General features: G+C 72.6%; 53 protein-coding genes and 1 tRNA gene (1 of these 54 only partly in view). 30 read left to right on the forward strand and 24 right to left on the reverse strand.

Going from position 1 to position 55,683, the window contains the following annotated elements:
- Nucleotides 1-27 precede the first annotated feature (27 nt).
- The 7 genes from AB0A69_RS31930 (at nucleotide 28) to AB0A69_RS31960 (ending at nucleotide 10,674) form a co-directional block, all read left to right on the forward strand.
- Nucleotides 28-1,431: a hypothetical protein gene (locus AB0A69_RS31930; protein WP_361429269.1), complete on the forward strand. Its 1,404-nt coding sequence runs from the start codon at nucleotides 28-30 to the stop codon at nucleotides 1,429-1,431.
- Nucleotides 1,432-1,448: 17 nt separating this feature from the next.
- On the forward strand, nucleotides 1,449-2,498 hold the full coding sequence (locus tag AB0A69_RS31935) for a glutamate ABC transporter substrate-binding protein (protein ID WP_361429271.1): 1,050 nt from the start codon (nucleotides 1,449-1,451) through the stop codon (nucleotides 2,496-2,498).
- Nucleotides 2,499-2,529: 31 nt separating this feature from the next.
- The gene (locus AB0A69_RS31940) at nucleotides 2,530-3,798 is read left to right on the forward strand and encodes a hypothetical protein (protein ID WP_361429273.1); all 1,269 of its coding nucleotides are present in this window, start codon (nucleotides 2,530-2,532) and stop codon (nucleotides 3,796-3,798) included.
- Between the two features lie 41 nt (nucleotides 3,799-3,839).
- On the forward strand, nucleotides 3,840-6,485 hold the full coding sequence (locus AB0A69_RS31945) for a tetratricopeptide repeat protein (protein WP_361429368.1): 2,646 nt from the start codon (nucleotides 3,840-3,842) through the stop codon (nucleotides 6,483-6,485).
- Nucleotides 6,486-6,487: 2 nt separating this feature from the next.
- Nucleotides 6,488-7,915: a PP2C family serine/threonine-protein phosphatase gene (locus tag AB0A69_RS31950; protein WP_361429275.1), complete on the forward strand. Its 1,428-nt coding sequence runs from the start codon at nucleotides 6,488-6,490 to the stop codon at nucleotides 7,913-7,915.
- Between the two features lie 61 nt (nucleotides 7,916-7,976).
- Complete coding sequence (locus tag AB0A69_RS31955) at nucleotides 7,977-9,353, forward strand: VWA domain-containing protein (protein ID WP_361429277.1); 1,377 nt, start codon at nucleotides 7,977-7,979, stop codon at nucleotides 9,351-9,353.
- Between the two features lie 52 nt (nucleotides 9,354-9,405).
- Complete coding sequence (locus tag AB0A69_RS31960) at nucleotides 9,406-10,674, forward strand: FHA domain-containing protein (RefSeq protein WP_361429279.1); 1,269 nt, start codon at nucleotides 9,406-9,408, stop codon at nucleotides 10,672-10,674.
- Between the two features lie 205 nt (nucleotides 10,675-10,879).
- On the opposite strand, the gene AB0A69_RS31965 is transcribed toward AB0A69_RS31960, so the two are convergent.
- Nucleotides 10,880-11,866 (reverse strand): methyltransferase domain-containing protein, encoded by a 987-nt coding sequence (locus AB0A69_RS31965; protein ID WP_361429281.1) that lies wholly within the window; start codon nucleotides 11,864-11,866, stop codon nucleotides 10,880-10,882.
- 144 nt (nucleotides 11,867-12,010) lie between these two features.
- Between AB0A69_RS31965 and AB0A69_RS31970 the strand changes: the two genes are divergently transcribed.
- Nucleotides 12,011-12,415 (forward strand): globin, encoded by a 405-nt coding sequence (locus AB0A69_RS31970; RefSeq protein WP_361429283.1) that lies wholly within the window; start codon nucleotides 12,011-12,013, stop codon nucleotides 12,413-12,415.
- Nucleotides 12,416-12,425: 10 nt separating this feature from the next.
- Here the strand turns inward: AB0A69_RS31970 and AB0A69_RS31975 are convergent, their stop codons facing one another.
- From AB0A69_RS31975 to ettA, 3 genes are read right to left on the reverse strand one after another with little or no spacing between them, the layout of a single operon-like run.
- Complete coding sequence (locus tag AB0A69_RS31975) at nucleotides 12,426-13,097, reverse strand: hypothetical protein (protein WP_361429285.1); 672 nt, start codon at nucleotides 13,095-13,097, stop codon at nucleotides 12,426-12,428.
- Nucleotides 13,094-13,594: a thioesterase family protein gene (locus AB0A69_RS31980; RefSeq protein ID WP_361429287.1), complete on the reverse strand. Its 501-nt coding sequence runs from the start codon at nucleotides 13,592-13,594 to the stop codon at nucleotides 13,094-13,096. The genes AB0A69_RS31975 and AB0A69_RS31980 overlap by 4 nt, the downstream gene beginning before the upstream one ends.
- A 10-nt stretch (nucleotides 13,595-13,604) precedes the next feature.
- Nucleotides 13,605-15,269: an energy-dependent translational throttle protein EttA gene (gene ettA, locus AB0A69_RS31985; protein ID WP_361429289.1), complete on the reverse strand. Its 1,665-nt coding sequence runs from the start codon at nucleotides 15,267-15,269 to the stop codon at nucleotides 13,605-13,607.
- A 362-nt stretch (nucleotides 15,270-15,631) separates the two neighbouring features.
- On the opposite strand from ettA, the gene AB0A69_RS31990 reads away from it, so the two are divergent.
- Complete coding sequence (locus tag AB0A69_RS31990) at nucleotides 15,632-16,408, forward strand: NUDIX domain-containing protein (RefSeq protein WP_361429291.1); 777 nt, start codon at nucleotides 15,632-15,634, stop codon at nucleotides 16,406-16,408.
- Here AB0A69_RS31990 and AB0A69_RS31995 read toward each other — a convergent pair.
- Nucleotides 16,392-17,525, reverse strand: coding sequence for an XRE family transcriptional regulator (locus AB0A69_RS31995; protein WP_361429293.1), 1,134 nt, complete (start codon nucleotides 17,523-17,525; stop codon nucleotides 16,392-16,394). The two genes, AB0A69_RS31990 and AB0A69_RS31995, sit on opposite strands and share 17 nt — an antisense overlap.
- Before the next feature lie 503 nt (nucleotides 17,526-18,028).
- On the opposite strand from AB0A69_RS31995, the gene AB0A69_RS32000 reads away from it, so the two are divergent.
- The 16 genes from AB0A69_RS32000 to AB0A69_RS32075 all read left to right on the forward strand — a co-directional run bounded on the left by AB0A69_RS32000 (nucleotide 18,029) and on the right by AB0A69_RS32075 (nucleotide 28,651).
- Nucleotides 18,029-18,295: a DUF6284 family protein gene (locus AB0A69_RS32000; protein ID WP_361429295.1), complete on the forward strand. Its 267-nt coding sequence runs from the start codon at nucleotides 18,029-18,031 to the stop codon at nucleotides 18,293-18,295.
- Nucleotides 18,292-18,477, forward strand: a complete 186-nt coding sequence (locus tag AB0A69_RS32005; protein WP_361429297.1) for a hypothetical protein — start codon at nucleotides 18,292-18,294, stop codon at nucleotides 18,475-18,477. The genes AB0A69_RS32000 and AB0A69_RS32005 overlap by 4 nt, the downstream gene beginning before the upstream one ends.
- Nucleotides 18,474-19,574: a conjugal transfer protein gene (locus tag AB0A69_RS32010; RefSeq protein WP_361429299.1), complete on the forward strand. Its 1,101-nt coding sequence runs from the start codon at nucleotides 18,474-18,476 to the stop codon at nucleotides 19,572-19,574. Before AB0A69_RS32005 ends, AB0A69_RS32010 begins: the two co-directional genes overlap by 4 nt.
- Complete coding sequence (locus AB0A69_RS32015; protein WP_361429301.1) at nucleotides 19,571-19,909, forward strand: RRQRL motif-containing zinc-binding protein; 339 nt, start codon at nucleotides 19,571-19,573, stop codon at nucleotides 19,907-19,909. The genes AB0A69_RS32010 and AB0A69_RS32015 overlap by 4 nt, the downstream gene beginning before the upstream one ends.
- A gap of 21 nt (nucleotides 19,910-19,930) precedes the next feature.
- Entirely contained in the window at nucleotides 19,931-20,155 is a 225-nt protein-coding gene (locus tag AB0A69_RS32020) for a hypothetical protein (protein ID WP_361429303.1), read from the forward strand.
- 13 nt (nucleotides 20,156-20,168) lie between these two features.
- Nucleotides 20,169-20,546 (forward strand): DUF6251 family protein, encoded by a 378-nt coding sequence (locus AB0A69_RS32025; protein ID WP_361429305.1) that lies wholly within the window; start codon nucleotides 20,169-20,171, stop codon nucleotides 20,544-20,546.
- A gap of 1 nt (nucleotide 20,547) precedes the next feature.
- Nucleotides 20,548-20,742 carry a hypothetical protein gene (locus AB0A69_RS32030; protein ID WP_361429307.1) on the forward strand — a complete coding sequence of 65 codons (195 nt, stop codon included), beginning with the start codon at nucleotides 20,548-20,550 and terminating at the stop codon, nucleotides 20,740-20,742.
- Between the two features lie 75 nt (nucleotides 20,743-20,817).
- Complete coding sequence (locus tag AB0A69_RS32035; protein ID WP_361429309.1) at nucleotides 20,818-21,003, forward strand: DUF6257 family protein; 186 nt, start codon at nucleotides 20,818-20,820, stop codon at nucleotides 21,001-21,003.
- Between the two features lie 91 nt (nucleotides 21,004-21,094).
- Nucleotides 21,095-23,212 carry an ATP-binding protein gene (locus AB0A69_RS32040; RefSeq protein WP_361429311.1) on the forward strand — a complete coding sequence of 706 codons (2,118 nt, stop codon included), beginning with the start codon at nucleotides 21,095-21,097 and terminating at the stop codon, nucleotides 23,210-23,212.
- A gap of 198 nt (nucleotides 23,213-23,410) precedes the next feature.
- Nucleotides 23,411-23,704 (forward strand): hypothetical protein, encoded by a 294-nt coding sequence (locus tag AB0A69_RS32045; RefSeq protein WP_361429313.1) that lies wholly within the window; start codon nucleotides 23,411-23,413, stop codon nucleotides 23,702-23,704.
- An 85-nt stretch (nucleotides 23,705-23,789) separates the two neighbouring features.
- Nucleotides 23,790-24,518, forward strand: coding sequence for a DNA methylase (locus AB0A69_RS32050; protein ID WP_361429315.1), 729 nt, complete (start codon nucleotides 23,790-23,792; stop codon nucleotides 24,516-24,518).
- A complete protein-coding gene (locus tag AB0A69_RS32055; RefSeq protein ID WP_361429317.1) occupies nucleotides 24,515-25,402 on the forward strand; it encodes a bifunctional DNA primase/polymerase in 888 nt (295 codons plus the stop codon). The genes AB0A69_RS32050 and AB0A69_RS32055 overlap by 4 nt, the downstream gene beginning before the upstream one ends.
- Nucleotides 25,399-25,758 carry a hypothetical protein gene (locus AB0A69_RS32060; RefSeq protein WP_361429319.1) on the forward strand — a complete coding sequence of 120 codons (360 nt, stop codon included), beginning with the start codon at nucleotides 25,399-25,401 and terminating at the stop codon, nucleotides 25,756-25,758. Before AB0A69_RS32055 ends, AB0A69_RS32060 begins: the two co-directional genes overlap by 4 nt.
- Entirely contained in the window at nucleotides 25,755-26,915 is a 1,161-nt protein-coding gene (locus AB0A69_RS32065) for a DUF3631 domain-containing protein (protein ID WP_361429321.1), read from the forward strand. Before AB0A69_RS32060 ends, AB0A69_RS32065 begins: the two co-directional genes overlap by 4 nt.
- Before the next feature lie 174 nt (nucleotides 26,916-27,089).
- Entirely contained in the window at nucleotides 27,090-27,314 is a 225-nt protein-coding gene (locus AB0A69_RS32070) for a helix-turn-helix domain-containing protein (protein WP_361429323.1), read from the forward strand.
- Nucleotides 27,315-27,394: 80 nt separating this feature from the next.
- Nucleotides 27,395-28,651 (forward strand): site-specific integrase, encoded by a 1,257-nt coding sequence (locus AB0A69_RS32075; protein ID WP_361429325.1) that lies wholly within the window; start codon nucleotides 27,395-27,397, stop codon nucleotides 28,649-28,651.
- Between the two features lie 223 nt (nucleotides 28,652-28,874).
- On the opposite strand, the gene AB0A69_RS32080 is transcribed toward AB0A69_RS32075, so the two are convergent.
- The 4 genes from AB0A69_RS32080 to AB0A69_RS32095 all read right to left on the reverse strand — a co-directional run bounded on the left by AB0A69_RS32080 (nucleotide 28,875) and on the right by AB0A69_RS32095 (nucleotide 34,506).
- Nucleotides 28,875-30,293, reverse strand: a complete 1,419-nt coding sequence (locus tag AB0A69_RS32080) for a Cys-Gln thioester bond-forming surface protein (RefSeq protein ID WP_361429327.1) — start codon at nucleotides 30,291-30,293, stop codon at nucleotides 28,875-28,877.
- A gap of 225 nt (nucleotides 30,294-30,518) precedes the next feature.
- A complete protein-coding gene (locus tag AB0A69_RS32085; protein ID WP_361429329.1) occupies nucleotides 30,519-30,965 on the reverse strand; it encodes a single-stranded DNA-binding protein in 447 nt (148 codons plus the stop codon).
- Nucleotides 30,966-31,204: 239 nt separating this feature from the next.
- Nucleotides 31,205-32,920, reverse strand: coding sequence for a GTPase (locus AB0A69_RS32090; RefSeq protein ID WP_361429331.1), 1,716 nt, complete (start codon nucleotides 32,918-32,920; stop codon nucleotides 31,205-31,207).
- A gap of 5 nt (nucleotides 32,921-32,925) precedes the next feature.
- Nucleotides 32,926-34,506, reverse strand: coding sequence for a dynamin family protein (locus tag AB0A69_RS32095; RefSeq protein WP_361429370.1), 1,581 nt, complete (start codon nucleotides 34,504-34,506; stop codon nucleotides 32,926-32,928).
- Nucleotides 34,507-34,822: 316 nt separating this feature from the next.
- Between AB0A69_RS32095 and AB0A69_RS32100 the strand changes: the two genes are divergently transcribed.
- Nucleotides 34,823-34,895, forward strand: a tRNA-Arg gene (locus AB0A69_RS32100).
- Between the two features lie 173 nt (nucleotides 34,896-35,068).
- On the opposite strand, the gene AB0A69_RS32105 is transcribed toward AB0A69_RS32100, so the two are convergent.
- On the reverse strand, nucleotides 35,069-35,335 hold the full coding sequence (locus AB0A69_RS32105) for a hypothetical protein (RefSeq protein ID WP_361429376.1): 267 nt from the start codon (nucleotides 35,333-35,335) through the stop codon (nucleotides 35,069-35,071).
- Nucleotides 35,336-35,746: 411 nt separating this feature from the next.
- Here AB0A69_RS32105 and AB0A69_RS32110 point away from each other — a divergent pair, with 411 nt between their 5' ends.
- Nucleotides 35,747-36,220, forward strand: a complete 474-nt coding sequence (locus AB0A69_RS32110) for a hypothetical protein (protein WP_361429333.1) — start codon at nucleotides 35,747-35,749, stop codon at nucleotides 36,218-36,220.
- A 533-nt stretch (nucleotides 36,221-36,753) separates the two neighbouring features.
- Here AB0A69_RS32110 and AB0A69_RS32115 read toward each other — a convergent pair.
- Genes AB0A69_RS32115 through AB0A69_RS32125 form a run of 3 tightly spaced genes read right to left on the reverse strand, consistent with a single transcriptional unit; the run spans nucleotide 36,754 to nucleotide 38,491 of the window.
- Nucleotides 36,754-37,080 carry a GYD domain-containing protein gene (locus AB0A69_RS32115; RefSeq protein WP_361429372.1) on the reverse strand — a complete coding sequence of 109 codons (327 nt, stop codon included), beginning with the start codon at nucleotides 37,078-37,080 and terminating at the stop codon, nucleotides 36,754-36,756.
- Between the two features lie 27 nt (nucleotides 37,081-37,107).
- Nucleotides 37,108-37,746 carry a class F sortase gene (locus tag AB0A69_RS32120; RefSeq protein ID WP_361429335.1) on the reverse strand — a complete coding sequence of 213 codons (639 nt, stop codon included), beginning with the start codon at nucleotides 37,744-37,746 and terminating at the stop codon, nucleotides 37,108-37,110.
- 19 nt (nucleotides 37,747-37,765) lie between these two features.
- Nucleotides 37,766-38,491 (reverse strand): DUF4142 domain-containing protein, encoded by a 726-nt coding sequence (locus tag AB0A69_RS32125; protein WP_361429337.1) that lies wholly within the window; start codon nucleotides 38,489-38,491, stop codon nucleotides 37,766-37,768.
- A gap of 434 nt (nucleotides 38,492-38,925) precedes the next feature.
- On the opposite strand from AB0A69_RS32125, the gene AB0A69_RS32130 reads away from it, so the two are divergent.
- Nucleotides 38,926-39,630: a DNA-binding response regulator gene (locus tag AB0A69_RS32130; RefSeq protein ID WP_361429339.1), complete on the forward strand. Its 705-nt coding sequence runs from the start codon at nucleotides 38,926-38,928 to the stop codon at nucleotides 39,628-39,630.
- Nucleotides 39,631-39,670: 40 nt separating this feature from the next.
- Here the strand turns inward: AB0A69_RS32130 and AB0A69_RS32135 are convergent, their stop codons facing one another.
- Both AB0A69_RS32135 and AB0A69_RS32140 read right to left on the reverse strand, forming a co-directional pair.
- Nucleotides 39,671-40,480 carry an ABC transporter permease gene (locus AB0A69_RS32135; RefSeq protein ID WP_361429374.1) on the reverse strand — a complete coding sequence of 270 codons (810 nt, stop codon included), beginning with the start codon at nucleotides 40,478-40,480 and terminating at the stop codon, nucleotides 39,671-39,673.
- Nucleotides 40,481-40,590: 110 nt separating this feature from the next.
- Nucleotides 40,591-43,266, reverse strand: a complete 2,676-nt coding sequence (locus AB0A69_RS32140) for an alpha/beta fold hydrolase (protein WP_361429341.1) — start codon at nucleotides 43,264-43,266, stop codon at nucleotides 40,591-40,593.
- A gap of 131 nt (nucleotides 43,267-43,397) precedes the next feature.
- Between AB0A69_RS32140 and AB0A69_RS32145 the strand changes: the two genes are divergently transcribed.
- Together AB0A69_RS32145 and AB0A69_RS32150 are read left to right on the forward strand one after the other, a co-directional pair.
- A complete protein-coding gene (locus AB0A69_RS32145) occupies nucleotides 43,398-43,832 on the forward strand; it encodes a GNAT family N-acetyltransferase (protein ID WP_361429343.1) in 435 nt (144 codons plus the stop codon).
- Nucleotides 43,833-43,906: 74 nt separating this feature from the next.
- Nucleotides 43,907-45,097, forward strand: coding sequence for a S8 family serine peptidase (locus AB0A69_RS32150; protein ID WP_361429345.1), 1,191 nt, complete (start codon nucleotides 43,907-43,909; stop codon nucleotides 45,095-45,097).
- Nucleotides 45,098-45,112: 15 nt separating this feature from the next.
- On the opposite strand, the gene AB0A69_RS32155 is transcribed toward AB0A69_RS32150, so the two are convergent.
- From AB0A69_RS32155 to iolC, 9 genes are all read right to left on the reverse strand, one after another.
- Nucleotides 45,113-45,808 carry a DUF4291 domain-containing protein gene (locus tag AB0A69_RS32155; RefSeq protein WP_361429347.1) on the reverse strand — a complete coding sequence of 232 codons (696 nt, stop codon included), beginning with the start codon at nucleotides 45,806-45,808 and terminating at the stop codon, nucleotides 45,113-45,115.
- Nucleotides 45,809-45,913: 105 nt separating this feature from the next.
- Nucleotides 45,914-48,214 (reverse strand): hypothetical protein, encoded by a 2,301-nt coding sequence (locus tag AB0A69_RS32160; protein ID WP_361429349.1) that lies wholly within the window; start codon nucleotides 48,212-48,214, stop codon nucleotides 45,914-45,916.
- Nucleotides 48,202-48,903 (reverse strand): ABC transporter ATP-binding protein, encoded by a 702-nt coding sequence (locus AB0A69_RS32165; protein ID WP_361429351.1) that lies wholly within the window; start codon nucleotides 48,901-48,903, stop codon nucleotides 48,202-48,204. Before AB0A69_RS32165 ends, AB0A69_RS32160 begins: the two co-directional genes overlap by 13 nt.
- Nucleotides 48,904-49,009: 106 nt before the next feature.
- Nucleotides 49,010-49,378, reverse strand: coding sequence for a hypothetical protein (locus AB0A69_RS32170; protein WP_361429353.1), 369 nt, complete (start codon nucleotides 49,376-49,378; stop codon nucleotides 49,010-49,012).
- A gap of 344 nt (nucleotides 49,379-49,722) precedes the next feature.
- Complete coding sequence (gene mmsA / locus AB0A69_RS32175) at nucleotides 49,723-51,225, reverse strand: CoA-acylating methylmalonate-semialdehyde dehydrogenase (RefSeq protein WP_361429355.1); 1,503 nt, start codon at nucleotides 51,223-51,225, stop codon at nucleotides 49,723-49,725.
- A gap of 22 nt (nucleotides 51,226-51,247) precedes the next feature.
- The gene (gene iolD / locus AB0A69_RS32180; protein ID WP_361429357.1) at nucleotides 51,248-53,137 is read right to left on the reverse strand and encodes a 3D-(3,5/4)-trihydroxycyclohexane-1,2-dione acylhydrolase (decyclizing); all 1,890 of its coding nucleotides are present in this window, start codon (nucleotides 53,135-53,137) and stop codon (nucleotides 51,248-51,250) included.
- On the reverse strand, nucleotides 53,134-53,955 hold the full coding sequence (gene iolB, locus AB0A69_RS32185; protein WP_361429359.1) for a 5-deoxy-glucuronate isomerase: 822 nt from the start codon (nucleotides 53,953-53,955) through the stop codon (nucleotides 53,134-53,136). Before iolB ends, iolD begins: the two co-directional genes overlap by 4 nt.
- A gap of 89 nt (nucleotides 53,956-54,044) precedes the next feature.
- Nucleotides 54,045-55,115 (reverse strand): deoxyribose-phosphate aldolase, encoded by a 1,071-nt coding sequence (locus AB0A69_RS32190; protein WP_361429361.1) that lies wholly within the window; start codon nucleotides 55,113-55,115, stop codon nucleotides 54,045-54,047.
- Nucleotides 55,112-55,683 carry the 3' portion of a 5-dehydro-2-deoxygluconokinase gene (gene iolC, locus AB0A69_RS32195; RefSeq protein WP_361429363.1) on the reverse strand. Its footprint extends 394 nt past the window's final position, so the window shows 572 of its 966 coding nt (coding positions 395-966); its start codon lies beyond the right edge, outside the window — the gene reads right to left on this strand; the stop codon is at nucleotides 55,112-55,114. The genes AB0A69_RS32190 and iolC overlap by 4 nt, the downstream gene beginning before the upstream one ends.

Genomic DNA, 55,683 nt, shown 5'->3' on the forward strand with positions numbered 1-55,683 from the left:
GCAGAGCCAGGAGAGGGAGTCCGTCGCATGGGTTCGATCAGCTGCCCGAGCCGGTCCGAGGCCACTGAGCTGGACTGGACCGTGCTTCCCGCGGCGTCGCCGCCCGGCGCACCCGTGCCCGCCGGGCGCGGCGCGTGGGCCGAGGGGCGGGCGCGGCTGCGTACCGCGGCGACCACGGAGCCGGGACGGCTGCAGATCATCGGTGCCGTACTGGCCCTGCTCGTGGTGGCGTTCGGGGCCGTCACCGCCTTCGAGGTCGCCGACCGCTCCGCCGCCGCCGACGACGTGGTCAGCCGCAGCCAGCCGCTGAGCGCCGACGCCGCGCACATCTACCGTTCGCTCGCGGACGCCGACACCGCGGCGGCCAGCGGTTTCCTGGCCGGTGCGCAGGAGCCCGCCGATGTGCGCGAGCGGTACGAGGACGACATCACGACCGCCTCGCGGCTGCTGGTCAAGGCCGCGGCCAACACCGAGGGCTCGTCCGAGTCGGCGCGCGAGATCACCACGCTCAACGAGTGGCTGCCCCGCTACACGGGCCTGATCGAGCGCGCCCGCGCCGCCAACCGGCAGGGCCTCCCGCTCGGCGGTGCGTATCTGCGGTACGCCAACCAGCAGATGACGACCGAGCTGCTGCCCGCCGCCGAGCGGCTGTACGCGGCGGAGACCGCGCGGCTCGCGCGGGACGACCGGGACGCCCGCGCCTGGCCGTGGCTCTCCCTCGCGGTGGGGGTCGTGGTCGTCGGCGCGCTGGCCTGGGCGCAGCGGCGCACGTACCTGCACACCAACCGGGTGTTCAACCAGGGCCTGCTGGCCGCGACGGCCGCCTCCGTGGTGGTGCTGCTGTGGCTGGCGGCCGGGCACACGGTCGCGAGCAGCCGGCTGGCCGACGCCGGCCGGCACGGCCAGGATTCGCTCAAGGTGCTGAACGAAGCGCGGATCAACTCCCTGAAGGCCCGCGCCAACGAGAACCTGACCCTGGTCGCGCGGGGCGCCGTGCTGACCGACGACGGCAAGAAGGACAAGTACGAGACCGAGTACGGCGCGGGCATGGGCAAGCTGACCGCGGCGCTCGCCGAGGCGGGCCGGCTCGCCGACGACGGCGCGGGCCGCGGCCCGGTCGAGGACGCGGTGCAGCGGGTCGGCGAGTGGCAGAAGCGGCACGCGGCGGCGCGCGCCACGGACGACGCGGGCGACTACGAAGGCGCGCTGGCCAAGGTCATCGGCGACAAGGAGTCCACCGGCCAGTCGTTCGACGAGGTGGACGCGGCGCTGAAGAAGGCCCTGGACCATGAGCAGGGCGAGTTCACCCGCGCCGCCGAAGGCGGCCGCTCCGCGCTGACCGGCCTGCCGGTCGGGGCGCCGGTGCTGGCCGTCCTGGGGGCGGTGGGGGCCATCATGGGCATCAACCGCAGGCTTTCGGAGTACCGGTGAGGGTGAGGGGAGGCACGATGAGCAACCTGGACTTCGAAGGGGACGGCACCCCCGGCGAGCGGAGCCCGACCCGGCGGGCCGCCGGACGGCTGCGCGGGTGGGGCGGGGTCGCCGCGATGGCGGCCGCGTGCGGGCTGACGGCCGCGCTCACCCTGGTGCCGCTGTCGCAGGGCACCGGACTGGGGGCTTCCGCCGTGTCCGGGGCGAGCGGCGCCGTCCCGGCCAAGGCGGACACCTGCAAGGACCCGGAGGCCTCCCTCACCCCGTCCACCGCCGACGGCCCCGCCATCGCCGCGATCAAGGCGCGCGGCAAGCTCATCGTCGGCGTCGACCAGAACAGCTACCGGTGGGGCTACCGCAACCCCGCCACCGGGACGCTGGAGGGCTTCGACATCGACCTCGCCCGCGCCATCGCCGCCGACATCCTCGGCAGCCCGGACGCCGTCATCTTCCGCGCCATCCCCACCAACCAGCGGATCGCCGCGCTGGAGAGCGGGAAGGTCGACCTCGTCGTCCGGACGATGACGATCACCTGCAAGCGCGTCGAGCAAGTGGCGTTCTCCACCGCCTACTTCCAGGTGGGCCAGCAGGTCCTCGCACCCAAGGACTCACCGGTCACGGGCTACAACACGACGCTGTCGGGCAAGCGCGTCTGCTCCGGCGAGGGCACGACGGCGTACGAGGCGCTGGCGAAGGAATCCTTCGGCGCCACGTTCAGGGACGAGGACGACGGCGGCAAGGGCGACAAGGACCTCTACACCGTGCCCAACCAGCTGGACTGCCTGGTCCGGCTGCAGCTGGGCGAGGTCGACGCGGTCGTCACGGACAACGCGCTGGCGGCCGGCCAGGCGGCGCAGGACCCGGCCGTCGAGTTGAAGGGCCGGCCGTTCACGACGGAGTACTACGGCATCGCCGCCAAGCTCGGCAAGGACGACCTGGTGCGCCGGGTCAACCAGGTGCTCGTCAGGTACCGGCAGGGGGCGTGGGCACAGGCGTACGGCAAGTGGCTGAAGGCCGACCTGCCCGGGATAGCCGGGCCCCCGGCGCCGAAGTACCGGAGCAGCTGACCGACATGGGCACGAGGCGGAGAGGTGATCGATGGGCGGCACGGAGCCCCCTGGGCCGGTGATGGACCGGGACGAGGTGGACCGTGCGCTGGCGCGGCTCGGGGCGGAGCACAAGGCGGTCGAGGACTCGCTGCTCGCCCTGCAGGACCACGCGGGCCGCAGGCTCCTCGAGGGCGCCGAGCTCACCGGTACGACCAAGGACCGCTGGGCCGCCACCGAGCGGACGATCGGCCTGCTGTGGACGTACTTCGACGCGTACACCGCCGCCCTGCACGAGGCCCGCGAGGTGCGCGCGCGGCGCCGCTGGCCGGGCCGCGAGGAGCTGGCCGAGCTGACGGAGCGGCTGCGCGGCGAGAGCGTCACGGTCTCGGGTACGTCCACGCTGGCCGAGCACTTCACGCTGGAGCGGCTGGTGGCCCGGATGAACGAGCTGTACGCGAGCTCCCTCGACATGGTGGTCACGGCGGACGCGGTCTGGTCGGCGCTGCCCGCGCGGATAGACCTGCTCGCCGCCGAGCTGGGCCGTACGCGCTCGCTGGCGCACTCCGTGGGCGTACGGCCCGGGGAGCACCCGGCGGGGGACGACCTGGAGGCCATCACCCACGAGCTGACCGCGCTGCGGGCGGAGGTGGTGACGGATCCGCTGGCGTTCTGGCGGCCGGCCGCGGGCAGTTCGGCGCCCGGCGGCGGGCGCCCGGACACCGACCGGTACGACCGGGCGGCCCGGGCCCTGGAGGACGTACGCCGCGAGATCGAGGCGGTGCTCCAGGTCCGGCAGGACTCCGAGGCGCGGCTGCTGCGCCTGCGGGACGTGCTCTCGCGCGCGGACCGGACGCTCGCGGAGGCGCGGGCGGCCCGGGGCGAGGTGCTGGCGAAGATCGCCGCCTCGGAGGTTCCTGCGGTGAGCGGCCCGCCGACCGCGCTGCAGGAGCGGCTGGCGACCGCCGCCGAGTACCGCCGCCACGCCCGGTGGCACCGGCTGTCCCCGCTCCTGGAGGCGCTGGAGCAGGAGGCCGAGGAGGAGCTGCTGCGCGCCCGCGAGCAGTTGACGGCCGTCACCGCGCCGCTCGCGGTCCGCGCGGAGCTGCGCGGCCGGCTCGACGCGTACAAGGCGAAGGTGGCGCGGCACGGCATGGCCGAGGACCCGCTGCTGATCGAGCGGTACGACCAGGCGCGCCGGATGCTGTGGAGCGCCCCGTGCGACCTGCGCGCCGCGGAGCAGGCGGTGCTGCGCTACCAGCGGGCCGCCGCGGACATGCTGTCGGGGGCCGGGCCCGTCGACCGTAGGGGGAGTCAGTGAAGACGTGTCAGCGGCCCGGTTGCGAGGGCTCGTACGAGGACATGGGCGGCGGCGAGCTGTACTGCGACACGTGCGGGCTGGCGCCCGTCGTCTCGCCCAGCGGCATGGTGGCGTCGCCGCCGACCGGTGTGGCGGGCGGTGGGGCCGGGGGCGGCAAGGGCTCCGGCAGCAGCTCCCGCTCGTCGTCCCGGTCGTCCCGCTCCTCGTCCCGGTCGTCACGGCGCTCGGTGTCGGGCCGGCTGTCGCGTTCCCTGACGGGCGGTACGGAGTCGTCGCGTTCGGTCTCGGTGCGCAGCTCCGGCTCGTCCACCGGCCAGTCCGCGCGCAACCGGCTGGGCGCCGGGCTCGTCGCGATCCCGTCCGTGCCGCGCCCCGACCCGCGCTCGGTGGTCATGGCGAACGCCGAGGTGCCCGAGCGCAAACGGTTCTGTTCGCGCTCCGACTGCGGGGCGCCGGTGGGGCGTGCGCGCGGGGGCCGGCCGGGGCGCACGGAGGGCTTCTGCACCAAGTGCGGCCACCCGTACTCCTTCGTGCCGAAGCTGCGCGCCGGTGACATCGTCCACGGGCAGTACGAGGTGGCCGGCTGTCTGGCCCACGGCGGCCTCGGCTGGATCTACCTGGCCGTCGACCGGGCGGTCTCCGACCGGTGGGTCGTCCTCAAGGGCCTGCTGGACACCGGCGACCAGGACGCGATGGCGGCGGCGATCTCGGAGCGGCGGTTCCTCGCGGAGATCGAGCACTCCAACATCGTCCGCATCTACAACTTCGTGGAGCACCTGGACCAGCGCACGGGCTCGCTGGACGGGTACATCGTCATGGAGTACGTGGGCGGCAAGTCGCTCAAGGACATCGCCAACGAGCGGCGGGGCCCGGACGGCCGGCGCGATCCGCTGCCGGTCGAGCAGGCGTGCGCGTACGGCATCGAGGCGCTGGAGGCGCTGGGGCACCTGCACAGCAGGAACCTGCTGTACTGCGACTTCAAGGTCGACAACGCGATCCAGACGGAGGACCAGCTCAAGCTCATAGACATGGGCGCGGTGCGCCGGATGGACGACGACGAGTCGGCCATCTACGGCACGGTCGGCTACCAGGCGCCGGAGGTCGCGGAGGTCGGGCCGTCGGTCGCGTCCGACCTGTACACGGTGGCGCGGACTCTGGCGGTGCTGACGTTCGACTTCCAGGGGTACACGAACGTGTTCGTGGACTCGCTGCCGGACCCGGACAACATCGAGGTCTTCCGGCGGTACGAGTCGTTCTACCGGCTGCTGGTGCGGGCGACGGACCCGGACCCGGCGCGCCGGTTCGCCTCCGCGCAGGAGATGGCGGAGCAGCTGACGGGTGTGCTGCGCGAGGTGGTCGCCCTCCAGACGGGCCGGCCGAGGCCCGCGCTGTCGACGCTGTTCGGGCCGGAACTGCGGGTGACGGACACGCAGTTGTTCGCGGAGCCGCCGGCCGAGGTGTCGGCGCTCGGCGCGCGGGAGCTGCCGCGAGGGCTGTTCGGCGGCCGGAGGCGAGGCGGAGCGACGGGCCCGGCGCCGATCGCGCGGCCGTCGGTTCCGGGCGGGGGCCCGGGCCCGGTGCCCGGGGCTCCGGGTCCCGGGCACGCGCCCACCGGTCCGGTGCCTGGGTCGGTACCGGCGACGGCGGGGGCGGGCTCGGTGCCGGGGGCGGGCGCTGGGCCGGGGGCGGGGCCTGGCTCGGTGCCCCGGCCGCGTACCGAGTCGTCCATGGCGCCCATGGCACCCGGTACCGCCGCCCCGCTGCTCGGGGCGCTGGACGCGCGGGCCACCGCGCTCGCGCTGCCCGTGCCGCACGTGGACCCCGGCGACCCGAACGCGGGCTTCCTCGCCGGGCTGATGGCCGCCGGCCCCGCCGAGCTGGTCGCCGCCCTGCACACCGCGCCCGCGAGCTCCGTCGAGCTGCGGTTGCGCGAGTTGCGCGCGCACCTGGAGATGGGCCGGGCGCCTGCGGCGCAGCGGGCCCTGGAGGACCTGGAGAGCGGACAGCCCGACGACTGGCGGGTCGTCTGGTACCGGGGCGTGGCGTCGCTGGCGACCGGTGACAACGAGAACGCCGCGCTCTCCTTCGACGCCGTCTACGACGCCTTCCCCGGGGAGCCCGCGCCCAAGCTGGCGCTCGGCGTCTGCGCCGAGGTGCTGGGCCAGTTGGACAACGCCGCCGAGTACTACCGCCTCGTGTGGACGACCGACCCGAGCTATGTGAGCGCGGCGTTCGGCCTCGCCCGGGTGCAGCTGGCCGCGGGCGACCGCGTTGGCGCCGTGCGGACGCTGGAGTCCGTGCCCGAGGCGTCCATCCACTACACGGCCGCGCGCGTCGCGGCCGTACGGGCCCGGCTGCGTCACCGCTCCCCCACCGACCCGCTGCTCGCGGACCTGACGGCGGCGGCCGAGCAGGTGTCCGCACTCCAGCAGTTCGGCCTGGACGCGGTGCGCCGCGAGCGGTTGGCTACGGAGGTACTGGGTACGGCGCTGGACTGGGTCCTCTCCGGAAGCCCCGGGGCCGGCCCGGTACAGACGTCGCTGCTGGGCAGCGAACTGGACGAGCGCGGCCTGCGCTTCGGACTGGAGCGCTCCTACCGGGTGCTCGCCCGGCTCGCTCAGCGCGGCGAGGAAAGGATCGAGATGGTGGAGCGGGCGAACCGCCTCCGCCCCCGGACATGGGTGTGAAGATGTCGCAGATGCACCAGCTGTCGACCTGCCCCGGCTGCGAGGAGCCGCTGGAGCGGGGGGACCTGTTCTGCGGGGCGTGCGGGTACGACCTGTCGGCCGTACCGGAGCCGCCCCGCGACAACCCGACCATGGTGATGGGCTCACCGGCGGAGGGGGCGGCGTGGCCGCACGAGCCCGGGGAGGCCGGGCAACCGCCGATACGCTTCGACGCCCGCGCCACGCACGGCCCGGCGCGCCCCGACGCGGCCGCCGCAGCCGCAGCCGCAGGTACGGACGCCGCAGGCACGGACACGGACTTCCCGCTGCCCGCACCGGCACCCGCACCGGCACCGGCGTCGACGCCGCCGACGCCATCGGTCCCGCCCGCACCACCGGTCCCGCCCGCACCACCGGTCCCGGCGGCCCCGCCCGCGCCCATGCCCCCGCCCGCAGCCGCGCCCGTGGCCGCCGTGCCGGATCCGCGGACCGCCGAGCACGCGCACACCCCGCCCGCGGGTACGAAGCTGTGCGTCGCGTGCCGGGCCGGGCACGTGGACCCGGACGGCTACTGCGAGAACTGCGGCCACGCGCAGCCCCGCGAGCGCGACCACATGGAGGAGGAGCTCGGTTCGGTCGCCGCCGTCAGCGACCGCGGCCTGCGCCACCACCGCAACGAGGACGCGTTCGCCGTCTCGTCGACCGCCCTGCCGGACGGTTCGCCGGCCGTCGTGGCGATCGTCTGCGACGGCGTGTCCTCGGCGACCCGGCCCGACGAGGCGTCGGCCGCCGCCGCGGCCGCCGCCCGCGAGTCGCTGCTGGAGTCGCTGCCGCGCGGCACGCACCCGCAACAGGCGATGCACGAGGCGATCGTCGCCGCCTCCCAGGCGGTCAACGCCCTCGCCGACGCCGCCGACGGCCATGGCACCGCCATGCAGCACGACCCGCACCGCCACCAGAACGCCCCGGCGTGCACCCTGGTCGGCGCGGTGGCGGCGGGCGGCCTGCTGGTGGTCGGCTGGGTCGGCGACAGCCGCGCCTACTGGGTGCCGGACGACCGCACCGGACCGCCGGCCCGCCTCACCGAGGACGACTCGTGGGCCGCGCAGATGGTGGCGGCTGGCCTGATGAGCGAGGCGGAGGCGTACGCCGACGAGCGCGCCCACGCGATCACCGGCTGGCTCGGGGCCGACGCGTACGAAGTGGAGCCGCACACGGCGGCGTTCAAACCGGACCGCCCCGGCGTCGTGGTGGTGTGCACGGACGGTCTGTGGAACTACGCGGAGGGCGCGGAGGACATGGCCAGGGTCGTGCCGCCCGACGCGGCGGGCCGACCGCTGCACAGCGCGCAGGTCCTCGTCGGACACGCGCTCGACGGCGGCGGGCACGACAACGTAACGGTGGCCGTGCTGCCGTTCACCCTGGCACCGCAAGGGGCAGGATCGGCCTGAATCGACCTGCCTGTCCTTTCCGTTCCTTCTTGTGCGTGTGGAGTCCCGAGGAGCCCCTCAGATGGCGATCTTCTCCAAGTCGAGCGTGCCGCGGTTCTCGGTCGACGTGTACCAGAACGAGTACCTGCCGGAAGGCGGGCGCGAGGTCAACGCGATCGTCACGGTCACCTCGACCGGCGGCGGCACGACCGGCGGGGCACCGCTGTCCGGGGCGTCGGCCTCCCCCTCGCACCCTTCGTACATACCGGGCCGGGCGCCGACCGCCGCCGTGGTGGTCATGGTGGACTGCTCGGGTTCGATGGACTATCCGCCGACGAAGATGCGCAACGCGCGCGACGCCACGGCCGCCGCGATCGACACGCTCCGCGACGGAGTCGCCTTCGCCGTGGTCGCCGGGACGCATGCGGCGGAGGAGGTGTACCCGGGCGGCGGGCGACTGGCCGTCGCCGACGCCCGTACCCGTACCGAGGCCAAGCAGGCGCTGCGCCGGCTGAGCGCGGGCGGCGGCACCGCGATCGGTACCTGGCTGAAACTGGCCGACCGGCTGCTGAACTCGGCCGACGTACCGATCCGTCACGGCATCCTGCTGACCGACGGCCGCAACGAGCACGAGTCGCCCGAGGACCTGCGGGCCGCGCTCGACGCCTGCGCGGGCCGCTTCACCTGCGACGCCCGCGGCGTGGGCACCGACTGGGAGGTGAAGGAGGTCACGGGCATCGCGTCGGCGCTCCTCGGCACGGCCGACATCGTCGCCGATCCGGCCGGGCTGGCCGCGGACTTCACGCGGATGATGGAGAACGCGATGGGCAAGGAGGTCGCGGACGTCAGCCTGCGCCTGTGGACGCCCGTCGGCGCGGAGATCGTCTTCGTGAAGCAGGTCGCGCCGACCGTTGAGGAGTTGACCGACCGGCGTACGGAGGCGGGGCCGCGCGCCGGGGATTATCCGACGGGTTCGTGGGGCGACGAGTCCCGCGACTACCACGTGTGCGTACGGGTGCCCGAAGCCGCCATCGGCCAGGAGATGCTGGCGGCGCGGGTCTCGCTGGTCCTCCCCGATCCGACGGGCGCCGCCGGGGTGCCGCCGCAGACGCTGTCGCAGGGCCTGGTGCGGGCGGTGTGGACGGACGACATGGCGGCCTCGACGTCCATCAACCCCCAGGTCGCGCACTACACAGGGCAGGCCGAACTGGCCCAAGTCATCCAGCAGGGGCTGGAAGCGCGCAAGTCTGGCGATTTCGACGGCGCGACGGCGAAGCTCGGGCGGGCCGTGCAGCTGGCGGCCGCCTCCGGGAACGCGGACACTGCGAAACTCCTTGCGAAGGTGGTGGACGTGGTCGACGCGGCGACAGGTACTGTGCGACTGAAGGCGAAGGTCGCGGAGGCGGACGAGATGACGCTCGAAACGCGCTCCACCAAGACGGTTCGCGTGAAGAAGTAACGCACGATCTGCTCGGCCTGCGGGCCGGATGAGGAGAGGGGGAAGCGCCGACATGCCGACCTGCCCGAACGGACACCAGTCGGGTTCCGACGACTGGTGCGAGGTCTGCGGCCACCGCATGTCCGGGGCGGGCGCGCCTGCGGGCGCCGTGCCGCCGCCTCCCCCGCCCCCGCCGCCGCCCGCGTACGGCTACCCGGGTCCCGGCCCGGCGCAGGGTGGCGGCCCGGCCGGCGACCCGAACGCCACCGCCCAGGCGGAGCTCTGCCCGCAGTGCCGTACACCGCGCGAGGCGATGGCGCCGTTCTGTGAGGAGTGCCGCTGGAACTTCCTCACCAACACGGCGACCTCCTACACTCCGGCCGCCCCGCCGCAGGGCCGCCTCACCGGACCGAACGGTCCGGGTGGCCCGGGTGGTCCGGGCGGTCCGGGTGCTCCGGGTGGTCCGGGCGGTCCGGGGCTTCCTCCAGGCCCGCCGCCGGGGCTGAACCTGCCGCCGGGCTTCCAGGCGCAGCAGCAGCCGCCCCGGCCGCCGGACCCGTTCGAGTACCAGAGCTCCCGCCCGTCGCAGATGAACCGCCCGGCCGAGCCGCTGCCGCCCGAGCCGCAGGCACCGCAGGGCCCGCCGCAGGGCCCGCCGCAGGTTCCTCAGGCGTTCCAGCAGCCGGGCCCGCCGGCCCCGCCCCCGCCGCAGGGTTTCCAGCGTCCGGGCCCGCCGGCCCCGCCGCAGCCGCACGCACCGCAGCCTCACGCACCGCAGCAGCCTCAGCCGCCGCAGACCGGTGGCGGCGGTGACGACTGGATGCTGCCTCCGCCCTCGCACGCGTCGCAGCCGCCCCAGCAGCAGCCTCACCCGCAGCAGCCGCACGCACCCCAGCAGGCCCAGCAGCCTCACGTGCCCCAGGCGCCCCAGGCGCCGGCCGGCTGGACCGCCGTGGTCGGCCCCGACCGCGAGTACTTCATGGCGATGATGCAGCGCAGCGGCCCGGAGGCCGCGGGCCTCAACCTGCCCGCGTACTCCCCGGAGCAGCGGCTCACGCTCTCGGGCAACCAGATCACCATCGGCCGTCGCCGCCACTCCACGGGCGAGGCGCCCGACATCGACCTGTCGGTGCCGCCGGAGGACCCGGGCGTCTCCCACAAGCACGCGGTGCTGGTCCAGCAGCCCGACGGCTCCTGGGCCGTGGTCGACCAGAACTCCACCAACGGCACCACGCTCAACGGCGCCGAGGACCCGATCCAGCCCTACGTCCCCGTCCCGCTCAAGGACGGCGACCGGGTCCACGTCGGCGCCTGGACGACGATCACGATCCGCCGCGGTTAGGCCCTAGGTCGTGTCCGCAAAGTCCCGTCTGCCTGGCGACGTCTGGCACGCACTCCCCCAGAGCTGCGCCTGGGGGTGCCCCCAGCCGCGTTGTCGTCAGTCGCCAATGCTCCGCAGTGGCTCCATCCTCCGCCTTGCGATCGCACGCACCAGACGCCGCCAGGCCCGCCCTCCGGGCGGACGACGCTACTTTGCGGACACTCCCCTAGTCGGGGGGCGGACCGAGGGGCCAGAGGTACGGCCCCTCGGGTTCGTCCAGCCACGCCCACTGCCGCTCGCCGCTGACCGTCACGCCGAACCGCTCCCGCGCGGGCTCCCCCTCGCGCTGCCAGAGCGAGTAGGCCTCCTGCGGGTCCAGGCTCCCCGCCGTGAGCGTCAGCAGGAAGCGGAAGAGGTCGTTCTCGGTCGCGCGCCGGGGCAGTCCGCCGGTGTGCGGTGGCACGGCGGCCGGGACCGCGCCGCGCAGCGGGACGAAGTACGCGGAGGTGCTCAGGAACCGGCCCTCGGCGTGCTCCGCGTCCCCTACGCGCAGCGAGATCACGCCGGTGGCCATCGGCGCCAGGACGTGCGCGTCACCGGGGCGGCACTGCGCGAGCCACTCCCCCGGCACGGACGGTACGGCGCAGGTGGCGATGATCCGGTCGAACGGCGCTCGCCGCGGGCAGCCGCGCGCCCCGTCGCCGGTGACCACGGTGGGCCGGTGTCCGGCCGCCGCCAGGTGGGCCCGCGCCGCCTCGGTGATGTCCTCGTCCAGGTCGATGGTGGTCACGTGCTCGTCGCCCAGCCGGTGGGCCAGCAGCGCCGCGTTGTAGCCGGTCCCGGCGCCGATCTCCAGGACGTCGTGCCCGTCCCGTACGTCGAGGGCCTCCAGCATGTACGCCATGAGGGAGGGCTGACTGGCGGAGGAGACCAGGTCGCCGTCGCGCAGCCGCGTGGCGAGCGGCCGGTCCGCGTAGGCGCCCGCCAGCCAGCGCTCGCGCTGGGCCGGGTCGGGGTCCTCGCACGAGAGCCGTTCGTATCCGCCCATGACACCGATGTAGTAGGACGGCACGAACAGGTGCCGGGGCACCGTTTCGAACGCCGCCCGCCAGGCCGGGTCGGTCAGGTCCCCGGCGTCGGCGATCTCGCGCACCATCGCGCGCCGCGCCTCGGCGGCGCGTGCCGCGAACGGGTCCGCGCGCCCTGTCCCCATACCTCCACTCTCCTGCGGTCGGGGAGGAACGGGAAGCGGAAACCGTCGAGCGGAAGCGGGAGCGAGAGCGGATGCGGGCAGGGGCCGACCGGGCGAGGACCTAGGACCCGGGACCTGGGTCGGTCCGTCTGAGACCATGGACGGGTGATGGAGATTCCGCGTGGCACGCTTCAGGAGCAGACGTTCTACGAGCAGGTCGGCGGCGAGGAGACCTTCCGGCGCCTCGTCCGCCGTTTCTACGAGGGTGTCGCCGAGGACCCCGTCCTGCGGCCGATGTACCCGGAGGAGGACCTGGGGCCCGCCGAGGAGCGGCTCGCGCTCTTCCTGATGCAGTACTGGGGCGGCCCCCGCACCTACAGCGACCACCGCGGGCACCCGCGGCTGCGCATGCGCCACGCGCCCTTCACCGTGGACAAGGCCGCACACGACGCCTGGCTGAAGCACATGCGCGCCGCCGTCGACGAGCTCGGCCTGTCCGAGGAGCACGAGCGGCAGCTGTGGAACTACCTGACGTACGCCGCGGCGTCGATGGTCAACACCGCGGGCTGAGCCGCGCCGCTCACCGCTGGTGCGGGACCGCGGTGACGGTCAGGCCGCCGAGGCCGCCCGCGGTGCGGACCGCGACCGAGCCGAAGGGTGTACGCAGGCGGAGCCAGGTCCCGGCGCCGAGCAGCGCCACCGGCACCTCGTGCGAGGGCAGGAAGCCCAGCGCCTGGGCGGCGTGGACGGCGCGCAGCGGCAGGCCCGTCGAGCCGATCAGCCGGGACCAGATCTCGCGGCCGATCCGGTCGCGTTCCGCGCGCGTCCTGCTCTCGGCCGGCAACTCCTCGTCGCGTGCCCGGAATTCGGCCACCGCGGCGGCGACAGCGCCGCGCAGCTCGCCGGCGTCCGGCAGTCCGGGCACCTCGCTCCAGCCGCCGCGCGGGGGCAGGAGCCCGGTCCAGGGCGGCCCGGTGACGGGCGCCGGCACCATCGCCTTGCCCGCCGACTCCTCGATGCCCTCCAGGAGCTGACCGGCGGAGACGGTGATGTCCAGCGGCGCCTCGTCCATGAGCGTGGCCGTGCGGATGGCCAGCACCTCGAAGGACGGCGGGCGCCCGAACACGGCCAGGGCGCCGCCGGCCGCCTGGAGGCGGACGACGGCGGCCCGGTCGTAGTGGATCAGCCGGGCCAGGAAGGCGGCGAGGTCCGCCGCCTCCCTGGCGTCGGCGAAGTGCAGCGGCGCCGTCATACGGCCGCGGCCTCCCCCGGCGCCGATGCCTGTGCCGGTGCCTGCGCAGGCGCCTGTGCCTGAGCCGGCTGTGCGCGCATGCCGTCGTCCACGTACTCCTCCAGAAACGACCGCTCCTCCGCGCTGATGCGGCGCGGCCGCTGCGCCTCCAGGTCGAAGGGCACGACGACCGTCGAGGCGCGCACGTACACCTGGGCCGAGCCTTCGGCGTCCTTGATCTCGTACGCGATCGTCAGCGACGCGGCGCCGATCTTGGTCACCCACGACTCGATGATCACCGGCTCGTGCCGGTGGACCAGCGGCCGTACGTAGTCGATCTCGTGCCGGGCGACGACCGACCCGCCGGAGAACGACGGCGAGCCGTTGCCCGGCGCCAGCCGGAACATGAAGTCGATGCGGGCCTCCTCCAGGTAGCGGAGGAAGACCACATTGTTGACGTGCCCGAAGGCATCCATGTCCGACCAGCGCAGCGGGCACCGGTAGATGTGACGAGCCACTGCCTCCGCCTCAGCCCCGGGTGAGCTTCTTGTGCGTGGCACGGTGCGGACGGGCGGCGTCCGGGCCGAGGCGCTCGATCTTGTTCTTCTCGTACGACTCGAAGTTGCCCTCGAACCAGAACCACTTGGAGTCGCCCTCGTACGCCAGGATGTGCGTGGCGACCCGGTCGAGGAACCAGCGGTCGTGGGAGACGACCACGGCCGCGCCCGGGAACTCCAGCAGCGCGTTCTCCAGGGAGGACAGCGTCTCGACGTCGAGGTCGTTGGTGGGCTCGTCGAGGAGCAGCAGGTTGCCGCCCTGCTTGAGGGTCAGCGCCAGGTTCAGGCGGTTGCGCTCACCGCCGGAGAGGACGCCGGCCGGCTTCTGCTGGTCCGGGCCCTTGAAGCCGAAGGCGCTGACGTAGGCGCGGGACGGCATCTCGACCTGGCCGACGTTGATGTAGTCGAGCTCGTCGGAGACGACGGCCCACAGCGTCTTCTTGGGGTCGATGTTGGCGCGGGACTGGTCGACGTAGCTGATCTTGACGGTCTCGCCGACCTTGATCGAGCCGGAGTCGGGCTGCTCCAGGCCCTGGATCATCTTGAAGAGCGTGGTCTTGCCGGCGCCGTTCGGGCCGATGACGCCGACGATGCCGTTGCGCGGGAGCGAGAAGCTCAGGTCCTCGATGAGCACCTTGTCGCCGAAGGCCTTGCTGAGCTTCTCGACCTCGACGACGACGCTGCCCAGACGCGGGCCCGGCGGGATCTGGATCTCCTCGAAGTCCAGCTTCCGGGTCTTCTCGGCCTCGGCGGCCATCTCCTCGTAGCGGGCGAGACGGGCCTTGGACTTGGCCTGGCGTCCCTTGGCGTTGGAGCGGACCCACTCCAGCTCTTCCTTGAGCCGCTTGGCGCGCTTGGCGTCCTTCTGGCCCTCGACCTTGAGACGGGTCTGCTTGGTCTCCAGGTACTTGGAGTAGTTGCCCTCGTAGGGGTAGGCGCGGCCGCGGTCGAGCTCGAGGATCCACTCGGCGACGTTGTCGAGGAAGTACCGGTCGTGGGTGATGGCGACGACGGTGCCGGCGTACTTGGCGAGGTGCTGCTCCAGCCATTGCACGGACTCGGCGTCCAGGTGGTTGGTGGGCTCGTCGAGCAGCAGCAGGTCGGGGGCCTCCAGCAGGAGCTTGCAGAGCGCGACGCGGCGCTTCTCGCCACCGGAGAGGTTGGTGACCTGCCAGTCGCCGGGCGGGCAGCCGAGGGCGTCCATCGCCTGCTCCAGCTGGGCGTCGAGGTCCCACGCGTTGGCATGGTCGAGCTGCTCCTGGAGCTTGCCCATCTCCTCCATCAGCTCGTCGGTGTAGTCGGTCGCCATCTGCTCGGCGATCTCGTTGAACCGGTCGAGCTTGCCCTTGATCTCGGCGACGCCGTCCTGCACGTTCTCCAGGACGGTCTTCGACTCGTCGAGCGGGGGCTCCTGGAGCAGGATGCCGACGCTGTAACCGGGCGAGAGGAAGGCGTCGCCGTTGGACGGCTGCTCCAGACCCGCCATGATCTTGAGGACGGTGGACTTACCGGCGCCGTTCGGGCCGACCACACCGATCTTCGCACCGGGCAGGAAGCTCAGCGTCACGTCATCGAGGATGACCTTGTCGCCGTGCGCCTTGCGCGTCTTGCGCATCGTGTAGATGTACTCAGCCAAGAGAAACCGTCCGGCAATCCGTGAGTGGGCAGATACACCCCATCTTGCCTGACCGCCAGCCCCAAGCGAAAACGGGTATGTGAGGCGTCTGTGACCTGGGCCTCAGCCCGTCACCCTCCGAGTCGATCAAGTGGTTGCCGGTGGTCGTTGGTGACCATTGGCGACCCCGTCACGGCCCAGAGACGGCCCCAGCACGGTCAAGGACCCACAGCTCAACCCAGAAGACGACCCCTGTACGCGCGCCCGTTCACACCCGATGGTGCGGGCGGCGAGGATGAGAGATTCGAATGGCTGAGTCATCCGCTCTGCTCCCTCGATACGCTGGCCAGCACCAACCGTCGATCCGGGAGTGTGCGCCGAGGATGGGACCCAAGACGCAGAGGGTCTACGAGACGATCCGGTCGTGGATCGAGTCGGGCCGATACGGCCCTGGCGACAAGCTGCCGTCCGAGCGCACGCTGAGCGCCGAGCTCCAGATCGGCCGTACGGCGCTGCGGCAGGTGCTCACCCGGCTCGCGAACGAGCGCTTCATCAAGGCGTACGACCGTAGCGCCTACCGAGTCACCGGCGGCGAGGGAGTCCCCACACCGGCCGAGCTGGAGCCGTGGAAGATCTACGGCAGCCGCCGCATCTACGAGAACCGTTGGGTGGACATCGACCTGGTGGACGTCGAGCCGCCCGGCGTCGAGCGCTTCGAGCATCACGTGGTCCGCCTGCACCACGTGGCTATCACCGCCGTGGTCGACGAGCAGGACCGCGTACTCATGCTGTGGCGGTACCGCTTCGTTCCGCAGCAGTGGGGATGGGAGCTTCCCGGCGGGATCGTGGACGCCGGTGAGGATGCCGCCGTCACGGCCGCGCGCGAGACGGAGGAGGAGACGGGCTGGCGCCCGGCGAAGGTTGAGCATGTCGTCACGTACCAGCCGATGATCGGCATGGTCGACTCACCTCATGAGATCTTCGTGGCACATGGCGCCACGAAGGTTGGTGAGCCGACCGACGCTGAGGAAGCCGGACACGTCGCCTGGATTCCGTTGGACGAGATCCCCACCCTCATGAGCGAGGGCAAGCTGATGGGCTCGGGCACGCTCGTCGCGCTCCTGCACCTCCTCTCGTCGCGGCCTACAGCCGCCCGGTGAGCAGTTCCACGCGCCTGCGATACCGCACGGACCCCGTGCGGTTCGCCAGCAGCCTCGCCTGCTGAAGGTGAGTCCGCGCGTCGTCCAGCTCGCCGCGCGCAAGGTGGGCTTGGGTGAGGTCGCAGTGCAAGCCCGACTTCGCCCGCACGAAGGACGGGTCCGCGCTGGTTAGGGAGGCGTAGAGCTCTTCCATCGCGGACCCATCCCCGAGCTTGGCGAGGACGTTCCCGCGCCACCGGGCCAGGTGCCCTGTGTTGAGGAAGATGCTCAGCATCTCGGGGTCGCGCGCCTCTCCGTCATCTGGCAGGAGTGACGTCGCCCGGTCCAAGGCCGCTCGCGCATCCGACTCCATGTCCGCCCCTGCGGCGGCGCACAGCTCGGCCTCAGCGGCTGCCAGCCACGCACGGAGCCGGGGCGACTGGCGCTCGCGCTGTGTGCGCTGGGCGTCCCTCACCAGTTCAATGGCGAGCAATGGGCGGCCGGCGTCGGCCAGCACGTACGCCTGCTCACCCATGGCGTGCGCGAGGTACAACGACGAATCGGCGTCCTGGGCAGCCTTCTTCGCCAGCTCGTAGCGCCGCCAAGCTCGCTCGACGGCGCCAGCGTCTAGCGCCTGCCACGCGGCAAGGGTCGACGCCCCGGCAAGAGCCGTCGCGATCGGCCGTCGCGTGCCCGGCAGAACCGCGAAGGTCAGCGCATCTTCCATGGCCGCGAGGTGCCCGTTCATCTGGTCGACGAGACCGGCGGCGCCCATCTGGCGGTCCATGGTCCGCAGCAGTTCGGTCTGGTCGAAGAAGGACTGGACCATGGACTGACTCAGACTGCCCGCTGAGTCGATTCGGCTCAGGAGATCCTCGTACCCGTCCGCCTGTGAGGGCATCGGCTCTGCCTCGCCTCGCAGCTCGGCGTCTGTGACGCCCAGCAATGGGCGAAGGATCGCAGCGTACCGCTCCGTGATGGCCCGTCGGCCGTTCTCCCACTCCGAGATGTACGTCTTGAGGCTCGACGCTGAGGCGATGTCCAGTAGCCGTTGCTCTGCGAACCGCCGCAGCTCGTAGACCAATCGGTCCTGCGACCAACCGCGCGCCATCCTCGCAACCCTTAGCCCCGTCGCCACGCCGCCTCCCGTAAAGCCGCAGGTGAGAGCTGGTTAACACCCTTGAGGTTAACCCCAGTTGGCTACCGGAGCACCCGACTTGGGCCGTTCCCTGGAGATGCACGCCGACACCAACCACACCGAAGGGGTTGCATCTGGTGCGCACCAGATGCCAATCTATTGGTGCGCACCAGATGGGCCCAGAAGGGCTTGGACGGCGTGTGCTCAAGGCGGGGACGCTGCAATCCCGCTGAAGGCCAGGGGACAGGGCTTCGGCCCGACTGGCGAGGTGGCCCGGTGACCGCGAGCAACGGCCGGAGAGTGGGGACGACGTCCCCCTTGCAGTGCTCCATCCCTGTTGCTCGACGCCAAGGAGGTCCCGAGGTTCCGATACCGCCCCGATGGTCGACAGGCCGGGTTCGACTCCCGGCCGGGGCATTGCCCGCGCTACATGGCGAGAACCCCCGGAGCGGACACTCCGGGGGTTCGGTCGGGCCGTTCCTGTGTGAAGGGAGCACGACCCAATGAAGTCCATCGTTGCACTTCAGGCGGCTGTTACGGCCGTGGCGTTCGACGGTGAACCGTCGAACGCGGAGCTGGACGCGATCGAGCAGGAGATGCCGCTGATCCTGGCAGAGGTCGACCTGCTCGACGCGCAGATCATGACCATCGACCGTCCGGCCACGGTGCTGGACGAGCGGCGCATCCGCCGGGCCCGCAACCGGGTCATGGCCGAGCGCCGCAACCTGACCAACCGCGCCGGCCTGGCACAGGCGGGCGGTGCCGCATGAACACCTTCGCCTACCGCCTCCTGCTCACCCTGTGCGTCGCCGCGGAGATCTGGGGCATCGCCATCGATGTCTGGGACCTCGCCCTGGTCGGCTCCATCGCCGGGTTCGGTGTGATCGCCGTGGACCGTCTCCTGCTGCGCGCCGACGTCGAGGAGTTCGCTGGGGCGGGTGAGGAGCGATGAGCGCAACGGTCGCGGGGAAGTCGCTGGGCTGGGTCCAGCGGATCGTGCTGGGGCTGGCGTTCGTGCCGATGCTCGCCACCGGCGGCGCCGGCGCCTACGGCACCTACAGCAACATCAAGGCCGCCTACGGGTCCGGTACTGCGGCGGGTGCGGTTGCGGCCGGTGAGGGCGCTACCGCCGTCCTGGCGGTCGTGCTGCTCGGCCTGACGCTGCTGGGTCAGTCCGCTCCGCTGGTGATCCGGGCGGGGTTGTGGGCTCTTCCCGCCGCCGCGTCCGCCATGTCGGCCATGGCCGCCACCACCGTGGGCGAGATCGTCATCTACGCGCTCACCCCGCTCGGCATGACCACGTCCGCCGAGGGCGCCGCGTTCCTGGCCCGGCGGATCGTGGTCTACCGCGACGGCCGTGACGCTGAAGCGGAGCGCCGTGCCGCCGAGGTCGTGCAGGCGCTCGCCTACCACCGGGCGCGGGCCGCGAACCACCCCGACGAGGCGGTCCGGCGGAAGTCGGACCTCGCGTCGTGGAAGCTTGCGCGGAAGGTCGGCACGGGTGACCTCGCCTTGGGTGAGCGGCTGCTCGGTGTCCAGCGCGCCCAGCTCACTACCGGTGCCGAGCAGGCGCTCGCCGCCATGTTCGGCAGCGCCGCGCCCATGGCTGGATCGGTCGACGAGCCGGACGCAATGACGGTGGAGCTGGAGGTCGACCGGTCGACCCGACCGGCCATGGCGGCGAGTGTGGAGGAATCGCCACAGACCAGTACGGAACGGTCTACCTCTGAGCAGGCCGTTCCGGCTCTGGAGCCCGCCAGCCCGCCCGCTCCTGCGGCGCCGATGGAGTCGGCCGGTCCGGCCGTGGTCCGCGCGGTCGCCGCCGCCGAGCAGTCGGCCCCGCGTCGGGTGACCCGCCGGGTGCCTGAGGCGGCGAAGTCGGCACAGCCGCGCCGCACGAAGGATGAACTCCTGGCGGAGGCTCGGCAGTTCACTGAGTCATGGCCGGTCGAGCATCTGACGGCCGACCGGATCCGCAGGGCGCTGCGGACGTCGCCGGAGAAGGGGCGGTGGCTGCGCGAGACGTTGAGGGCTGAGAGGGCGGCGTGAGCGGCATCCCGGTCTACCGGTGGCGTCTGGCTCCTGACGGGTTGGCGACGTTCCGGCAGCTTCGGGCGCAGGGTCTGCGCCCGGGTGGTCAGGAAGTCGCCGCCCAGCTCGAACGGCCCCGCCGCCGCCGGGGCCCGCTCGTTGCTTACCTCTACCGGGTCGACCTGGCGAAGCCGGTTAGGCCCATGACCCCGGCGAAGCAGGCGGCGCTGGAGCGCGCGAACGCTGCCCGCCGAGTCTGCCCGGAGTGCGGCCGCGATGTCGGCTACCGCATCCCTCCCAAGCTCGGCATGTGCACCCCCTGCGCCTACCCCCACACAACGTCCGCCGCCTGAGCGGCACCGAAGGAGAACGTCATGACGACCGACACCGGCACGACTGCCCCGGTTCCCCACCACTTCGTCCTCACGATCCAGACCGACGACGGGTTCACCGCCACCACCGAAGGCATCATCTCGATCACGCCCGGTGCACACACCCGCCAGCAGGTCTACACGGCCCTGTGCGACCAGGCCCGGGAGTACTACGACCTGACCCGGTTCGCCGTCGTGCACTTCGCGCTGGAGCCCAACCACCTCTGAGAGGAACCCGATCATGAGCAACCTGCCTGATCCGGTCCGGGTGGTGCAGCTCCCGGACGGCACCTACACGTACGCCGACCACCTGCCCGCCATACAGTCCACCGCCGTGCCGCAGGTGGTGCACCAGCACATCCACCAGGCCCCGCCCGACCGCACCGTGCAGCGCATCGCGCTCGGCTCCGGGATCGGTGCCGGCGCGGTCGCGGCCGGGGTCTACTTCGGCCCGCTGCTCGTCGGCGCGCTGACCGCCATCGCCGCCAACCTCGCCATCCTCACCTTCCTCGCCGTCGCCATGGCCTGGGGTGTCGTGAGCGTGGTCCGGTCGGTCGGCGGTGCGGAGGGCAAGGCCGCCGCCAACACCCTCACCCGTGCTCGCCGGAAGGGGAAGTGACATGTTCAACGCCGGAGACAAGGTGCTGATCGTCGCGTGCGAGGACGACCCCCGCGCGATCGGCAAGACCGGCCGGGTCCTGGACGAGGTCCCGCCCGGCCCGCTCACGGACGGCCGCTGGACCGTCGACCGGATCAGCTTCTGGATCGCCCCGGTCCTGGTCCACAGCCACGAGATCCGCAAGGTCAGCGACTGACGGCTGCCTGTCCGCCCCGGCTTGTTCCGGGGCGGGTGGGGAGCCGGACAGACCGGCCCCAGGAAGGCATCCGCCATGGGCAAGCACGAGTCGGACCCCAAGCTCAGCACCACCGAGAAGGCCAAGGTCGCCTACTACGTGGCCCGCATGTGCAAGCGCGGTCTCGCGGGCGAGACCGTCCACCAGACCGACCTGGAACGCAAGGTCGAGCGCGTCATCGACAGCGCCCGCCAGCGCGAGGAACGCGCCGCGAAGAAGTAGCTACGCCCCGGGGGCGGCCGTCCCGGCCAAGGAACCAGGCCGCCCCCGGGCCCAACCCGTCCAGCACCAGGCCAGACAGGAGAGTCCCAGCATGACGCACAACGTCGTCCCGCTGTTCAAAGACCCGCCCCCGGCGACCCCGGAGACCGTTGCGGAGACCACCCCCGCCCCACCGGCGGACGCCGTACGGCCGGTGCGGGTGTGGAAGCGCACCGGCCGGGCGATGGCGGACGCGGTGACCCACGAACGCACCCGCGCCGTCGGCCGGTTCGCCGTCCGGCACACCTCCTACGTCCTCGGCGGCACGCGCATCACCGCCCGCCGGGCGTGGGACGGCCGCACGGGTGCCCGCTACGAGCGGATGCTCCGCGCGGCTGAAGCGGCCGGGAACTACGAGGCGGCGGGCGAGTGGGAGGAGCGGCTGCACCGCTTCCGCGCCGACCGGCACAAGCGCCGCATGGACCTGCTCACCGCCCCCGAACGCCTGGTCAAAGGCGCTGCCGTGGGAACCGCGGGCGGGATAGGGCTGCTGATCGCCATCGGGATCGCCCTGGCCATCGCCAACGAGGACGTCACCGACGTCGTCACCCCGCTCATGGCCCTGGTCGAGCTCATCCGCCTGCTCGTGGTGATCGTGCAGGTGGTGTGGGGCCCGCTGGTCGCCCTCGGCCCCTGGCTCGCCCTCGCGGGCCTGTGGGCCGTCGGGCGTCACCGTGGCGCCGCCCCGAACTGGTCCCTCCCCGCCGGGAAGCGTACGGACGATGCCGGGGCGCCGATCACGCCGTCGATCGTGGTCACCGCCCTGCGCGATCTCGGGATCGCACCTCTGCGCAACGCCATCAAGGAGATGGGCGACGCCGGCGCCGCGATGCTCGGCCCCATCCGCATCGCCGGATGCGGCGTGGAAGTCGACGTCACCCTCCCCTCCGGGGTGTCGACCGACCAAGTCCAAGCGCGGCGGCGCAAGCTCGCGGAGAACCTCAACCGGCACGAGCACGAGGTGTTCATCACCATCCCGACCGCCGCCCGCACCGTCCGGCTGTGGATCGCGGACTCCGGCGCGCTCGACGAGCCGATCGGCCCCTCCCCGCTCGTCACCGACCCCGACCTCAGGGCCAACTACGCCAAGGGCAAGGCGCCGTGGGGGCAGGACCTCCGGGGCGATGCCGCCGCGATGAGCCTGTATCAGCGGCATCTGCTCATCACGGGCCTGTCCAACCAGGGCAAGACCGCCGCGGTGCGGGCGCTCGCCCTGTGGCTCGCACTGGACCCAACGGTGGAGTTCCGTGTCGCGGACCTGAAGGGCGCGGGGGACTGGGCGATGTTCGACGGACTCGCGACCGTGCTGATCCAGGGCCCGACCGACGACCACGTGATCCAGGCGACCGAGATGGTCGAGTCCGGCGTGAGCGAGATGGAGCGGCGCCTGCAAGCCCCGCCCGGTACCGCCTTCCCGCCCCTGATCATCCTGGTCGATGAAGCGCAGGTGGCGTTCATGTGCCCGGTCATGGACGAGGACAAGCGCCCCTACGGCGGCTCCAAGGCCACCTCCCGGTACTTCATGGCCACCCGGAAAATCCACAACCAGGGCCGCGCCGTGAACGTGCTGCTGTGGCAGGGCACGCAGGACCCCACCGACCAGAACCTCCCCAAGCTGGTGCGCGAGGGCGCCCACACCCGCGCCTCGCTCGCGCTGGGCACCGAATCACAGGCCCGCATGGCGCTGGGCGACAAGGCCGTCGACGGCGGCGCCGCCCCGCACCTGCTGCGTCCCGGTCTGGACAAGGGAACCCTGGTCGTCGCGTCCGACGGGATCGAGATCCCCGCCGGGCAGGCATCGATCACGGTCCGGACGCACTACATCGACACCGACCAGGCCACCGAGATCGCCAACCGGGCCAAAGCCGTGCGCGACGGGGTGACCACCTCGCACACCATCGAGCGCGCAGAGGAGCACGACCCGCTCGCTGACATCGCCGCCGTCGTCGGCGACGCCCCCCGCGTGCGGACCAAGGACGTGCTGGCACGGCTCGCCGCGCTCAGCACGGCCGCCTACGGCGACTGGTCGTTCATCGACCTCAAGCGCGTCCTCGACGACGTCGGCGCCGAGCCCTACAAGTCCGACGGCGTCATGGTCGTCTCCCGCGACCGCGTCGCCCGCGCCCTCGCCAACCGTGGCGAGGACGGTTCCGCTTCCGCCGCCAAGTAGAGGGAGCCGCACCCCTCCCGGGCCAGGGAGGCAGGGAGAACTCCCTCACCCCCTCCCTGATCCGCATCCCTGGGCCTGACCAGCGCAAACAGCCCTTCAGGGAGGCAGGGAGGCACCCCGCAACGAGGGCCGAAACGGCCCGGAAACACGCCTTCGGGATGCCTATCCCCGCCTCCCTCCGAACGAGCGAGGAGAGCCTTGATCCGCCTCCGCATCCAGTACACGCACTGGCCCCGCCGGGCCCTGATCCTCACCGACACCCCGCGCCCCGACTGCTGGGCGTGCGGTGGGGAGGGCGGCCACAACCGCGACTACGGCGACTACGAGACCGGTGAGTACGCGGGCACCGACTGGGAGCCCTGCCCCTGCTGGCACGAGAACCGCCGCTGGGTCCTGCTGCCCCTCCCGCGTCTCCCCCGGCCCTGGCGCCGCCGCCACACCGTCCCCGACCCGTGGGGCCCCGACGGCTACAGCGACGAACCGCCGTTCTAGCAACGCCGAAGGCGGCCCGCGTCTCGCCAAAGCCTCGGGCCGCCCTCGCATCCAGCATCCACTCAGAGAACTGGAGACATCCAGCATGACCCATCCCGTTCCCATCCTGCGAGACCCCGGCGATCGGCCACGCGTGCTCGATCTGTTCTCGTGCGCCGGCGGCGCCGCCATGGGATACCACCGGGCCGGATTCGACGTCATCGGCGTCGACATCGCGCCTCGACCCAACTACCCCTTCGCCATGCACCAGGGCGACGCCCTCGCCTACCTCGCCCACCTGATCACCACGGGCGAGATCCAGCAGTACGCGTTCGCGCACGCCTCACCGCCCTGCCAGGCCGGGTGCTCCCTCACCGTCGGCACCAACCAGTCCCAGGGATGGGGCGGCACCCACGTCGACCTCGTGGCACCCACCCGCCGGCTGCTGGACGACACGGGCCTTCCGTACGTGATCGAGCAGCCCAACGGCCGGGCCGAGATCCGCAAAGACCTCACCCTGTGCGGCGAGCAGTTCGGCCTCGGGGTGATCCGGCACCGGAACTTCGAACTCGGCCGCTGGAGCGTCACCCGCCCCGCCCACGTGAAGCACCGGGGACGCGTACGGGGCTGGCGACACGGCGAGTTCTTCGACGGCCCCTACGTCGCCGCCTACGGCAACGGCGGCGGCAAGCCCACCATCCCGGAACTTCAGACCGCGTTGGGCATCACCTGGACCAACGTCCGCGAGGAACTCACCGAAGCCATCCCCCCGGCCTACACCGAGTGGATCGGCCGCGCGTTCCTCACCCAGACCTCCCTGGCGGTGGCCGCATGAACACCCTCCTGTACGCCGCCCTCGACGCCGCCGCGCGAGGCTGGCACGTCTTCCCCCTCCGTCCCGGCAGCAAGCGGCCCGCCGGGCACCCCGAGCGAGACTGCCCCCGCACCGGCGAGTGCGCCGCCGGGCACCGCAAGTGGGAGCAGCGCGCCACCACAGACCCCAACCTCATCGAGCGGATCTGGCAGCACCGGCCGTACAACGTCGGCATCGCCACCGGCCCCTCCGGGCTGCTCGTGGTGGACCTGGACATGCCCAAGGGCAAGAGCAGTTCGGGCACGCCTAGCGGCGTGACGACCTTCAAGGCGCTCTGCGAGCGCGCCGGGCAGGCCGTCCCCACCACCCGCACGGTGCGGACCGCGAGCGGCGGGCTGCACCTGTACTTCGCGGCCCCGGCCGGCATGCGGCTGACGAACACGGCCGGCACGCTCGCGCCGCTGGTCGACACCCGGGCGTGGGGTGGGTACGTCGTCGCCCCCGGCAGCACCATCCCCGCGGGCGCGTACGAGGTCTTCACTGCGGCACCGGTGGCGGAAGCGCCGGGTTGGTTGCTGGACGCGCTGAAGCCCGTACGACGCCCCACCAAGCCCCTCTCCCTGCCCCGGCCCGGGCGTGCCACCCGCCTCGCCGAAGTGGCCCTCGAACGCGAGACCGCCGCCGTCGCCGGTGCTGCCGAGGGCGGGCGCAACGCCCGGCTGCTGGCCGGGGCGCGCGCCATGGGGCGCTTCGTCGCGTGGGGCGACCTCCCGCGCACGGTGGTCGAGGAGGCTTTTCAGCAGGCGGGCGAGGCGGCGGGCCTGTCGCCGGCCGAGTGCCGCGCCACCATCCGCAGCGCTCTGAACTGGTCCATCCGCACGGCCCGGCCCCGGGAGGCAGCATGACCGGCGCAGCCCGCCCCCGCCTGAAAAGCCTCACCCGAACCACCGACCAGCAGCACACCGCCACCCTGCCCGCATCGGTGACGGCCGTGGGCGGCCAAAAGGACGTCGGCCGTAAGGCCGTCCCTTCTGCTCTTAGCCCTGAGCCGCACCCGGGCGACGGCCGGTACGTCGTCGCCTTCCTGCGCATCACCGCACCCGGACGCGGCGCGGTACCGACCGCCACCTCCACGTGCGAGTGCGGCCGAAACCGCAGCGCCGTCGGCCAGGCCCGCGTCCTCGCGCTCATCGAGAAGCACGCCGCCCACCGCATCGTCTGCCCCCTGCGTCACCCGCTCGAAGGGAGGAACGCCGCATGAGCGAGCACACCATCATCGGCGCCGCACTGCTGGACGAGGTCGAAGCTTTCCACCGCCGTTTCAACGTCTTCCCCACCGAAGGCGCGTACGTCGCCGTCGCTCTGTGGGACGCTCACGCGCACTTGCTCGACGCGTTCGACTCCACTCCGCGGCTGGCGTTCCTCTCCCCCGAGCCGGGCTCGGGCAAGTCCCGCGCGCTGGAGATCGTGGAGACGCTGGTCCCTCAGCCGATGGTCGCGGTGAACGCGTCGGCCGCCGCCCTCTTCCGCGCCGTGTCCGGGGCCAACGGACGGCCCACCATCCTCTTCGATGAGATCGACACGGTCTTCGGGCCAAAGGCGGGGGACAACGAGGAACTGCGCGGGTTCCTCAACGCCGGCCACCGCCGCTCCGGGGTCACCTACCGGTGCATCGGAGATGGCGGCAACCAGACCGTGCAAGCCTTCCCGTCGTACTGCGCCGTCGCGGTCGCCGGGCTCGGCTCGCTGCCGGACACGATCCTCACCCGCTCCGTCGTCATCCGCATGCGGCGCCGGGCCCGGAACGAGAAGGTGGAGCCCTTCCGTGCCCGCATCCACGAAGCCGAGGGCAACAAGCTCCGCGACCGGCTTGCCGAGTGGGCCGAGCACGCCCGCGCCCGGGTGACGGATGCCTGGCCGCAGATGCCCGACGGCGTCACCGACCGGCCCGCCGACGTGTGGGAGCCCCTGCTCGCCATCGCCGACGCCGCTGGCGGGGACTGGCCGCGCCGAGCCCGCGAAGCGTGCGTGGCCCTCGTACGGGACGCGCAGTACACCGACAAGCACAGCCTGGGCATCCGGCTGCTCACCGACCTGCGCGACCACGTGCTGATCGGCGTTGAACGCCTGCCCACCATCGCCATCCTGGACCGGCTCAACGCCCTGGACGACGCCCCGTGGGCCGACTTGGACGGCAAGCCGCTCGACAACCGGCGCCTGTCCCGGATGCTCGGCGAGTACATGACCGCCGACAACGAGCCCATCCGCTCCCGGAACATCCGCACCGCCGGCGGAGTCCTCAAAGGCTTCCACGCCTGCGACCTGGAAGACGCCTGGGCACGCTACTGCCCCCCGCCCCAGGAAGCCGCTACATCCGCTACGCCGCTACAGCCCAGCTCAGAGCCCATGAATCTGTAGCGGCACCGCAGCGTGTAGCGGCTACGCCGCACAGCCCGTAGCGCGTCGTAGCCGCTACACGCCAGCCCTCCGCTACAGAAAACCCCCCGCTGACCTGCGATGTAGCGGTGTAGCGGCTGTAGCGGACTTCCCAGGAGGGGGGCACGAGCCCCGGACCGAGCTGAAAGGAGCCCGATGGCGACCGCCAAGACGCCCCAGCCCGTCACCGAACTCCCCGACCGGTACCTGACCCCGGATGACATCGCCTGGCTGTTCAAGGTTCCCCTGGAGACCGTCTACCACTGGCGCAAGCAGCGCGTCGGCCCGCCCGGGTTCCGAGTCGGCCGGTACGTCCGCTACGACCCCGCCGCTGTCAACGCTTGGGTTGCCCACCAGAGCGAGCTCGACACCGCCGCCTGACCATCCCTTACCGGCCCGCGTCACCCCTCGCCCAGGGGCGGCGCGGGCCGCTCCGTACGCCGAAAGGACCCACAGCCCGCATGGCTGGCCACATTCAGGATCGTTGGTACAAGACGGAGGTTGGCCCCGACGGTAAGCCCCGCCGGGTCAAGACCGATCGCTATGGGAAAGGGCTCCGTTACCGGGCCCGGTACGTCGGCCCCGACGGAACCGAACAGTCACAGAGCTTCCCGGACCGGCAGAAGACCAAGGCCGAGAAGTGGCTGAACCGGATCCAGGCCGACATGGACACGGGTCAGTACTTCGATCCGAAAGCTGGGCAGATCACATTCCGGGAGTACGCCGAGAAGTGGTTGAGCGGGCTGACGACGGAGTTGGGCAGTCAAGAGGTCGTGCGGAGGCGAATCCGACTGCATGCCGTCCCCTACCTGGGTGTACGCCCGATGGGTGCGGTCAGGCCGGAACACCTGCGTGCTTGGTTGAACGAGCTTCAGTCAGCAGTGCCGAACGGCACCTATCGGCGCGCGATCTACGACTCGGTTTCGTCGCTGTTCAACGCTGCCGTGGATGACGGCGTGATCCGGGCGAACCCCTGTCATGCCCAGTCGGTGAAGGCTCCGGTTCCTGAATCTCGGTTGATCATCCCGTGGACGGAGGAACGGGTCGTGTCAGTGCGTGCGGGGATGATTGACCGGTACGCCGCCACCGTTGACGCCGGCGGAGGGTGCGGACTCCGTCAGGGCGAGATCTTCGGCCTTGCCGAGGACAACCTGGACTTCGATACCGGCTGGGTCCACGTTCGGCAACAGGTCAAGAGGGTGGGCGGCGTACTCGTTTTCGCCCCGCCCAAGCGCGGCAAGCTTCGAGACGCGCCGCTCAGCCCTGTGGTGGGAATGGGTCTTCGTAGTCACATGGAGCAGTTCCCGCCGGTTCCCGTCACGTTGCCGTGGAAGACGCCGGACGGCCCGCTGGTGACGTTCCGGCTCGTCTTCACCAGCCCCGTGGGAAACGCTATCTGGCGGAGCTACTTCGATGATTACGTGTGGAAGCCAGCCCTCGCCCATGCGGGTGTCATCCCGCCCAAGGAGCCCGGCAAGCGTTACGCCGCAGCTCCGGATGACGGCATGCACGCGCTCCGGCACTTCTACGCCTCGGTGGTACTGGAGGCCGGTGGGAGCATCAAGGCGTTGAGCACCTACCTGGGACACTCTGACCCCGGCTTCACATTGCGCATCTACACCCACTTGATGCCGAGCAGTGAGGAGAAAGCACGGGGTGCCGTGTCAGCCGTGTTCCAGCGCATCCACCCGCCGGTGACCCTCGCCGCGGCGGCGTGACGGCCCACAGACGGCCCACGGCCCCGGACGAGCCCCTGCCCGGCAGTTCCGTTGCTGGTCAGGGGCCGTAAGGCACCCCTGAGCCGCCAGACACACCCCATCTTGCCTGACGTCCATCCCTCGATGGAAACCAGTTGTGTGAGGGGGTGGGTGGAGGGGGCGAGGGGGCGCGCCGCCGGACGCCGCCCTCACCAGCGCGGCGTCATCACCCGCTTGCGCGTTGTCACGACTTCTTGCGGAGGAAGAGCACCGCCGCCCCGCCGATGAGCAGGAACGCGATGGCCGTCCCGGCGATCATGGGCGTGGCTCCGGACGCGCCGGTCTCGGCCAGGTCCAGGTCGGTCTCGCCGCCCGCCGTGGCCGTCCCGGCGCCGGGGGTGGAGCCGCCGGACAGCGGGCTGGGCTGTGAGCCCGGCTGCCCGGCCATGGTGGCCGTGGAGCCGGTGGTCCTGCAGTCCAGGACGCCCTTGAAGGTCTTGGTGAAGCCGCCGGGTGCGGTGACCGTCAGCTGGTACGCCTGGTCCTCGGCGACCGGGATGGTCACCGTCCGCGTCGCGCCCGCCTCAACCGTGTACCGCAGGCCCATGAGCTCGTAGGAGAAGGGGGCGGCGCCCTTGTTGGTGGCGGTGATGTCCACGCCGCCCTTGGCGCAGTTCTTCCGGGCGGACAGGGCGGGTATGGCACCCGTGGTGCCCCAGGTGGCGGTGGCCGTCGCGGAGACGGTCGACCTGCTGGACCCGGCCAGGATCTGCGTCTGGCTCCTGGTGACCCCGGCGAACGCGCGGCCGACCGGTACGGAGGTGGTGCCCTGCACGCTCAGCGCGGCGGTGCCGTCGGCGGCGCCCGCGGGCACGTCGAAGTAGAGGCTGCTGCCGTTGACGGCCGAGTCGACCGGATTCCCGGTCGCGTCGGTGATCCGCACGCCGCTGGCGGCCGCGTCGGCGGGCGGGCTGACCGCGACCCGGTCGGCGTTGGTGCGCACGGTGACCGGTCCGAGCCGAGTGCCGGCGGGGCCGGCGACCGCGCCCGGCTCCAGGCGGAGGGAGGCCTCGGGCTCGGCGACGCTGCCGGCTTCCCCCTGCAGCCAGTCGGCGAGCTTCTCGGCCGCCGGGTCGAGCGCCTCGACCTCGGCCCCGTCCGAGTACCGCCAGATCGCCACCTGGGTGCCGGCGGCGGCCGTCTCCGGCGTGAGCGGCCCGGTGCCGGCCTCCTTGGCGAGGCCCACGAGGTCGTCGACCTGCGGGTAGGAGTGCTGGAGGATCCAGCGGATCCGGCCCGCGTCCTTGTTGCCGCCGAGGGAGGTCTGGTCCCAGGAGGTCTCCAGGTACCTGGCGTTCTCCTGAGTGGGGTTGTGTACGTCGATGCAGTACGTCTTGAGGGTGCCGCCGCCGTCGACGGTCATCTCGAAGAGGCCGGCGGGGAGCTGCTGCGTCTGGTTGCCGATGTGCAGGACGGCCTGGTGGAAGGTGGTCAGGCCGTTGAGGGTCGCTGCCGCGCCCCCCTGGTGCTGGGGCGCCTCGTCGGCGGCGGCGGGGGTCACGCCGACGGCGGCGCCGGCCGCCACCAGCCCGGAGGCGATGGCCGCGGCGGCGAAGCGGGCGGCGCGGCGCTTCCGCCTCCGTACACAAAACGCAGCAAACACAGAATTCCCCTCTGGGCGAGGTGTTGTCGCGTGGGACGCGTGGGGGGAGTGCCTCGCCTGCCGACTCAAGTGGCCCGTGGGTACCCAGGAGTACCCCGGTGATCCTAAAGAGGCGACCCGACACAGTCCCCTGTCATACCGTCAGATAACCATTCCGAATCGCAATCGTTATCGCCGGGCGGTCGCGCGCCGGGAATGACCCGTTCACGGCCGGGCACGACGCCGTCATCCAGCGAACCCCCCGGCAGGAACGGCTTCCGGCACCATCTCACGTTGTGCTGCATGACCCTGACGCTCCGTCAGCTCCGCTTCGGGCCGCGTCGCTCGTCTGAACGCCGACGTGCCGCGCGTCAGGTCGTGCCCCGCCGCCACCGCGTCGATGTCCACGAACGTCCGGCGCTGGCCCTCCCACTCCTCCTCCCGCACCTTCAGCCTCCCGTGCACCATCAGCGGATCGCCGACGGCGACCGACGCGGCGAGGTTCGCGCCGAGCGTCCGCCAGGCGCTCACCGAGTAGAAGCTGGTCGGTCCGTCGACCCACGTCGCCTTCTCGCGGTCCCACCGCCGCGCCCGGGCCGCGAGCCGGAACTTCGCCACCCCGCCGGCCGCGGTGTCTCGGTAGTCCACGCTTGTCGCCACGTTGCCCACGACCGTCACCATGGTCTCGGCCATGACACCCACCCCGTCCCTCTTCGCTACGCCCGCCGGCACCGCGCCGACCGTCGACGCCACCCATGCTGGCCGCCGCGCCGAAATCCCGCTGACGGGTGTGGACAACCCCGGACGTGTGCAGAACTCCGTCACCCATACGGGCGAGTGCACCTGGGGAACCCCGCAGCCGAGGCAGCGACCGCCGCGGCCCCGTCACCCCACCCGGCGGCCCGCCGTCACTCCCCCCTGCGGCCCGTCCGTCACCCCATCCGCCGGCCCGCCTCCACCGTCGCGTACTGCTCGCGCACCTCGCGGTAGCGCATGAGCTCGGAGGCGATCGGGTCGAGGACCATCGCCCGCCCGCACCCCGCCGCCGCCTCGCGCAGCCGCCGCTCGGTCTCCTGGCCGTACCGGCGCGCGGGCCCCCGCGCCGCCGCCGCGCAGCCCCACTCCACCAGCGGGCCGCCGACGACACCGGAGAGCATGATCAGTGCGGGCACCATGAGCCCCGGCTCCAGCACGCCGACGATCTGCCCCACCAGCCACAGGCCGCCGTAGAACTGCAGCAGCGTCATCGCCGCCTGGGCCAGCACCGCCGCCGGCCACCAGGCGGGGCGCGGCGGCTTGCCGTCCCGCCCCGGCCGCCCGGCCGTCACCGCCAGCTCGTCCAGCGCCTCCGGCAGCCCCTGCGCCCCGCGTACCGCCGCCTCGCGCACCGCCTGCGCCCACGGCGCCGGAAGCCCGCGCGAGGCCTCGTCCGCGACCACGCGTACGGCCTGCTCCACGCGCTGCCGCGCCGTGAGCTCGTCCTCCACCGGCGTCTCGGCGTCGCCCTGCGGTGGCGCGCCCCCCGGCGTACGTAGCCGCTCGTACCACCGCCACAGCCGCAGCCACGGCGTCCCGCACGCGCGCCCGGCGTTGCGGCGCCACTCGCGTTCGGCGGCCTCGCCCGCCGCGTGGGCGCCGACGGCGACCGCGAGCCGGGCCCCGAAGTCCTCGCGGGACCGCTCGTCGAGTCCGGGCCGGCCCTCGGCGACGTACACGGGGCGCAGCCGCCGCGCCGTCGCGTCCACGTCCGCCGACAGCCTCCGCTGGGCGGCGTTCCTCTGCTGAACGAACGCTCCGAGCAGCTCGCGCAGTTCGCCGACGCCCTCGCCGGTGAGGGCCGACAGGGCGAGGACCGTGGCGCCGGGTTCGCCGTGTTCGCCGAGCGCCATCCCGTCCTCGTCGAGGAGCCGCCGCAGGTCGTCGAGGACCTGGTCGGCGGCGTCGCCGGGGAGTCGGTCCACCTGGTTGAGGACGACGAACATCACCTCCGCGTGCCCGGCGAGCGGCCGCAGGTAGCGCTCGTGCAGCGCGGCGTCCGCGTACTTCTCCGGGTCGACCACCCAGATCACCGCGTCCACCAGGGCCAGCAGCCGGTCGACCTGTTCCCGGTGGGCGGTGACCGCCGAGTCGTGGTCGGGCAGGTCGACCAGGACCAGCCCCTGGAGCGCCTCGTCGCCGACCCCGCCCGCCAGGGGCCGGCGGCGCAGCCGCCCCGGGATGGCGAGCCGGTCCAGCAGCCCGCCCGCCCCCTCGGACCAGGCGCACGCGATGGGCGCGGAGGTGGTCGGCCGGCGCAGGCCGGTCTCGGAGACCGGTACCCCTGCCAACGCGTTGATCAAAGTTGACTTCCCGCTCCCGGTGGCTCCGGCGATGGCGACCACCGTGTGCCGGGTGGAGAGCCTCTGACGGGCCGACGCCTCCTCCAGGACGCGCCCCGCCTCGGCGAGCGTCTGGCCGTCCAGCCGGGTCGCGGAGAGCCCCACCAGCTTGCGCAGGGCGTCGAGCCGGCCGCGCAGGGCGGTCGCGTACGGGCCGGCCGGCTCCTGCGCTTCCGCCGAGGCCGGTTCCTCGTCCGCCGTCACCCCCTGCTGCTCCTGCACGCGCCGGGCGATGAGCCCGTCGTCCCAGCGTTCCTCCACGGTGCTCACCGCGGTCACCTCTCCCTCTGGAGGACGGACAGCGCGGCGATCAGCTCGGCCTGCGGCTCGGGCGTGATGTCGAGCCGGTCGAGCGGTGCGAGGCGCCGGTCCCTCTCCTCGTGCAGTACGCGGTCGATGTACGTCTCCACCAGCTCGCCGCCCCGGTCGCGCAGCCTCAGGGCGCCCTGCGCGCCGATCAGTTCGGCGAGCCGCTCGCCCGCGCCGCGGGTGCGGCGCCCGCCGAGGAGCGCGGCCGCCAGCAGCGCGGCGACGGTGTCGGAGTCGGGCGCGGCGGATCGTTCCATCCGGCCCACCTCCTCCTCGGCGAGCTCCTCCAGGACGCGCCGCCAGCGCCGTACGGCCATGCCGATCCGCTCGCCGGCCTCCCCGTCGGGTGGTGCCTGTCCCCCGCCGACGGCCCCGGCCGCCGGTTCGCGCCGCCAGACTTCCTGGACGTGTTCGTCGGCGGCGGCGACGGCGCACTGCAGCAGCGCGCCGAGCGATTCGGTGAGCGAGTCGAGCAGTTCGGCGGCCGTGCAGTCGCGGGGGTAGCCGCGCCAGCGGGTGCGCGCGTCCCCGGCGAGGACGGCGCCGCGCCCGAGCTCCCGGCGCACGCGCTCGCCCTCCTTCCCGTACGCCGCCTCGACGGTGCCGGAGAGCCGTACGGCGGCGGCGTACTGCGCGGCGACGGCGCCGGCCAGCTCGGGCATGCGGGCGCGCAGCGAGTCGATGACGCCCTTGGCGGTCCGCCCGACGGCCTGGCGGCGGGCGGCCGGGTCCTGGGCGTGGTACGCCAGCCAGGCCCGCAGCGCGGCCACGGCGTTCTCCGGCAGCAGCCCGCTTCCGCCGCCGGCCGATTCGGGCAGCTCGGGGATGGTGAAGCGCGGTACGTCGCCGAGCCCGGCCCTGGCCAGGAGGGCCTCGTACTGCCGCGACACCTCCCCGATCACCTGGTGGGGCACCCGGTCGAGGACGGTGACCAGCGTGGCGTCGTACTCCTTGGCGGTACGCAGCAGATGCCACGGCACGGCGTCGGCGTAGCGCGACGCGGTGGTGACCATCACCCACACGTCGGCGGCGCACATCAGCTCGGCGGCCAGTTCGCGGCTCTCGACGACGAGGGAGTCGATGTCGGGGGCGTCGAGCAGGGCGAGCCCGCGCGGCAGGCTGTGTGCGGTCTCGACGCGCAGCGCCTTCTCGCCGGCGGGCTCCTGTTCGCCGTCTTCGGGCACCCACACGCGGGCGAGGTGCGGCAGCACCCGCATGCCGGCGAACCAGTGGTGGTCTTCGGGGTGGCAGACGAGGACGGGCGTCCGTGTGGTGGGCCGCAGCACCCCGGCCTCACTGACGCGTCGCCCGACCAGGGAATTGACAAGCGTCGACTTCCCCGCCCCGGTCGAACCGCCGACGACGGCGAGCAAGGGCGCTTCCGGCTCCTTCAGCCGGGGCACCAGATAGTCGTCGAGCTGGGCGAGCAACTCGGCCCGCGTCTGACGAGCCCGCGGCGCCCCTGGAAGGGGGAGGGGAAGACGCACGGCGGCGACACGGTCGCGCAGGGCGGAAAGTGCGTCGATGAGCTGAGGCCGTACGTCCAAGGTCACCACATGCGAAGAATGCCCAATTTCGGCACGCTTTTGAAGCGTATGGACCCCTCTGCGCGCCGATCAAGGGCAAGGGACACAGGGGACGAGTGGGACGCAGGCATAACGAGTGCACAACACCCGGCGCGCGTGGCGCAAAAAGCGCTGCGAGAATCGCACCTGCCTGCGATTATCGGTTCGCTTCACCGAACCTCCACATCGTGCCACGCAGGTGAAGCGACCGGGCCAAGGGGATCGGAGCCCTATCCTTGTGCCCGGCAAGGTCACGGACCGCCCGACCAGGGGCTCCAGGTCACCAAGGCCACCACCGGCCCCCGTAGCTCAGTGGATAGAGCAGGCGCCTTCTAAGCGCTTGGCCGCAGGTTCGAGTCCTGCCGGGGGCGCCCGTCTCCGTCCTCCTTCGGGAGGGCGTTCTTGCTGCTCAGGGCGGGTGACGCTCGACACAGCGAAGCCCTGGATCCCCTTTGGTGATCAGGGCGAGATCCGGGCTGTCCGGCTGTCACCGGGTTTCGCGGGCGGCGGTGTCGACTCCGTGTCGAAGATTCTCGGCAGGCGATCAGCCGGTGCCAGGCAGCTCCGACAGGTCACCCGCCGCTTCGAGCCGCCGCTTGAGGTCCGGCAGCTGCCCGTCGACGCATCGGGCGTACGCGGCGAGCGCTTCGAGCAGTTCCAGGGCGGTGCCCGGGTGATCGGCGAGCACGGAGAACCGGTGCGCCAGCGGGAACAGCTCCACCCCCTGCTTGCAGTCGATCCCGACCAGCCCGCCTTCGGCTCCCCGCCTGAGGGTCCGTGCCGTTGGCGTGCCGGATCCTGCGGGACCCATGGGTGGCAGCGGGGACTTGCCCCAGGTGAGCTCCGGGCTGCAGCACCGCCCCACCACAGGTCAGCGCAGCAACGCCGCCAAGAAACCCAAGCTTCTCAAGCGGGGGCTCAGACACCGTCATCGCGTACGGACCGCCGCGGTGAACACCGGTCCCCTGCAGCCGGATGGCCCGGCACCTCACCAGGTATCGAAGCCGCAGGTCACCGGCAAGGTTCCCCAGCCGCTCCCCTAAAGCGGTGCTTGCTTGTACCCAGCCCAGAGCCGAAGGGCGAGCCGACCAAACATTGCGGTAGGTGGGAGTCCGGACACGAGGCTCGTCCCCAACGGTGCTTGGTTGGTGGTGCCGACGTCCGACGGCACGGGGTTACGAGCGCCCTGTTGTCGAGGGCTGCACTCTCGTACCTTGCCGACATGGACTGGACACCACTTCTGGCTACGCTCCTTGGCGCCGCGATCGCTACAGGCTCCGCCCTGCTTGTTGAAGTCAGAAAGGATCGGCGTGAGGCCCTAGCGGAGTGGAGGCGAAGTAAGCGGGAGCTGTACGGCGCCTATCTCGGAGTGCTGTCCCAGGTACGTAGCGAGCTTCAACTCATCATCCTGGATCGCGGGATGTCAGAGGCCGATCGCACGATCGCAGCTAGGCAAAGCTTCGCAAGGTGCTACGAGCTCCGGTACCAACTGGAGGTCTTCGCGCCGCGAGCCGTTGTTGAGCCGGCACTGGACTACTTCCGCAGCGTCCGTCGGGCACGGGAGGCAACCATACGAGGCGTGCCGGATGGTGATGAGGGGTACGAGGCCGCGTTCCAGGACGTGATGGAAGCCCTGATCGCCATACGCACTGCTATGCGCCTCGATATGGGCACCGACAGGCTCCCTACCGACTGAGCACTTCGTATGTGAGACCTTCACACCCCTGGAACCCGGTGAGGCGAGCGATGCCCTCAGGCCGTCCGCGGTCTTCTGCCTCAACAGGTCCATGGCCTGGCATCACCGGATGACATCAACGTGGCAGGACGTGGGCGAATTTCAGCGGCCTGGGCAAGATTTCGATTCGTCAGGCGACCACAGCCTCCGGAGTGCCGTGTGACAAGGAGCGTCCGGCAGATGTCGAGAGAGAGGGTCCACCGACTCCATCGGCGGAGCCTCTCGAAAGATCGAGGCTAGTCACTTGCGTGGGAAGGTCACAGGGTCCGGGGGACGAGGAGGTGGCAGTCCATGATCTTGCGGGCCGGTCTCGCCCGCTCCGGGTGAGACCTAGCCTCGCGCTTTTGGTCGGCACACCTGGTGGCAGTGGGCGGACCGGCCAGCCGAACCGCTGGAGGTCTGCACAGTTCCGGAGCTGTTGCGATGTCCGCCGTCTCCACGGGCCGCCCCTTTGGGACCCCTTCGGCCGACGCCGGCGCACGCCGGGCGCGGCGTCAGGCGCCCGGAGGGCGGTACCGCACCTGTTCGGCTCGGCGCAGCGCGTCCAGGGTTTCGTCGACGGTCAGCAGAACGGTCGTCTCGAACGAGCCGAGCGCGCCGCCTCCGCTGATGGCCAGCGCGACCGCGGCCATGGAGACGTTGTCCGGCGCCTCCCACAGGGTGAATCCGTCGTGGCTGCCGAAGGCGTACCAGAAGCCGTGCAGCTTCCCGCCGACGGACTCGATGTACGTCCGGGCGGCCTCGGTGCGGTCCTCGGGGTGGCCGATCATCCTCGCCCACGTCTGCGGCGTGTAGCTGAACCTCGACAGATAGAGCGGCATCATGTGCCTTTCTTCGGGGGTTCGTCGTCAGCGGGGTGCGCCATAGAGCACCAGGTTGTCGGCGTACGCGTGCGCGTCCCGGTCGAAGCGGCCCGCGCAGGTCACCAGGGCGAGCCGCGGGGCGCCGTCGGTGCCGAACAGGTCGGCGGGGAGGGCGGACTTCGGGTACGTGCGGCGGGCGACGATCTCGTACGTGTGGCGGGCGCCGTCGGCCGTGGTGACGTGGGCGCGGGCGCCCAGCGGCACCTCGTGCAGGGCTTCCAGGGGGCCCGCTCCCTCGTCCGCCGAGTCGAGGTGGCCGGCGAGGAGGAGGGTGCCCCGGGTGGCGCCGGGGTGGGCGCCGAGAGCCCACCAGCCCAGGCGCGCCGGGGATTCCGGTACGGCGAGGACGCCCTTGGTGTCGGTGGCGACGGGGTCGACCGGGGTCCGTTCGACGTGGCCCGGAATGGTGAGGGTGAGGGGCGGGGAGGCCGCGTGGGCGGCGCCGCCGGCCGCGGTGGCCGCCGGGAGGGCGCCCGCGTCCGGGGCGCGCACGGCGGGGTCCACGGCCGACGGCGGCCACAGGCAGGTCAGCGCGGCCGAGGCGGCCGCGGCGATCCCGGCCCAGACCAGGAGCCGGTCGGGGCCGGGCTCGCCGCGCAGCCAGAGGCCGCCCTTGTCCGTCACGGGCGCACCACCGCCGGCGTCAGCGGCCGTCGTTGCGGCGGATGCGGTTGGCGGCCCAGAAGGCGCCGCCCGCGACGAGGACGCCGCCGAGCGCGAGCGCGGGCACGGCGAGCATCACCGGCACGTCGGCCGCGAGGGCGGCCTGTCCGCCGTTGCCCGCGTGGATCGACTTCGGCGCGGTCGCGGCGTCGGCCGCCGCGCCGCGGCAGGTGCCGCCACGCACCATGTCCAGGTGCATGGCGACGACCGGCCGCGCCGACTTGGCGGCGGCGGTCACCTCGGCGTTCTTGCCGTGGGCCACCTGGTTGTCGATCATCGTCAGCGTCTTCTGGTGGGCCGCGGACTGCGCCTGGAGCCAGGCGGTGTCGTACGCGCTGGTACCGGCCTTCTTCATGACGTTCGCGAGCGTCTGCTGCTGCTCGGCCGTGGGGGCGACGGGCAGGTCGACGCCGAGCTTGTCGGCGAGGGACTTGGTCGAGGCGTCCAGCTTGGTGTGGTCGCGGACCAGGGCCTTGCCGACGTTCTTGACGCACTCGGTGGTGGCGTTCTTCTGGGCGTCCTGGCCGGCGGCGATCTCCGCCAGGTTGCCCTGGTGGGAGGCGCGCAGGAAGGCGTTGTCGATGGGCAGCGGGCTCGCGTCGCCGGTGGCGAACGCGGGGGCGGCGGCGCCTGTGGCTATGCCGGTGAGGGTGAGGCAGGCGAGGGCCGTGGCGGCCCGGCGCCGGGGGGAGCGGCAGCGGATCACGATGTCTTGTCCGTTTCTCGTCGGTCTCGTCGATCTCATCGGTGTCGTCGGTGTCGTCGGTCGCTTCGGACTCCTTGGTCTCCGGAGCGAGGGTCCACAGTGACCATCCGAAATCGGCCGTACGCCGTCCGCCATTCGCACTACTGCAAACGGAGCACCACCGCCGGATCGGCGCCTGTCCGGCGATGGCTTGGACTCGCCAACCCCTGAACTGGGTCTTGTCACCGTATGCAGTCACATGCGTACATGGAGTTGCGTACGTTCCAAGGGGATGGCGGGGGTGGTCAGCCGTGGCGAACGCTCCGAGCTCTGTGCTCGGCCGAACGGCTCTGAGAGGTACGTCGACACCGGTACGAGCGGTGTCACCACGGTCACCTCAGCGCGTGGCGCCCCTCATACCACAGCAAGCAGCGACACAGCAGGCATCGCAGCAGATGACACGTCAGCAGGTACCGCAGCAGGCGCCGCCGCGTCAGGAACCGAGACCGGCGGGCCAGTCGGTGCGCGGTACGCGGCAGATCTGCGCGGCGCTCGCGGCGCTCGCCGAGTCCGCCCGCCGGGAGCTGCTGACCTTCGACGACCCGGCCGCATGCCTCGGCCAGTCGATCCCGCAGCCCTTCCTGGAGCTCGCCGGCGCGTGCGTGCGCACCGCGACCGAGCGGGTGGGTACGGTCCGCCAGATCGTGCCGCGGCACGCGCTGGACCGGGTGACGGCCGCCGACGTCACGGCGGCGGCGCGGCTGACGGGACGGGCGCGGCTGACCGAGTCGATCCCGTTCAAGATGATCGTCGTGGACCGGACGGTCGCGGCGGTCCCGCTCGACCTCGAGCTGCTCTACAACGGTCTGCTGCTGATCCGCGACCCCGTGATCGTCCAGGCGCTGGTGCGTGCGCACCACGCATGGTGGGAGGCGGGCGACGATGTGACGGCGACGCCCGCTCCGGCGGGCTCGCTGCCGCCGCACCTGCGGCCGGTGCTGGAGGCCCTGCTGGCCGGGCTCACCGATGAGACGGCCGCCGCCCGGCTCGGGATATCGGGGCGTACGTACAGCAGGCGCGTGGGCGAGCTGCTCGCGGCCCTCGGCACGACGAGCCGCTTCCGGGCGGGAGCGGAAGCGGCGCGCCGCGGCTGGATCTGACCTTCCGGGCCGGCCGCCGTGCGAGGGCGGCCGTGCACGGCTACGACACGATGTCCTTGCGTGCGAAGCCCCGGAAGGCGAGCGCGAAGAGCACGAGGGCGTATGTCACCGACACCGCCGTGCCCTTGGCCATGCCGGTCCACTCCAGGTGCGGCTGGAGCGCGTCGGCCCAGGCGAACTGCCAGTGCGCGGGCAGGTAGTCCCGCCAGGAGCCGAGCGCCGTCACCGCGTCCAGCACATTGCCGATGATCGTCAGCCCGACCGCGCCGCCGACCGCGCCGAGCGGTGCGTCGGTCTTGGTCGACAACCAGAAGGCGAGCCCCGCCGTGACCAGTTGGGAGACGAAGATGTACGCCACGACCAGCGCCAGCCGCGGCAGTGTGTCCGCCGTGGCCAGGGAGCCCCCCGTGGGCAGCCGCAGCGGGCCCCAGCCGTACGCCACGGTGCCTACGGCGAGCGCCACCAGCGGCAGCATCATCATCGCCGCCGCGCTGAAGGCGAGCGCCACGGCCAGCTTGGACCAGAGCAGCCGGGCGCGCGGCACCGGCGCGGCCAGCAGGTAGCGCAGCGACGACCAGCTCGCCTCCGACGCCACGGTGTCCCCGCAGAACAGCGCCACCGGAATCACCAGCAGGAAGCCGGCCGAGACGAACAGGCAGGTCGCGGCGAAGTTGGCGCCGGACGCGGTCGCCGTGTCCATCAGGGTGATCCGGGTGTCGCCCCGCCCGTCCGAGCCGCCGCCGATCGCGAAGGCGGCGACCAGTACGAAGGGCAGGGCGGCCAGGATTCCGCCCATGACGAGGGTGCGGCGCCGTTTCAGCTGGCGTACGGCTTCGACGCGCAGCGGCAGGGTGTGCCCGGCCCGGTAGCCGGCAGCGGCGGTCCGGGTCGAGGCCGTGGCTGGGGTCGTGGCCGGGGTCGTGGCTGGGGTGGTGGCCGGGGTGGTGGCCGGGGTGGTCGTCACGCGGATCCTCCTCCGATCAGGGTGAGGAACGCGTCCTCCAGGCGGCGGTGCGGGCCGACTCCGGTCACCGGCAGATCGAGCCGGACGAGTTCGGCGAGCAGGGCGGCCGTGGTCGTCGTGCCGTCCAGGCGGACCAGCAGCCCGCCGTCGGTGCGCACCGCGGAGTCGACGCCCGGAAGCGCGCCGACCTTCTCGACCAGCGGCCCCTGCACCTCACCGTCCGTGGTGACCAGCAGCGTGTCGCCCGCGCCGGTGATCTCCGCGACCGGGCCCGCCTGGACGAGCCGGCCGCGGTCCATGACGACCAGGTGGGTGCAGGACTGTTCGACCTCCGACAGGAGGTGGGAGGAGACGATGACGGTCCGACCCCCGGCCGCGTACCGGATCATCACGTCGCGCATCTCGCGGATCTGCGGCGGGTCAAGTCCGTTGGTCGGTTCGTCGAGGATGAGGAGGTCCGGCAGGCCGAGCATGGCCTGGGCGATGGCGAGCCGCTGGCGCATGCCCTGCGAGTACGTCCGTACGGCGCGTGCCAGGGCGTCGCCGAGGCCCGCGATCTCCAGGGCCTCCTCCAGGTGCGCGTCCTCGGCGGGGCGGCCGGTGGCGCGCCAGTACAGCTCCAGGTTCTCCCGGCCGGACAGATGCGGCAGGAAGCCCGCGCCCTCGACGAAGGCGCCCACCCGGGACAGGACGGGTGCGCCGGGCCGGATCGCGTGGCCGAAGACGCGGATCTCTCCGGCGTCGGGGGTGATCAGGCCCATGAGCATGCGCAGGGTGGTGGTCTTCCCGGCGCCGTTGGGTCCGAGGAGCCCGAGGACCTGGCCCTTCTCGACGCGGAAGGACAGGTCGCGGACGGCGTACCTGTCGGCGGACTTGGCGTACCGCTTCGTCAGGCCGCTGATGGTGAGCGGGACGTCGGCGAGCGCCGGGTCGGGGGCGGGCGCGGCGGTGCGGCGGCGGGCGGTCAGGAGCAGGGCGGCGGCGATCAGGGCGCCGCCGGCCGGCAGGCCCCACACCCACCACGGCAGGCCCGCCGCCTGCGTGCGGACGCCGGGCGCGGTGGGGACGGAGAGTCCGCTCGTCAGCTCGACGGTGTACGCCGCGGGGGCGACCGGGGAGGCGTAGGCGAGGTCGGTGGCGGCGAGGACGAGCCGCAGCCGGTGCCCGGCCTCCACCTCGTGGTCGATGGCGGGGAGCGTCAGCTCGACCTCCTTGCCGCCCTTGCCTCCCGGGCCGCCCTTGCCGCCCGGGCCGGTGGCTTCCACGCGCACCGGGGTGACGAGCTGGGCGGGCAGCACCTGGCCGCGGCCGTCGGGGCCGACGTCGTACACCTTGGCGAAGAGGACCGCCTCGCCGCTGTCGGAGGCGACCTTGACGCGGACGGTGGGCGAGCCGGTGACGCGCAGGGGCTCGGTCAGGGGTGCCGACTCGAAGCGGGCGTGCTGCCCGGGGAAGTCGAGGGACAGGCCGACGCCGAAGGAGGAGAACCGGGACAGTCCGGCGCCGATGCCGGGCACGGTGGAGATGGCGGGCGGATTGGCGCCGGCGGGGTTGCGGAAGGTCTGCGGGGGGCCGGCGAGGGCGAGGGTGCGGGTGCCGCCGCGCAGCCCGGGGTACGTGCCGCCGGTGGCGCCGCGCAGCTGGGCCTGCCCGTCGGTGGAGTCGACGCCGCCGGTGCGGCTGACCCGGAAGGCGGGGCCGGTGTCGACGCCGGTGTCCTGCTTCAGGTACCGGTCGAACCAGTCGGCGATGCGCGCTTCGACGCGGGCGGTCTCGCGGTCGCCGCCGTCGTGGCCGCCGGCGATCCAGTCGACGGCGACGGGTGCGCCGTTGTCGCGGATCGCCCGGGCCATGGCGTCCGCGTGCGACAGCGGGAAGAGGGAGTCGGACTGGCCCTGCACGATGAGCGCGGGCACCTTGATGCGCCCGGCGACGGCGGAGGGGCTGCGCGCGGCCAGCAGCTCGCGTGCGGCCGCGTCGGGCTTCCCGGTGACGGCGACCCGCTCGTACATGCGGCACAGCTCGTCCTGGAACCGCCCGCAGGCGGTGGCCCCGCCGCCTTGGGCCGCGGTGCCGGTGGTGAAGAAGATGCCCGCCCACAGCTTCTTGAGGACGCCGTCGGGGAAGAGGGCGTCGGCGAGGTTCCAGTAGGTGATCTGCGGGGCGATCGCGTCGACCCGCTCGTCGTGGCCGGCGGCGAGGAGCGAGATGGCCCCGCCGTACGAGGAGCCGGAGACGCCCACGCGCGGGTCGCCCGGGGCGTCGAGCCGCACCTCGGGGCGCTTGGCGAGCCAGTCGATGAGCCGCGAGACGTCCTTGACCTCGAACTCCGGGTCGTTCAGGCCGATCCGCCCGGTGGAGCCGCCGAAGCCGCGCGCGGACCAGGTGAGCACGGCGTAGCCGTCCTTCGCCAGCCGTTCCGCCTGGGCGCGTACGTCGTCCTTGCTGCCGCCGAAGCCATGCCCGAGGAGCACGGCGGGGCGGCGGCCGTCGTCGGGACCGGCGGTGAAGAACGACGTGTCGATCCCCGCGCCCTCCATCTCCAGCACCCGGTCCTCGCGGTGGGGGGCGGGTTCGTCGTCCGAGGCGACGGCGGTCCAGGTGCCGGCGCCCGCGAGCAGCACGACGGCGGAGACGAGGGCCCACGCGGCGCGGCGTAGTCGGATCTGCATGCCTGGCATGCCTAGACCCTACGGTCCCCCCGGCCCGCCCGTCCGCTGCCGCCGGGCGGAGCCGGAGCACCTCCTTGCGGCGTACGCACTACCGTCGCCGTACACCAGCCGCGGTATGTCAGGAGCACCCGATGGAGATCCGCCGTGCCACGACCGTCGCCGAACTCGTCGCCGCCGAGCACCTCTACGACGGGCCGGCCCGCCCCGAGTGGGCCGAGCGGTTCCTCGCCGCTCCCGGCCACCTCGTGCTGATCGCGTACGCGGACGACGGCGTGCCGGCCGGGATGGTGTCGGGCGTCGAGATGCTGCACCCGGACAAGGGCATGGAGATGTGCCTGTACGAGCTGTCCGTCGACGAGCGGTACCGGCGGCGCGGCATCGGCCGGGCGCTGACCGAGGCGCTCGCCGCCGAGGCCCGTGCGCGCGGCGGCTACGGCATGTGGGTCGGCGTGGACACGGACAACGGCCCGGCCCTGGCGACGTACCGCTCGGCGGGCGCGGCCGACGATGGAGAATTCGCCATGCTGACGTGGGAATTCGGAGACGAAGTTGGGAGGAACCGCTAGCACTATTGTGCGGTACATGACCAGCCGAGACGCTGTGGGGCCGTCCGGTAGAAGAAAGGTCAGGTGCCCACGAGATGAGAGCCCCCACCCGCAGGTTCCGGCGCCGCGTCGGCGCGCTGATACCCGTCATCGCCCTCACGGCCGGTCTGCAGTTCGCCGCCCTCCCCACGGCGCACGGCGCGCCCGTCGGCGACCTCCGTCTCGCCCCCGCGGAAACCGCCGTGGCCGACAGCTGGATCGTCGTCCTCAAGGACGGCTCCACGCGCGCCGCCGACCTCGGCGTCACGCCCGGGCACGAGTACCGCAGCGCCCTCGACGGGTTCTCCGCCACCCTGTCGAAGGCGAAGGCGGCCGCCCTCGCCGCCGACCCGAGGGTCGCGTACGTCGAGCAGAACGAGACCGTCCGTCTCAACGCCACCCAGGCGAACGCGACCTGGGGCCTCGACCGCGTCGACCAGCGCAGCCTGCCGCTGTCGACGACGTACACGTACAACACCTCCGCGTCGAACGTGAACGCCTACATCATCGACACCGGCATCCGCACCTCGCACAGCGAGTTCGGCGGGCGCGCGGTGGTCGGCACCGACACCGTCGGCGGCGGGCAGAACGGCCAGGACTGCCAGGGCCACGGCACGCACGTCGCCGGTACGGTCGGCGGCAGGACGTACGGCGTGGCGAAGGCCGCCAAGCTGGTCGCGGTCCGGGTGCTGGACTGCAACGGCTCGGGCACCACGGCCGGGGTCATCGCGGGTGTGGACTGGGTGACGGCCAACGCCGTCAAGCCCGCGGTCGCCAACATGAGTCTGGGCGGCGGCGCCAACACCTCGCTCGACAACGCCGTCAAGCGGTCGATCGCCTCCGGCGTCTCGTACACGATCGCCGCCGGCAACGGCAACATCCTGGGCCTGCCGGAGAACGCCTGCAACACCTCCCCGGCCCGCGTCCCCGAGGCCATCACCGTGGGCGCGACCGACAGCGCGGACAAGCGCGCCTCGTTCTCCAACTACGGCACCTGTCTGGACCTCTTCGCGCCCGGCGTGAAGGTCACCTCGGCCTGGCGCACCAGTGACACGGCGACGAACACGATCTCCGGTACGTCGATGGCGGCCCCGCACACGGCCGGTGTGGCGGCCCTGTACCTGTCGCGGAACCCGACCGCGTCCCCGGCGCAGGTGAGCACCGCTCTTGTGAACGGCGCGACGACCGGCAAGGTGCAGAACGCCCTCACCGGCTCCCCGAACAGGCTGCTGTACTCGCTGTTCTAGAACCCTCCAGAACCCTCACGGGACCAGGTGCCCGAGGAGCTCCGCACCCGCCGGGTACGGACGCTCCTCGGGCATCAGCCGTGCCGCGCCCTCCAGGTCGCCGGCGCGCACCAGGGCGTGGACCTCGTGCGCGAGCGGCGTCACGTCGCGGATGGAGACCGTCCACTCGTCGGCGTACCGGGCCGACGCCTCGCCCGCCAGGCCCAGCTGGAGCGAGCGGTACGGCAGCGGCGCCAGACGCAGGTCACGCTCGGGGTCCCACTGGACACGGGCGGGCGACTGGCGCAGCTCCCGCTTCCAGGTGGCCTGGTCGGGGTGGAAGCCCCGCACGTAGTGCGACAGGCAGGCGTGGCGCAGCGCCCACTCGAAGCCCTCGCGGGTGATCTCGACCGCGAGGACCGTCTCCTGGCCCTCCTTGGTCGCCCACCCGCAGCGGTACATCATCCACAGGAAGCTCGGCTTGATCCAGGTCATCCGGTCCCGCTTCCAGACGTCGGGGAAGCGGCCGTCGCGGGCGGCGGGGCCGCCGATGGCGGGCCTGTACGCCTGGTAGACGGTGATCGTGTCCTCGGTGTGGAGGGCCCGGATCCGGTGTTTCGGCTCGCCCGTGTCGGCGTTCGCGTTGTCGTTCGCGTTGTCGTTCGCGTTGTCGTTCGCGTTGTCGTTCGCGTTCTTGTTCGCGGACTCGTGCTCGTGCTCGTGCTCGTTCATCAGGTAAAGGATCAACGGCCGACCCCGGTCGGGGCCAGTCGTTTCCTGGCGGAGCACCCGCCACTCCCCCGGAAGCCCGGAGCCGCCGGGCGTGCGCGGTCGGTGTCAGTCGGCCTTCGGGCGCCAGTGGCGGGCCCGTACGACCACGCCGCGGCCGCCCGCCACGCCCACGCACCCGGCCAGCAGCAGACTGCCGAACAGCGCGAGGAGCACCAGCTCGGGCGACGGCCGCGCGCCGCCCGTCGTCACCATGGGGTAGCCCAGAACCGTGCAGACCACCGCGGCGGCGACCCCGGCTGCGGCGAGCGGAACCGACAGGTACCACAGGGCCGTCGAGCGGAAGACGGAGCCCTCACCGGTCAGCACGCCCATCGGGGCCAGCCGGTCGGCGAAGCGCCCGAACTCCGCCAGCGCGCTCACCGCCGCCGCCAGCGCCGTCACCAGCATGCCGCCGAGGCCCAGCAGTACCACCCATCGCCCGACGGCCTCGTACTGGATGTCGCCGCCGACCTGGGACCCGCCCAGCACGTCGGCCACCGGTGCCATGCCGAGGTGTCGGTAGGCCGCGCGGCGCACCGTGGCCCCCGCCGCGGTGTCCCCGCGCGCGGAGATCACCACGAGCCGGTGCTCGACCGCCGAGTCGGCGGACGGGCGCGGCACGGACACCGCGCCGGTGACCACCCGCAGACCGTCCCGCCCGGCCTCCCAGCGCTGGAGTTCGGTCAGCCGCCGGTCACCGGCCTCCCGCAGGGCGGTCGGGCGGCCGGGGCAGGGCTGGCCCACCGATGCCAGGGCCGCGCAGGGGCCGGTCAGCACGGACTCCCCCGTGGGATCCCGCCGCAGCGAGAACACCACGCGGCCGGGCCCCAGTTCCCGCTGGAAGGCGTCGAGTCGCGTGGGCTCCAGCGGTCGCGTACGGACCACCAGCACACTGTCCCCGAGCGCCGCGAACATGTCCCTCGCCTCCGCCGCGGCCCCGGTGGTCCGGCTCGTCCACAGTTGCACCTGGCTGACCAGGCCGAGGCCCACCACCACGGCGACGACGAGTCGGGCGATCACGGCGGGGTGGGTGTGCAGCCAGCGTCCGGCGATCAGCGCGCCGCACCAGCCCTTGGCGCCCGCCCGGCGGGCCAGCAACCGACCGAACCCGGTCATGGCCCAGGCGACGACCGCGGGGAGGGTGGCGAGGGTCAGCACCGTGCCCAGTGCGTACTGCGCGAGGCTGACCCGGTAGTGGGGGCTCAGGGGACCGAGATCGACCGGCAGGGACAGTCCGATGCCGAGCGCGCACAGCATGATGGAGCGCCGTTTGACCGGCCGGTCGGTAGCGGTCCGCGGCGAACGCCCGTCCCCCGTCGCCCGGTTCAGCAGCACGGCGCACAACAGCACGGTGGCCGCCGCGACCGCGATCGCGGACAAGACCAGGGGGAGCCGGCCGAGCACGGTTGCGGAGGCGAGCCGGTAGCCGGTGAAGGGCAGGGTGACGTCCGTGGCGGCGAGGACCGTCAGCGGCACCAGGCCGAGGGCCGCACCGGCGAGCACGGGCCCCGCCGCCTCGCCCAGGCTCAGCAGGGCGCGATGCCGCCGGCGCCCGCCGAGGGCGTGCAGCACGGCGGTACGCCGGTCCCGGGCCGCGGAGCCGCAGCGGGCGGCGATCACGGCGAGGACGGCCGCGGGCAGCCCCAGGAAGCCGATCGCCGCCGGGACGAACTTGTCGGGTCCGAGCACCGTGACCGAGTCGCCGAACAGCACCGGCCGCTCATCGCCGAAGCCGGAGATCCGGCTGCTCTCGTCCCACTCCCCCGAGCCCGCCGGGGGCCGTACGTACACCAGCCGCTCCGACGGCGAGGTGAGTCCCGCGGCGGAGATCCGTCCGGCGTCCCGGCCGTAACGGCTCGCGATGCCCGCGTCGGCGCCGGCCTCGGCGAGGGCGGGGGACAGCACGGCGCTGCCCGGCGCCGGCCACCGCGGGACACCGGGCGGCGGCGGCGCGTCCGCGGTCAGCGGCTCGACGAAGACGACCGTGTGCTGCAGTCCGTCGACCGTGTCACCGCTCTCGCGCCACTGCGCGGCCGGCTTCTCACCCGGGAACTCGCCTATGAAACGCGGCGCTCGGGCCCGCTCGTGTTCCCTCTGCACGTCGTACGCGGCCAGGGCGACGACCACGACGGCGACCGCGTAGCCGAGGAACGCGGTGGCAAGGGCGAGGGCGACGGCGCGCAGCCGGTGGCCCGGGCCTCCCTTGGCGGCCTGCGTACCCATGGCGGCCAACTGGCGCGCCAGGCCCCGCGCGCTTTCTGCATCTCGTGCGTCACGTGCGTCCCGCACGTCACGCGCCTCCGGTGTGTCCCGCACGTCACGCGCGTCCCATGCCTCCGGGGCGTCCGGTGCGTTCAGCCGCGCCACGCCGGGGCCTCCTGTGCCGGGCGGGTGTCTTCGGCGATGGCGCCGTCGGCGATGCGGACCAGCCGGTCGGCGCCGCCCGCCAGCTCCTGGTCGTGGGTGACCACGAGGAGCGCGCAGCCCCAGCGGGTGGGCACCCCGTACAGGAGCCGTCCGACGGCGTCGCGGTTCTCGCTGTCGAGCGCGCCGGTGGGTTCGTCGGCCAGGACGAGCGGGGGTCGGTTCACCAGCGCGCGGGCGATCGCGACGCGCTGGCGCTCCCCGCCCGAGAGCGCTCCGGTGGCGGTGGAGTCGGCGGCGATCCCGAGCTCGCCCAGCAGCTCCGTGGCGCGGGGCAGGGCCTGGGCCCGCCCGGTACCGGCCAGCATCGCGGCGAGCATCACGTTCTCCAGTGGCGTGAGTTCGGGCAGCAGCTCACCGAACTGGAAGACCATCCCGATGTTCCGTGCCCGGTGCCGTGCCGCCGCCGCCTGGCGCAGCCGGGTGGTGTCCGTGCCGGCGACCTCGACCACACCGTCGTCGGGCCGGACCAGCCCGAGGACGCAGGACAGCAGGGTGCTCTTGCCGCTGCCGCTCGGGCCCATCAGCGCCACGGACTCGCCGTCGGCGATGGTGAGGTCCACTCCGGTGAGGAGCGGGCGGTCGGGCAGGTCGTACCGGACGCCACGAAGGCGGAGAACGGGTGGCTTCACCGGGGTTTCCTTGGTGAGTGTGGGGGGCGGGCTCCCGGGGAGCCCCCAGTGGTACGCGGGTGGATGCGCCCGCGCCGTGTCCGGCGACGGGCGCATCCTGCTTCGGCTACGGGCGGTAGGCCCAGCTGCCGCAGGAGTCCGGCTCCGCGAAGCGCTGCTCACACACGCGCATCTTGTAGACGGCGTTGCCGGTGCCGCTGTACTTGCAGTTGTCCGGGCCGGCGCCGTCGGTGTCCCACAGGTGGCTGGACGACGAGGCGTAGTTGCGCCAGTACTCGGCCTCGACGGCGTTGGTGTCGGCCTCCATGTCGCAGACCTTGACCTGGGTGTCCGAGTTGTAGGTCACCGCGTAGTCGTCGCTGTTCCAGGCGTAGTAGGCCCACGCCTGGGTGGAGCCGAGCCCGAGGCCGAGGACGAGGGCGACGAAGGCCGCGAAGCCGGTACGGCGTACGGATCTGCCGGACATTGCAGACATGATCGTGATTCCTTTCGCCGGGCGTGGACAGAGTCCACCCCAGGAATGAGAGTGATGTGGAAGCTGCTTCGTGATCGATCCGACGCGAATGGATCATGACACCCGCGTGGTGACGTGTCCAGATCATTCGGAGCTTCGGATTCCGCACTCCCCCTCCCGCCACCGCTGACCGAAACGCCCAGGTGAGAACGTAAGTTGCCGACTCCGGCACGTTGCCGGCTCCGGACATGCGTCCACCCCGCGCGGCGGGAGCGCCGAACGCGGGGTGGAGGACGGGCGAGAGGAACGACGAAGGGAAACGAGGCGGGGGGAAACGAGACGGGAGGGAAGCGGGGCGGAAGGCGTCAGTGGTTGCGCGGGAAGCCCAGGTCCACGCCCGCCGGGGCCTCGGACGGGTCGGGCCAGCGGGTGGTGACGACCTTGCCGCGGGTGTAGAAGTGCACGCCGTCGTTGCCGTAGATGTGGTGGTCGCCGAAGAGGGAGTCCTTCCAGCCGCCGAAGGAGTGGTAGCCGACGGGGACCGGGATCGGCACGTTCACGCCGACCATGCCCGCCTGGACCTCCAGCTGGAAGCGGCGGGCGGCGCCGCCGTCGCGGGTGAAGATCGCGGTGCCGTTGCCGAACGGCGAGTCGTTGATGAGGCGGACGCCGTCCTCGTAGGTGTCGGCGCGCAGCACGCACAGCACCGGGCCGAAGATCTCGTCGCGGTACGCGTCGGAGTCGGTCGACACCTTGTCGAGCAGGGACAGGCCGATCCAGTGGCCGTTCTCGTACCCGTCGACCGAGTAGCCGGTGCCGTCGAGGACGACCTCCGCGCCCTGGGCGGCGGCGCCGGTGACGTACGAGGCGACCTTGTCGCGGTGGGCGGCCGTGATCAGCGGACCCATCTCGGACGTCGGGTCGGTGCCGGGACCGATCTTGATCTTCTCGGCGCGCTCGCGGATCTTCTGTACGAGCTCGTCGCCGATGGCGCCGACCGCGACGACCGCCGAGATCGCCATGCAGCGCTCGCCCGCGGAGCCGTACGCCGCCGAGACCGCCGCGTCGGCGGCCGCGTCGAGGTCGGCGTCCGGGAGGACGAGCATGTGGTTCTTGGCGCCGCCGAGCGCCTGTACGCGCTTGCCGTTGGCGGAGGCGGTGGTGTGGATGTACTTCGCGATCGGCGTGGAGCCGACGAAGGAGACGGCCGCGACGTCCGGGTGCTCCAGCAGGGCGTCCACGGCCACCTTGTCGCCGTGGACGACGTTGAGCACGCCGTCGGGCAGCCCGGCCTCGGAGGCCAGCTCGGCGAGCAGGTTCGCGGCGGACGGGTCCTTCTCGCTCGGCTTCAGCACGAAGGTGTTGCCGCAGGCGATGGCCAGCGGGAACATCCACATCGGCACCATCGCCGGGAAGTTGAACGGCGTGATGCCGGCGACCACGCCGAGCGGCTGGCGGATGGCGGCGACGTCGACGCGGCTGGAGACCTGGGTGGACAGCTCGCCCTTGAGCTGGACGGTGATCCCGCAGGCCAGCTCGACGATCTCCAGGCCGCGCGCGACCTCACCCAGCGCGTCGGAGTGGACCTTGCCGTGCTCGGCGGTGATCAGGTCGGCGATCTCGCTGCGGTGGGCGTCCAGCAGCGCGCGGTACTTGAACAGGATGCCGGTGCGCTGGGCCAGCGAGGAGGTGCCCCAGGTGGCGTACGCGGCCTTGGCGGAGGCCACCGCCGCGTCGACCTCCTCGGCCGAGGCGAGCGCGACCTTCGTGGTGACGGCACCGGTCGCCGGGTCGGTGACCGGGCCCCAGTTGCCCGACGTGCCCTCGACGGACTTGCCACCGATCCAGTGGTTGACGGTCTTCGTCATGACGAAAGCTCCTTCAGATGCTTCACAGATGGCGGCGTCGGGCTGCGACATGCCGGTCGTACTCCTCGCGGGCCTTGACCGCCGCCGTGCGGGACGCGGTCTCGGCCACGGGCACATCCCACCATGCCTCGGCGGGGGGCGCGCCCGACACTGTGTCTGCCGTTTCGGTCTCCACGTAGACACATGTGGGAACCGTCGACGCCCGCGCTTCGGCGAGGGCTTCCCGCAGGTCACGGACGGTCTGCGCGCGCAGGACGCGCATGCCGAGGGAGGCCGCGTTGGCGGCGAGGTCGACCGGGAGCGTCGCGCCGGTGTACGTCGTGTCGGGGGCGCGGTAGCGGTAGGCGGTGCCATACCGCTCGGCGCCCACGGACTCGGACAGGCCGCCGATCGAGGCGTACCCGTGGTTCTGGAGGATCACCACCTTGATGGGGATGCCCTCCTGGACGGCCGTGACGATTTCGGTGGGGTTCATCAGGTACGTACCGTCGCCGACGAGGGCCCAGACCGGGCGCCCGGGGGCCGCGAGGGCGACGCCGACGGCGGCGGGGATCTCGTAGCCCATGCAGGAGTAGCCGTACTCGACGTGGTACTGGTCGCGGGAGCGGGCGCGCCACAGCTTGTGCAGGTCGCCGGGGAGCGAGCCGGCGGCGTTGATCAGGATGTCGTCCCCGGTGACCAGGGTGTCGAGTGCGCCGAGGACCTGCGGCTGGGTGGGGCGCGCGTCGTCGCTCGCCGGCGTGTACGCGGCGGTGACGCGCGACTCCCAGTCGGCCTTGAGCCGGGCGTACTCGGCCGCGTACGACGCCGGGACGGTGTGCCCCTCCAGGGCGGCGGCGAGGTGCTCCACCCCCGCGCGGGCGTCGGCGACCAGGGGCAGCGCGGCCATTTTGTGGGCGTCGAAGCCGGTGATGTTGAGGTTGACGAACCGGACGCCGGGGTGGGCGAAGAGCGTCGAGGAGGCGGTGGTGAAGTCGGTGTAGCGGGTGCCGACGCCGATGACGAGGTCGGCGGTGCGGGCGAGGTGGTCGGCGGTGGCGGTGCCGGTGTGGCCGATGCCGCCGACGTCGGCCGGGTGGTCGTACGGCAGCGAGCCCTTGCCCGCCTGAGTCGAGGCGACCGGGATGCCGGTCGCCTCGGCGAGCTCCCGGAGGGCGGCTTCGGCCCGGCTGTGGTGGACGCCGCCGCCCGCGACGATCAGCGGCCGGGACGCCGCCCTGACGGCCTGCACCGCGGCGTGGAGTTCGGCAGGGTCCGGCTGTGGGCGGCGCACCCGCCAGACGCGTTCCGCGAAGAACTCCTCCGGCCACGCGTACGCCTCCGCCTGGACGTCCTGCGGCAGCGCCAGCGTGACGGCACCGGTGGCGGCCGGGTCGGTGAGGACGCGCATCGCCTGGAGCGCCGCCGGGATCAGCGCCTCGGGGCGGGTGACGCGGTCGAAGTACGCCGAGACGGGGCGCAGGGTGTCGTTGACGGACAGGTCACCCGCATAGGGGACTTCGAGCTGCTGGAGCACCGGGTCGGCGGGGCGGGTGGCGAAGGTGTCGCCGGGGAGCAGCAGCACCGGCAGGCGGTTGACGGTGGCGAGGGCGGCACCGGTGACGAGGTTGGTGGCGCCGGGGCCGATGGAGGTGGTGACGGCGTGGGTGGAGAGGCGGTTCGACTGGCGGGCGTGGCCGACGGCGGCGTGGACCATGGCCTGTTCGTTGCGGCCCTGGAGGAAGGGCATCTCATCCGCGTACTCGACGAGCGCCTGGCCGATGCCCGCCACGTTCCCGTGGCCGAAGATGCCCCAGGTGGCGTTGACGAGCCGGTGGCGCCGCCCGTCGCGCTCGGTGTACTGGCGGGCCAGGAAGGCGACCAGCGCCTGGGCGGTGGTGAGTCGTCGCGTACCGGTCGTGCGGCTGCTCATCGGTATCCCTCCGTGCGGTGGTCGGGATGGAAGCGGATCTTCCACTCCCGTTCGTCGCCCGGCCCGGCCATGACGTTGAGGTAGTACATGGTGTGCCCGGGCTGGGCGATGGACGGGCCGTGCCAGCCGTCCGGTACGAGGACGGCGTCGCCGGTGCGGACCTCGGCGAGGACGTCGGCGCCGCCGGGGCGGGAGGGCGACACGCGCTGGTAGCCCAGCCCGTCGCCCTCGATCTCGAAGTAGTAGATCTCCTCCAGCTCCGCCTCCTCGCCGGGGAGGTGCTCGTCGTGCTTGTGCGGCGGATAGGAAGACCAGTTGCCCCCGGGAGTGAGGACCTCGACGGCGATGAGCCGGTCGCAGTCGAAGGCGTCGGCGGCGGCGAAGTTGCGCACCTCGCGGGCGCAGGTGCCGCTGCCGCGCGCCTCGACCGGGACCTCCGGCGCGGGGCCGTAGCGAGCGGGGAGTCGTCGCTCGCACCTCGCTCCTGCCAGGGCGAAACGGCCTCCCGCGCCGGAGGCGATCTGGGCGTGGGCGTCACGCGGTACGTACGCGAAGTCCGAGACGCCACTGAACACGCTTGCGCGGCCCGCCAGTTCGAAGCGTTCGCCCCCGTCCACCTGCACCGTACAACCACCGGTCAGCGGAAGCACGATCCATTCGGTGTCGCGGGTGGCGAGTTCGTGCACCTCGCCGGGGCGGAGGTCGAGGACGCGGAGGGCGGAGTGGGCCCAGCCGGCGTACGCGGGGTCGATGTGGAGGGCGTACGGGCCGTCGGCGGCCGCGCCCTTCGGTACGTACAGCTGCCGTCGTTCGCGCATGGTCCTTGCGTACCCCTCGGTGTCTCGTCTCGTCGCTCGCCGTCTGGTCGCTCGTCGTCTGGTCGCTCGCCGTCTCGTCGCTCGTCGTCTCAGAGCAGGCCCACGGCCGTGTCGACGGCGGCCGCCACATCGCCGTCGGGCGGGTAGAGCAGCGAGCGTCCCACCACCAGGCCCTGGACGGTGGGCAGGTGCAGCGCTTTGCGCCACTTCTCGTACGTGGCGTCCTGGTCGTGGCCGACCTCTCCGCCGAGCAGCACGGCGGGGAGGGTGGAGGCCTCCATCACGCGCGCCATGTCGTCCGGGTCGTCGGTGACGGGGACCTTGAGCCAGGTGTACGCCGAGGTGCCGGCGAGACCGGAGGCTATGGCGAGGGAGGTGGTCACGGCGTCGGCCCCGAGGTCGTTGCGCACGCGGCCGTCCGGGTCGCGGCGGCACAGGAACGGCTCGACGAAGACGGGGAGCCGGCGCGCGGCCATGGCGTCGATGACGCGGGCGGCGGAGTGGAGGGTGGTCAGGGAGCCGGGGTCGTCGGGGTCGATGCGCAGCAGCAGCTTGCCGGCGTCGAAGCGCAGGCGCGCCAGGTCCTCGGGGCGGTGGCCGGTGAAGCGGTCGTCGAGCTCGAAGGCGGCGCCGGCGAGGCCGCCGCGGTTCATGGAGCCCATGACGACCTTCTCCTCGAGGGCCCCGAGGAGGAGCAGGTCGTCGAGGATGTCGGCGGTGGCGAGGACACCGTCGACGCCGGGGCGGGAGAGCGCGAGGCAGAGGCGCTCGAGCAGATCGAGGCGGTTGGCCATGGCGAGCGGGCGGTCACCGACGGCGAGGGCGCCACGGGCGGGGTGGTCGGCGGCGACGATCATGAGACGACCGTGGTGGGCGGGGTTTCCGGGGCCCGCGGGCCGGGGGCGGGGGCTCTGGCGGCGATTTTCGCCCGAACCGGAGCCGGGGCCCGAACCGGGGCCGAGACCGGAGCCGGGGCCCGAACCGGGGCCGAGACCGGGGCCGAGACCCGGGCCGGGGCCGAGACCGGGGCCGGGGCCCGAACCGGAGTCGCGGCCCGAGGCGTCGAGCAGAGGACGGCGACGGCGGCGGGCGGCGGCCTCGGCGATGGCCTCGGGGTGGCGGGTGCGGACCGCGACGAGGTGCGCGAGGTCGATGCTCACGGCGTGCCGCCGCCCTCACCCTCGAGCGCCTGCTCCACCTCGTCCGGGAACGGCATCGCGGAGGAGCAGGCGAGGCGCGAGGCGACGAGGGCGCCGGCGGCGTTGGCGTACCGGACGGTCCGCTCCAGGTCCCAGCCGGCGAGCAGGCCGTGGCACAAGGCGCCCCCGAACGCGTCGCCCGCGCCCAGTCCGTTGACGACCTCCACCGGGACGGGCGGTACGTCGGCGGTCTCGCCGTCGGCGGCCACGGCGAGGACGCCCTTGGGACCCTGCTTGACGACGGCGAGGCGGACGCCCGCGTCGAGCAGCGCGCGGGCGGCGGCGTACGGCTCGCGCTCGCCGGTGGCGATCTCGCACTCGTCGAGGTTGCCGACGGCGACGGTGGCGTACCGGAGGGCTTCGCGGTAGTGCGGGCGGGCGCTGTCGGCACCGGACCAGAACATCGGCCGCCAGTCGAGGTCGAAGACGGTGGTGCCGCGCGCGGCCCGGTGTGCGAGGGCCGCGAGGGTGGCCGTACGGCTGGGCTCGGCGGACAGGCCGGTGCCGGTCATCCAGAAGACGCGGGCGG

The sequence above is a fragment of the Streptomyces sp. NPDC045431 genome (assembly GCF_040646655.1).
GTDB lineage: Bacteria > Actinomycetota > Actinomycetes > Streptomycetales > Streptomycetaceae > Streptomyces.

Bases quoted from the DNA above. Each gene is read 5' to 3' on its own strand.
- mmsA (WP_361429355.1), bottom strand. From the start codon at position 51,225: ATGACGAAGACCGTCAACCACTGGATCGGTGGCAAGTCCGTCGAGGGC.
- AB0A69_RS32105 (WP_361429376.1), bottom strand. From the start codon at position 35,335: ATGGGTCCCGCAGGATCCGGCACGCCAACGGCACGGACCCTCAGGCGG.
- AB0A69_RS32145 (WP_361429343.1), top strand. From the start codon at position 43,398: ATGGAGATCCGCCGTGCCACGACCGTCGCCGAACTCGTCGCCGCCGAG.
- AB0A69_RS32075 (WP_361429325.1), top strand. From the start codon at position 27,395: ATGGCTGGCCACATTCAGGATCGTTGGTACAAGACGGAGGTTGGCCCC.
- AB0A69_RS32110 (WP_361429333.1), top strand. From the start codon at position 35,747: ATGGACTGGACACCACTTCTGGCTACGCTCCTTGGCGCCGCGATCGCT.
- AB0A69_RS32170 (WP_361429353.1), bottom strand. From the start codon at position 49,378: ATGTCTGCAATGTCCGGCAGATCCGTACGCCGTACCGGCTTCGCGGCC.
- AB0A69_RS32005 (WP_361429297.1), top strand. From the start codon at position 18,292: ATGAACACCTTCGCCTACCGCCTCCTGCTCACCCTGTGCGTCGCCGCG.
- AB0A69_RS32060 (WP_361429319.1), top strand. From the start codon at position 25,399: ATGACCGGCGCAGCCCGCCCCCGCCTGAAAAGCCTCACCCGAACCACC.
- AB0A69_RS32070 (WP_361429323.1), top strand. From the start codon at position 27,090: ATGGCGACCGCCAAGACGCCCCAGCCCGTCACCGAACTCCCCGACCGG.
- AB0A69_RS32010 (WP_361429299.1), top strand. From the start codon at position 18,474: ATGAGCGCAACGGTCGCGGGGAAGTCGCTGGGCTGGGTCCAGCGGATC.
- AB0A69_RS32050 (WP_361429315.1), top strand. From the start codon at position 23,790: ATGACCCATCCCGTTCCCATCCTGCGAGACCCCGGCGATCGGCCACGC.
- AB0A69_RS32020 (WP_361429303.1), top strand. From the start codon at position 19,931: ATGACGACCGACACCGGCACGACTGCCCCGGTTCCCCACCACTTCGTC.
- AB0A69_RS32055 (WP_361429317.1), top strand. From the start codon at position 24,515: ATGAACACCCTCCTGTACGCCGCCCTCGACGCCGCCGCGCGAGGCTGG.
- AB0A69_RS31955 (WP_361429277.1), top strand. From the start codon at position 7,977: ATGGCGATCTTCTCCAAGTCGAGCGTGCCGCGGTTCTCGGTCGACGTG.
- AB0A69_RS31935 (WP_361429271.1), top strand. From the start codon at position 1,449: ATGAGCAACCTGGACTTCGAAGGGGACGGCACCCCCGGCGAGCGGAGC.
- AB0A69_RS32000 (WP_361429295.1), top strand. From the start codon at position 18,029: ATGAAGTCCATCGTTGCACTTCAGGCGGCTGTTACGGCCGTGGCGTTC.
- AB0A69_RS31975 (WP_361429285.1), bottom strand. From the start codon at position 13,097: ATGACGGCGCCGCTGCACTTCGCCGACGCCAGGGAGGCGGCGGACCTC.
- AB0A69_RS31960 (WP_361429279.1), top strand. From the start codon at position 9,406: ATGCCGACCTGCCCGAACGGACACCAGTCGGGTTCCGACGACTGGTGC.
- AB0A69_RS32115 (WP_361429372.1), bottom strand. From the start codon at position 37,080: ATGCCGCTCTATCTGTCGAGGTTCAGCTACACGCCGCAGACGTGGGCG.
- AB0A69_RS31945 (WP_361429368.1), top strand. From the start codon at position 3,840: ATGGGCGGCGGCGAGCTGTACTGCGACACGTGCGGGCTGGCGCCCGTC.
- AB0A69_RS31990 (WP_361429291.1), top strand. From the start codon at position 15,632: ATGGGACCCAAGACGCAGAGGGTCTACGAGACGATCCGGTCGTGGATC.
- iolB (WP_361429359.1), bottom strand. From the start codon at position 53,955: ATGCGCGAACGACGGCAGCTGTACGTACCGAAGGGCGCGGCCGCCGAC.
- AB0A69_RS31965 (WP_361429281.1), bottom strand. From the start codon at position 11,866: ATGGGGACAGGGCGCGCGGACCCGTTCGCGGCACGCGCCGCCGAGGCG.
- AB0A69_RS32085 (WP_361429329.1), bottom strand. From the start codon at position 30,965: ATGGCCGAGACCATGGTGACGGTCGTGGGCAACGTGGCGACAAGCGTG.
- AB0A69_RS32150 (WP_361429345.1), top strand. From the start codon at position 43,907: ATGAGAGCCCCCACCCGCAGGTTCCGGCGCCGCGTCGGCGCGCTGATA.
- AB0A69_RS31940 (WP_361429273.1), top strand. From the start codon at position 2,530: ATGGGCGGCACGGAGCCCCCTGGGCCGGTGATGGACCGGGACGAGGTG.
- AB0A69_RS32035 (WP_361429309.1), top strand. From the start codon at position 20,818: ATGGGCAAGCACGAGTCGGACCCCAAGCTCAGCACCACCGAGAAGGCC.
- iolD (WP_361429357.1), bottom strand. From the start codon at position 53,137: ATGAGCAGCCGCACGACCGGTACGCGACGACTCACCACCGCCCAGGCG.
- AB0A69_RS32040 (WP_361429311.1), top strand. From the start codon at position 21,095: ATGACGCACAACGTCGTCCCGCTGTTCAAAGACCCGCCCCCGGCGACC.
- AB0A69_RS31950 (WP_361429275.1), top strand. From the start codon at position 6,488: ATGTCGCAGATGCACCAGCTGTCGACCTGCCCCGGCTGCGAGGAGCCG.
- AB0A69_RS32025 (WP_361429305.1), top strand. From the start codon at position 20,169: ATGAGCAACCTGCCTGATCCGGTCCGGGTGGTGCAGCTCCCGGACGGC.
- AB0A69_RS32130 (WP_361429339.1), top strand. From the start codon at position 38,926: ATGACACGTCAGCAGGTACCGCAGCAGGCGCCGCCGCGTCAGGAACCG.
- AB0A69_RS32155 (WP_361429347.1), bottom strand. From the start codon at position 45,808: ATGAACGAGCACGAGCACGAGCACGAGTCCGCGAACAAGAACGCGAAC.
- AB0A69_RS32065 (WP_361429321.1), top strand. From the start codon at position 25,755: ATGAGCGAGCACACCATCATCGGCGCCGCACTGCTGGACGAGGTCGAA.
- AB0A69_RS31930 (WP_361429269.1), top strand. From the start codon at position 28: ATGGGTTCGATCAGCTGCCCGAGCCGGTCCGAGGCCACTGAGCTGGAC.
- AB0A69_RS32140 (WP_361429341.1), bottom strand. From the start codon at position 43,266: ATGCAGATCCGACTACGCCGCGCCGCGTGGGCCCTCGTCTCCGCCGTC.
- AB0A69_RS32030 (WP_361429307.1), top strand. From the start codon at position 20,548: ATGTTCAACGCCGGAGACAAGGTGCTGATCGTCGCGTGCGAGGACGAC.